At 49.4% G+C, this 52525-nt stretch carries 42 protein-coding genes and 1 tRNA gene; 11 read left to right on the top strand and 32 right to left on the bottom strand.

What is annotated here, in order from left to right:
* The first annotated feature begins 418 nt into the window (after positions 1-418).
* Positions 419-3178 (top strand): AAA family ATPase, encoded by a 2760-nt coding sequence (locus H6F93_RS32400; protein WP_190690235.1) that lies wholly within the window; start codon positions 419-421, stop codon positions 3176-3178.
* Between the two features lie 164 nt (positions 3179-3342).
* On the opposite strand, the gene H6F93_RS32395 is transcribed toward H6F93_RS32400, so the two are convergent.
* The 4 genes from H6F93_RS32395 to H6F93_RS32380 form a co-directional block, all read right to left on the bottom strand.
* Positions 3343-3897 carry a hypothetical protein gene (locus H6F93_RS32395; protein WP_190690231.1) on the bottom strand — a complete coding sequence of 185 codons (555 nt, stop codon included), beginning with the start codon at positions 3895-3897 and terminating at the stop codon, positions 3343-3345.
* Between the two features lie 511 nt (positions 3898-4408).
* Positions 4409-5395: an RNA polymerase sigma factor, RpoD/SigA family gene (locus tag H6F93_RS32390; protein ID WP_190646174.1), complete on the bottom strand. Its 987-nt coding sequence runs from the start codon at positions 5393-5395 to the stop codon at positions 4409-4411.
* A 662-nt stretch (positions 5396-6057) separates the two neighbouring features.
* Entirely contained in the window at positions 6058-7809 is a 1752-nt protein-coding gene (locus H6F93_RS32385; RefSeq protein WP_199314297.1) for a helicase HerA domain-containing protein, read from the bottom strand.
* A 287-nt stretch (positions 7810-8096) separates the two neighbouring features.
* Positions 8097-8891 (bottom strand): glutathione S-transferase family protein, encoded by a 795-nt coding sequence (locus H6F93_RS32380; RefSeq protein ID WP_190690227.1) that lies wholly within the window; start codon positions 8889-8891, stop codon positions 8097-8099.
* A 300-nt stretch (positions 8892-9191) separates the two neighbouring features.
* Here H6F93_RS32380 and H6F93_RS32375 point away from each other — a divergent pair, with 300 nt between their 5' ends.
* Together H6F93_RS32375 and H6F93_RS32370 are read left to right on the top strand one after the other, a co-directional pair.
* Positions 9192-9851, top strand: a complete 660-nt coding sequence (locus H6F93_RS32375; protein ID WP_190690224.1) for a fasciclin domain-containing protein — start codon at positions 9192-9194, stop codon at positions 9849-9851.
* A 125-nt stretch (positions 9852-9976) separates the two neighbouring features.
* Positions 9977-10861, top strand: a complete 885-nt coding sequence (locus tag H6F93_RS32370; protein ID WP_190690221.1) for a mechanosensitive ion channel domain-containing protein — start codon at positions 9977-9979, stop codon at positions 10859-10861.
* A gap of 40 nt (positions 10862-10901) precedes the next feature.
* Here H6F93_RS32370 and galE read toward each other — a convergent pair whose 3' ends face one another.
* The gene (gene galE / locus H6F93_RS32365; protein WP_190690219.1) at positions 10902-11906 is read right to left on the bottom strand and encodes a UDP-glucose 4-epimerase GalE; all 1005 of its coding nucleotides are present in this window, start codon (positions 11904-11906) and stop codon (positions 10902-10904) included.
* 134 nt (positions 11907-12040) lie between these two features.
* Between galE and H6F93_RS32360 the strand changes: the two genes are divergently transcribed.
* Positions 12041-12436, top strand: a complete 396-nt coding sequence (locus tag H6F93_RS32360; RefSeq protein WP_190646168.1) for a hypothetical protein — start codon at positions 12041-12043, stop codon at positions 12434-12436.
* An 81-nt stretch (positions 12437-12517) separates the two neighbouring features.
* Here H6F93_RS32360 and acs read toward each other — a convergent pair whose 3' ends face one another.
* The 3 genes from acs to H6F93_RS32345 all read right to left on the bottom strand — a co-directional run bounded on the left by acs (position 12518) and on the right by H6F93_RS32345 (position 16430).
* Positions 12518-14491 (bottom strand): acetate--CoA ligase, encoded by a 1974-nt coding sequence (gene acs, locus H6F93_RS32355; RefSeq protein ID WP_190690216.1) that lies wholly within the window; start codon positions 14489-14491, stop codon positions 12518-12520.
* A gap of 413 nt (positions 14492-14904) precedes the next feature.
* Complete coding sequence (locus H6F93_RS32350; RefSeq protein ID WP_524538055.1) at positions 14905-15990, bottom strand: Fe(3+) ABC transporter substrate-binding protein; 1086 nt, start codon at positions 15988-15990, stop codon at positions 14905-14907.
* A 266-nt stretch (positions 15991-16256) separates the two neighbouring features.
* Complete coding sequence (locus tag H6F93_RS32345; RefSeq protein ID WP_190690209.1) at positions 16257-16430, bottom strand: hypothetical protein; 174 nt, start codon at positions 16428-16430, stop codon at positions 16257-16259.
* Between H6F93_RS32345 and H6F93_RS32340 the strand changes: the two genes are divergently transcribed.
* Positions 16429-17226: a hypothetical protein gene (locus tag H6F93_RS32340; RefSeq protein ID WP_190690207.1), complete on the top strand. Its 798-nt coding sequence runs from the start codon at positions 16429-16431 to the stop codon at positions 17224-17226. The two genes, H6F93_RS32345 and H6F93_RS32340, sit on opposite strands and share 2 nt — an antisense overlap.
* 47 nt (positions 17227-17273) lie before the next feature.
* Here H6F93_RS32340 and H6F93_RS32335 read toward each other — a convergent pair whose 3' ends face one another.
* The 3 genes from H6F93_RS32335 to H6F93_RS32325 are packed head-to-tail and all read right to left on the bottom strand — an operon-like array spanning position 17274 to position 19316.
* Positions 17274-18464 carry a TRC40/GET3/ArsA family transport-energizing ATPase gene (locus H6F93_RS32335; RefSeq protein ID WP_190690204.1) on the bottom strand — a complete coding sequence of 397 codons (1191 nt, stop codon included), beginning with the start codon at positions 18462-18464 and terminating at the stop codon, positions 17274-17276.
* Between the two features lie 46 nt (positions 18465-18510).
* Positions 18511-18936, bottom strand: a complete 426-nt coding sequence (locus tag H6F93_RS32330; RefSeq protein WP_190690202.1) for a C6orf136 family protein — start codon at positions 18934-18936, stop codon at positions 18511-18513.
* Between the two features lie 59 nt (positions 18937-18995).
* A complete protein-coding gene (locus H6F93_RS32325) occupies positions 18996-19316 on the bottom strand; it encodes a YbaY family lipoprotein (protein WP_190690199.1) in 321 nt (106 codons plus the stop codon).
* A 631-nt stretch (positions 19317-19947) separates the two neighbouring features.
* Between H6F93_RS32325 and H6F93_RS32315 the strand changes: the two genes are divergently transcribed.
* Positions 19948-21666, top strand: coding sequence for an amidase (locus tag H6F93_RS32315; RefSeq protein ID WP_190690190.1), 1719 nt, complete (start codon positions 19948-19950; stop codon positions 21664-21666).
* Positions 21667-21872: 206 nt separating this feature from the next.
* Here the strand turns inward: H6F93_RS32315 and H6F93_RS32310 are convergent, their stop codons facing one another.
* From H6F93_RS32310 to H6F93_RS32300, 3 genes are read right to left on the bottom strand one after another with little or no spacing between them, the layout of a single operon-like run.
* Positions 21873-22895 carry a phosphodiester glycosidase family protein gene (locus H6F93_RS32310; protein WP_199314290.1) on the bottom strand — a complete coding sequence of 341 codons (1023 nt, stop codon included), beginning with the start codon at positions 22893-22895 and terminating at the stop codon, positions 21873-21875.
* An 18-nt stretch (positions 22896-22913) separates the two neighbouring features.
* Positions 22914-24194, bottom strand: a complete 1281-nt coding sequence (locus H6F93_RS32305; protein WP_190690187.1) for a cytosine deaminase — start codon at positions 24192-24194, stop codon at positions 22914-22916.
* Positions 24195-24246: 52 nt separating this feature from the next.
* Positions 24247-24447, bottom strand: a complete 201-nt coding sequence (locus H6F93_RS32300; protein WP_190646159.1) for a hypothetical protein — start codon at positions 24445-24447, stop codon at positions 24247-24249.
* 417 nt (positions 24448-24864) lie between these two features.
* On the opposite strand from H6F93_RS32300, the gene H6F93_RS32295 reads away from it, so the two are divergent.
* Complete coding sequence (locus tag H6F93_RS32295; protein WP_199314288.1) at positions 24865-26973, top strand: GAF domain-containing sensor histidine kinase; 2109 nt, start codon at positions 24865-24867, stop codon at positions 26971-26973.
* Here H6F93_RS32295 and H6F93_RS32290 read toward each other — a convergent pair.
* Together H6F93_RS32290 and H6F93_RS32285 are read right to left on the bottom strand one after the other, a co-directional pair.
* Positions 26970-28442, bottom strand: coding sequence for a GAF domain-containing sensor histidine kinase (locus H6F93_RS32290; protein WP_190690184.1), 1473 nt, complete (start codon positions 28440-28442; stop codon positions 26970-26972). The two genes, H6F93_RS32295 and H6F93_RS32290, sit on opposite strands and share 4 nt — an antisense overlap.
* Before the next feature lie 366 nt (positions 28443-28808).
* Positions 28809-29555, bottom strand: a complete 747-nt coding sequence (locus H6F93_RS32285) for a creatininase family protein (protein ID WP_190690182.1) — start codon at positions 29553-29555, stop codon at positions 28809-28811.
* Positions 29556-30364: 809 nt separating this feature from the next.
* Here H6F93_RS32285 and H6F93_RS32280 point away from each other — a divergent pair.
* On the top strand, positions 30365-30676 hold the full coding sequence (locus H6F93_RS32280; RefSeq protein WP_190646156.1) for a DUF6679 family protein: 312 nt from the start codon (positions 30365-30367) through the stop codon (positions 30674-30676).
* 147 nt (positions 30677-30823) lie between these two features.
* Here the strand turns inward: H6F93_RS32280 and H6F93_RS32275 are convergent, their stop codons facing one another.
* Both H6F93_RS32275 and H6F93_RS34895 read right to left on the bottom strand, forming a co-directional pair.
* Entirely contained in the window at positions 30824-32503 is a 1680-nt protein-coding gene (locus tag H6F93_RS32275; protein WP_347277392.1) for an MBL fold metallo-hydrolase, read from the bottom strand.
* 61 nt (positions 32504-32564) lie between these two features.
* Positions 32565-32687, bottom strand: a complete 123-nt coding sequence (locus H6F93_RS34895) for a DUF8629 family protein (protein WP_277881944.1) — start codon at positions 32685-32687, stop codon at positions 32565-32567.
* 203 nt (positions 32688-32890) lie between these two features.
* On the opposite strand from H6F93_RS34895, the gene H6F93_RS32270 reads away from it, so the two are divergent.
* Positions 32891-33538: a DNA-3-methyladenine glycosylase gene (locus H6F93_RS32270; protein WP_524538054.1), complete on the top strand. Its 648-nt coding sequence runs from the start codon at positions 32891-32893 to the stop codon at positions 33536-33538.
* A 99-nt stretch (positions 33539-33637) separates the two neighbouring features.
* On the opposite strand, the gene opcA is transcribed toward H6F93_RS32270, so the two are convergent.
* The 9 genes from opcA to surE form a co-directional block, all read right to left on the bottom strand.
* On the bottom strand, positions 33638-34957 hold the full coding sequence (gene opcA, locus H6F93_RS32265) for a glucose-6-phosphate dehydrogenase assembly protein OpcA (RefSeq protein ID WP_190690180.1): 1320 nt from the start codon (positions 34955-34957) through the stop codon (positions 33638-33640).
* Between the two features lie 126 nt (positions 34958-35083).
* Entirely contained in the window at positions 35084-36613 is a 1530-nt protein-coding gene (gene zwf, locus H6F93_RS32260) for a glucose-6-phosphate dehydrogenase (RefSeq protein WP_190646154.1), read from the bottom strand.
* 118 nt (positions 36614-36731) lie between these two features.
* Positions 36732-37883: a transaldolase gene (tal, locus tag H6F93_RS32255; RefSeq protein ID WP_190646153.1), complete on the bottom strand. Its 1152-nt coding sequence runs from the start codon at positions 37881-37883 to the stop codon at positions 36732-36734.
* An 83-nt stretch (positions 37884-37966) separates the two neighbouring features.
* Positions 37967-39046, bottom strand: a complete 1080-nt coding sequence (fbp, locus tag H6F93_RS32250; protein WP_190646152.1) for a class 1 fructose-bisphosphatase — start codon at positions 39044-39046, stop codon at positions 37967-37969.
* 225 nt (positions 39047-39271) lie between these two features.
* Complete coding sequence (locus tag H6F93_RS32245) at positions 39272-39859, bottom strand: pilus assembly FimT family protein (protein WP_190690178.1); 588 nt, start codon at positions 39857-39859, stop codon at positions 39272-39274.
* 136 nt (positions 39860-39995) lie between these two features.
* Positions 39996-40904, bottom strand: a complete 909-nt coding sequence (locus tag H6F93_RS32240; protein ID WP_190646150.1) for an AAA family ATPase — start codon at positions 40902-40904, stop codon at positions 39996-39998.
* Positions 40905-41014: 110 nt separating this feature from the next.
* Positions 41015-41992, bottom strand: coding sequence for a bifunctional riboflavin kinase/FAD synthetase (locus tag H6F93_RS32235; protein WP_190646149.1), 978 nt, complete (start codon positions 41990-41992; stop codon positions 41015-41017).
* 69 nt (positions 41993-42061) lie between these two features.
* Positions 42062-43057 (bottom strand): MBL fold metallo-hydrolase, encoded by a 996-nt coding sequence (locus H6F93_RS32230; protein ID WP_190690176.1) that lies wholly within the window; start codon positions 43055-43057, stop codon positions 42062-42064.
* Positions 43058-43342: 285 nt separating this feature from the next.
* Entirely contained in the window at positions 43343-44182 is an 840-nt protein-coding gene (surE, locus tag H6F93_RS32225; protein ID WP_190646147.1) for a 5'/3'-nucleotidase SurE, read from the bottom strand.
* Positions 44183-44287: 105 nt separating this feature from the next.
* Here surE and pheS point away from each other — a divergent pair, with 105 nt between their 5' ends.
* Positions 44288-45289 (top strand): phenylalanine--tRNA ligase subunit alpha, encoded by a 1002-nt coding sequence (gene pheS / locus H6F93_RS32220; protein ID WP_190690174.1) that lies wholly within the window; start codon positions 44288-44290, stop codon positions 45287-45289.
* A 10-nt stretch (positions 45290-45299) separates the two neighbouring features.
* Here the strand turns inward: pheS and H6F93_RS32215 are convergent, their stop codons facing one another.
* From H6F93_RS32215 to rdgB, 4 genes are all read right to left on the bottom strand, one after another.
* Complete coding sequence (locus H6F93_RS32215; protein WP_190690171.1) at positions 45300-48479, bottom strand: EAL domain-containing protein; 3180 nt, start codon at positions 48477-48479, stop codon at positions 45300-45302.
* 470 nt (positions 48480-48949) lie between these two features.
* The gene (locus H6F93_RS32210; RefSeq protein WP_190646144.1) at positions 48950-49579 is read right to left on the bottom strand and encodes a chorismate lyase; all 630 of its coding nucleotides are present in this window, start codon (positions 49577-49579) and stop codon (positions 48950-48952) included.
* A 138-nt stretch (positions 49580-49717) separates the two neighbouring features.
* A tRNA-Leu gene (locus H6F93_RS32205) sits at positions 49718-49798 on the bottom strand.
* A 110-nt stretch (positions 49799-49908) separates the two neighbouring features.
* Positions 49909-50508 (bottom strand): RdgB/HAM1 family non-canonical purine NTP pyrophosphatase, encoded by a 600-nt coding sequence (rdgB, locus tag H6F93_RS32200; RefSeq protein ID WP_190690168.1) that lies wholly within the window; start codon positions 50506-50508, stop codon positions 49909-49911.
* 209 nt (positions 50509-50717) lie between these two features.
* On the opposite strand from rdgB, the gene H6F93_RS33600 reads away from it, so the two are divergent.
* Positions 50718-51716: a lysozyme gene (locus tag H6F93_RS33600; protein ID WP_199314285.1), complete on the top strand. Its 999-nt coding sequence runs from the start codon at positions 50718-50720 to the stop codon at positions 51714-51716.
* Positions 51717-51746: 30 nt separating this feature from the next.
* On the opposite strand, the gene H6F93_RS32190 is transcribed toward H6F93_RS33600, so the two are convergent.
* Positions 51747-52352 carry a Uma2 family endonuclease gene (locus H6F93_RS32190; protein WP_190690165.1) on the bottom strand — a complete coding sequence of 202 codons (606 nt, stop codon included), beginning with the start codon at positions 52350-52352 and terminating at the stop codon, positions 51747-51749.
* Between the last annotated feature and the right edge of the window lie 173 nt (positions 52353-52525).

Here is a 52525-nt window from a genome sequence, read left to right as displayed (position 1 = left end):
CTTTTCGGGACGTTATCGCAATCGTAGAAAACGGTTTGGCTTGCGCTTGAATCTGATTGCTGGCTTACTCAACTATGAATTGGCACATGCCTTTTGATTCATGCAGGAGGTCTAGTAATCGCTGAAGTCTGCGGCTAATTTATCCAGCTCTTCTGGCGCAAACTCGTAGCGATCGGGAAGGCTATAGGGTTTGCCATTTTGGTCTTTGATGGCAATGTTTAATCTCATAAAAAATCTCCTGCTCTGCTTAAAATGCCTACAATTTCGTAGCCTACTAAGGAGCACAGAGTAATAGCATCGCAATTGTTTATAGGGGTGAAGCTAGTAGTTGGCGGGTCTTGTGGTGCAATCCATCGTCCTGGCTTTGCCAAATTTGTCAGAATAGTGAGTCAGTGGCATCCAGGTGAAATAGGGCTGCATGGAAATTCTCTCGGTTACATTAAAAAACTTTAAGTCGCACAGCGATCGCCACTTCCAGTTTCAGCCTGGCACCAATGCCATTTGTGGTGAAAACGGGGCGGGAAAAACGAGCATCTTGGAGGCGATCGCCTGGACGCTGTTTAACTACAGAGGTTCGTACAAAAATGAAGACCTGATTCGCAATGGGGCAAATAGTGCCCAGGCGACGGTTGCTTTTGTGTCGAGCCGCGACACCCGCACCTACGAAGTGCAGCGCTGCACGACCAAGGGCTACACTTTGTACGATCCACAACTGGGGCAACGTCTAGACTACAAGCACATCGAAGAGGAAGTAATGCCCTGGATGCGGCAGCATTTGGGAGTCGCTCCAGGAACCGATTTGGGGCGACTGTTTGCTAACACGATTGGCGTACCTCAAGGAACTTTCACGGCAGACTTTTTGCAAACAGCGGAAAAACGCAAGCCGATTTTTGACGCAATCCTCAAAGTAGAGGAATATCGGCAGACCAATCAGCAAATGCTGTCGCTGGAAAAGTACGGCAAAGCGGAAGTGGAGCGGTTGGAGGGGGCGATCGCCCAGTACGAAGACTCGCTTAAAGACTGGAAAACCTTGCAACAACGGCGACAGGAACTCAGTCAGGAAATTGCAACAGCAGAGGCAGCACTTGAGCAGTTGCAGACAGATTTGGCAAAGCTGCAAGTTGAGAAGGACGCTTTGGCTGCTCAGGCACGACAGGTTCAGCAGCTAGAAGCCCAGTTGCACAAGCTAGACGCGCAGCTTGAAAGTAAGCAGCAAGCAAACTGGCTATTGCAGCAGTCTGTCGAGCGATCGCAGCAAGCAGTCCAGACCTGTGAATTGAGTCGCGAGGGCTACCAGGTATTTCTGCAAGCTGAGACAGCCCTGAGAGAATTGGATCAGCAGGGGCGAAACCGTCAGAATTTAATCAAACAGCGGGATGCTCAGCAAAAGATGCTGCTCGATCAGCAAACGGAGTTAACTCGACTCACCGTACAGCTCGAAAATTTAAAGCAGGCTGAACTGGAAGCTGAACAGCTACAGCCGTTAATCCAACAGCAGCTTGACCTGGAGCAACAGCAAACCACAACCGTTGAACTACTCCAGCGGCTTCAAGCTTCTGAAACGGAAGCTAAAAACCTGACGAAGCAGTGGACAAAAATCCAATCCAGCCTGGAGCGGCTGACCCAAGAGATTGTTCAGATTCAGGCGCTAGAAACGGCGATCAGGCAAATTCCAGAACTGGAGCAGCGGCGCGATCGCCTTCAGGAGAGACTCAGCCGCATTGCTGCTGCAAAACAGTTTGAAGCAGACTTGCGGCAGTTAATAACAGTGGGGACAGAGAAGGGCGATCGCCACCAGCTTCAGGCAGAAGAAGCACTGTCTACATTGGTGCAAATGCAGCAGATAGTACCGCTGTTGGCGACAGCCTCCGTCGATGCAGCTCTGGATGCGATTCGGGCAGGGGTTGAGCTAAATGACGAACTGTTGGATGCGCTGCAGCGCATTTTGGCAGATCTGGAACAGCAAACTTCTTTGCCGCAGCTTGAGCAGCAGCTACGCGATGTGAGAAAGCAGCTCGATGAGGTTTACAGACGGCAAGCAGAGTTTGCCACATTGGAAGCTCGTTTGGCGCAGCAGAGTCAATGGCAGGAGGAAGCTGAGCAAATTCACAGCCGCATCAGCCAGCTTCAGACTCAACTGACAGCAGAACCAGCTTTAAAGCAACAGCGATCGCAGCTTGCAGCCAAGTTGGAGCAGTTGGGCGATCCGCGTGGACGCAGTCAGCTTCTCGCCCGACAGCTTCAGCAGCAGTCCCAGATTCAATCTGCCTTTGCTCAGCTTCAACAGGCACAGGCAGGCATTCAACAAAAAATTGCCGATTTAGAGGTGACTATCAACCAGTTTGCTGAGCTAGATGAGCAGCTAGATCAGCAAAAACAGTTGCGTCAAACCCATCAACCTGCTTACCTGACCTATCTCCAGCACCAAAAAAATGCTGAAACTCTGCCAGCTTTGCAAGCTGAACTGGAGGGGGCGATCGCTCAACTACAAACACTAGAAACCGAGCAGGCTGCTCTTAAAACTAGATACGACCAAACCATTCAAACCTACGATCCAGAACAGTGGCAGCAGGTTGAAGCCGTTTACAACACGACTCGCAGTCAGGCTGACCAAATCATGGGTGGACTGCCTCAGCAGCGCAAACTGTTAGACGAGCTAGATCACCAACTGGCTACACTTCAGGCGTTAGCCGAAAAGCGCGATCGCGCCCAAATTGATTTGAAACAGCGAGAGCGAATTCGCCGCTTTATCACCTTTGCCCGCAAAGTTTACAAAGAAGCTGGGCCGCGCATTACCGAACGCTACGTGCAAAGCGTTTCCCAGGAAGCCGACAAACTGTTTCGGGAATTGATGAACCGCCAAAACGTGGCTTTGGAGTGGACGCGAGACTACGAAATCTTGGTGCAGGAAGGCGCGTTTTCTCGCCGATTTATCAATCTCTCTGGGGGTGAGCAAATGTGTGCTGCGCTAGCAGTGCGTCTGGCATTATTGCGAGTCCTGGCAGACATTGATATCGCCTTTTTTGACGAACCCACAACCAACATGGATCGTCCTCGGAGAGCAAGTTTGGCAGAGGCGATCGCCAATATCAAAACTTTTCGACAGCTTTTTGTCATTAGCCACGATGACACCTTTGAGCAAGTCACCGAAAACGTCATCCTGGTCGAGCGGGAATAAGTCTCGTCTTAGATCAAGAAGAGCGCACCCTGCAGTGCAGGGTGCGCTCTTCTTGATCTAAGACGAGAGTCCGGTTTCCCTAACTCCCGTTTGCCGAAGGGGCAGAATCTTGTCTGCCTGGTAGATGCAAGCTCGTTACAACCGCCACCTCATGCTTAGGCTCTTTATTGCAGGTCGGCTTGGCAGGTTGCTAAAATTCGCTCGTCATTTTCGCTCATTTGCTCAATCTGATGATAGCCCTCTAAGCCAACGGGGGCGATCGCATTTCCCGTCGTCGCGACTGAGGAATTCTCATTCAATGCCACAACGTAGGGATGAGCTGTTTGTTCGTAGCTGTTAATTACAGTTAACTCTAGCTGATTCCCGCCAAACTGACCATTAAAACAGTCAAAGGAGGAATAGGGCATATAAAACGCACCCTCAACCTGGCTATCGTTTACCTCAAAAACCATGTAAGCAGCACCCACCTGATCGGGTTCTGGAGACTGACCAAATAGGTAAACTCCATCCGGTAAAGCGCGAAGACTTCCGACATCGGCTGCTGCAGTAGCGACTGAGACGCGGCCCTCGCGGGCAGTTTCTGGAGCCTCTGTTGCCACTACAGCACCAGAACTACTAACTGCCAATCCCAGAGCGAGAAACAACCCAGCTAACGGCTGATTGATAACGTGTGTGAGAGTACGCAACGGCGAGAATGCGCGAAGAGATGAATTAAACACCGTAGTTTCCTCCCAAAAAAACTAAAAATCGAAGATCAGGCTGTTGTCAAATTTACTGGAGAAGCTATGTACAGCTATTCAACTAAGGAAAGACTTTGAACAACCGTTGGATAACCGTTAGGATGATTTGCCTTCCTGAGAACAAAGCTCTTGGTGCATAGCTGCAACCGTTACATTGAGCTACAACGGCAAATTTCTTGATTCCAGAAATTAACGTGGCAAATTCTTGGAATTGTCCGGGCGATCGCCCCTCTTCTGTAGCTTGCCCTTAATTTACGCCGAAATGCTGCTTCTTCGCTTCATCCGATTGATTCACCCGATTGATTCATCCAACTGATTCATGTGATGGACTGATCGGACTAGGATTCAACTGAAACAGCACCCGCAAAAGGTGCCTTCAGATCGCGAGGACAAGCCTTTGGGGTGCTGCGGAAGCTATTCGTCATAATTAAAATCGCCTCTTGTCAGGGGCACCGGGGATCAGCAAGCCAGAAGCCTGCTGCAACCTCGGTTAGCTTGCCAGGTAGCCTCCCACGCTGGCTTTGCGGCGACGCAGATGGTCAAGTGCCTGACGCTCAAGCTGGCGTACCCGCTCTCGGCTAATGTTCATCCGTTGACCGACTTTGGCGAGAGATAGCTCATTGCCATCTTCCAAACCAAAGCGCAGGACGAGAACTTCGCGCTGTTGGGGTGTGAGTTCAGCTAGCAGACCTTCCAGGTCTTGACGCAGGGACTTCTGAGCAGCATAGGTTTCAGGCGACGCACCTTCGTCTTCTAGCAGATCCTGTAGCTCGGTGTCTTGGTTATCTCCAACCTTAAGGTCGAGAGAGACAGGTTGCCGCGCCATGATCAGGTATTCCCGAATTTGAGCGGGCTCCAGCTCCAATGCTTTGGCAATCTCGGCTGGGCTAGGGCTATGTCCCAGTTCCTGAGTTAGCTCGCGCTGAACTTTTTTGATCTTGTTCAGCTTTTCGGTGATGTGAATGGGCAGACGAATGGTACGAGCTTGTTGAGCGATCGCCCGCGTGATGGCTTGACGAATCCACCAGTAAGCATAGGTGGAAAACTTATAGCCCCGCATGGGATCAAACTTCTCGACGCCGCGCTCTAACCCTAGCGTTCCTTCTTGAATCAGATCCAGGAACTCCAGATTTCGCTTTTGGTACTTTTTGGCGATCGCTACCACCAAGCGCAGGTTCGCTTCAATCATTTTCTGCTTAGCCCGCTGTCCCTGACGGACGACCTGATGCAGCTCAGACTCGCTCAGGTTGACCCGATTCGACCACTCTGTATCAGTGGGATCACGGTCTAGCTCCTGAGCTAGCGCTTCCTTAGAATCTAGAAGCGCCATCATTTGCTGCACTTGCTTACCGTAAACAATCTCTTGCTCGTGAGTCAGCAGGGGCACACGACCGATCTCATGCAAATATGTGCGTACCATATCTGCGGTAAACATGGGCTTAGCAGCAGCCTTGGTTTTAGTGTTTGCAGTTGGCATGGGTGATACGGTAAACTCCGTCAGATGAAACGTGGAACACAATCTAAAGAAAATAGAAAGAGGGTTAGGCTTTCAAAGGAAAGACTGTTTGGGAAATGGGCTAGATGAACCCAGATGCTCTAGCAAAAATCAAGCCTTCGGAATGCCTATCCCAAATGAGGAGCAAAGGACAGGTAAATAGCCAGGTTAGCTGAGGCTTTAACTTTCCTCAGCCAATACCAGAATCAATTACAAACCCAACTAAGCGACGTACTTTGAGGACGCAGACTCAATCTCAACAACAAGCAAACAATTAGAATCGACCAGCTTTGGATCAACTAACAGCTTCTACCGGCACTCAAACTCCAAAATTAAACTCGGAGTCATTATGAGTTTGACTTAATTAAATAGTAGTACAAGTTTAGACTCCAGTAAATAGATGGCGATTCATCCTTTTGGATGAAATTGAAGACGGCTTTTGTAAGCGCCGTGCACCTTCTAGGTAGACGATGTTTACAGTTAGACTAGATTTGTAAGCAGTTCAGGGAAGGGCATACAGACGTTCTCTACTTCTATAAGCATGGACTAAATTCCTGTTGCAGAGGTAGTGAAAACCCAGAGTAATAACCGAACTGAGAACTAAGCTTAAGACTTTTTTAATATCTTGCTCAGATCAAGCTCAGCTAAAACCCTAAATCTGCCTTTGCAGACTCAGCAGCCTTAAAAACACTCGCACTCGGCATTTCTTCCCAGGGGGTATCTCCGATCTCGGCGTAGAAGGTTTCGTCATAGGGGCGGGTGCGAACCACGACGGGCATGGGTACGGCATGACCCAAAATCAGCGCTTGCTGCTTGGAATCTAGCTTTGCCAACACCGATCGCAGGCTTTGCCCACCAGAAACCCCCGTAAAGATGGCATCAATATCCTTCTCATCGTTGAGCAGAGCAGTGATGCGGGTACCGACCTGAGACATGACTTCATTGTCAATACCAGAGGGGCGCTGATCGACTACCAATAGGGTGACAAAATACTTTCGCATTTCGCGAGCAATCGTCCCAAAGATGGTTTGACGTACTGTACTAGGATCGAGGAATCGATGGGCTTCTTCGATGGTGATCACGAGTTGGTGGGGGCGATCGCTCACATTCTTGGTCTGCAAAAACTTTTCCGCTTTATGCACATAGCTAGCGTGAATGCGGCGAGCAATGACGTTGGTTGCCAGCATGTAAGACAGCAGATTGGACTGAGAGCCAAACTCTACCACCACATGCTTTCCCGCTTCTAGAGACTCCAAAATTTGTCCAACATAGTTATGAGGGCAACTATTGCGGATGTATTTCAGTTCATCCAGGCGGGTCAGCTTTCGCTGCAATGCCATGATCGACGACTTGCTGCCCATCTTGGTTTCGCAAAATTCCTGGATCTCCTCATTGGTCATTGACAACAAACGAGTAATCCAGGCTTTGCCAAACTCGTTGCGAAGAATAATCGCGTTTTCCAAACTGGCTTCTGAAAGGTTGAGCTCTCCTCGGACGAGCATCAAATCTTCTACGTCAATCTGGTCGTAGCCAATGTAAAGCTCCTGCGCGTCTCGAACGCCTCGTCGTTTCGTCGATTCAGGATCAAGCGTGTAGATCTGCACCTGTCCGGGGAAAAGCTGGCGCAGTCCTTTCACGGTGCTGAAGCGTTTGCCCTCACTGGCCGCTTCCCAGCCATATTCAGAGTGCATGTCAAAAATCAGGTTGACAGCGGCTCGTTTGCGAATGATCCCAGACAGTAGCAGTCGCGTCAAAAAGGATTTGCCGGTGCCAGATTTGCCAAAAATGCCGTTGCTGCGTTCAACGAAGCGATCGAGGTCAAGGCAAATCGGAACATCCATATCGATCGGTTGTCCGATCGCAAAGTTGCGTCGATGCGGGTCATCTTCCCAGCCGAACACAGCGCGAAAGTCCCTTTCGCTAGCATCAAATACTTGACTGAAGTGACTGGGGATCGTTTTAACGGGCAGCAGTTCGATGTTGGCACTGCTTTGAGCTTGATGAGAGGCGATCGCCCTTCCTCCGCCGTTCCCCTCTAAGCTAACCCCATAGCTACCAGACTGCTTGGATTGACCTCTGCTATTCTCATCCCGTATTACCTCTTCTGGGGTAAACATCAGCATCGGGGTTAGGTTAATCGTGCCGTAAGTTCCAGTTCCAGCCAGCACTTCTTGCAAAAACGTGTTGCCGGGATCAGGGGGATTCGCCATGATGCGTTGGCTAGCTGTTCCCAGAGCTACATCCGTCAACATGCAGAAAAAGCGCGATCGCACCCCCTGCACCACCAAAAATTTGCCAACCCGCATGTCTTCTACCAACACATCGGGATGCAGCCGCACTTCTAATCCTTGGCTGAGAGAACCCTGAATGACTGAACCCAAAGGTTTCTCTGTCATGATACCTATTCCACAATCGCTCAATCCTTTGAGCTATCGTAACTTGAATATCCCTTAATTAATACATTCGTTCTCAATACATTCGTTCTGCTAACAGTTCTGAACTGAATTAGAGAAAAGTCACAGTGCATTTATCACACCTAATAATTGATAGATAATTGATAGTCAATGACTTTTAACCGAATGTTGACTTCTGATATTGTCTCAACAAAATGGTTTAGAGATGGAAAGGCACTCCGCGACGCGGAGTGCCTTTCCATCTCTAACTCAAACTCTTGGAGTTGGTGTTACTCAATGTTGATTGAGGTTGGGGCAGACGAAGAAGGAGGAACCGTTGAAACCGAAGATTTACGGTAGTCAGCATAGAGGCGATCGCGCCACTTAAAGAACGGCTCAAAGGTGCCAACATCGGCAATGCCGGGGACTCCTTTGCCCTTCAGATTCTCAGGGATGTCGAGATAAGAACCCGAAGGAAACTTGACGTACATTGTTAATCCAGCAACAGCAAAGTCTGCCAGGGTAGGAGAATCACCCAGTAAATAAGGCTGATCCATCAGAATGAAACAGAGCGAGGCTAGATCCCGCTTCATGGCATCCTGAGCAGTTTTGAGAGCCTCTGGGCCTAAACCTACACCCAAACCTAAAACACTAAAAATCTCATTGGGCACTGAGCCGACTAACCCTCTAAGCAAATCAGGAGTCGTTGCAGGCAGAAAGGCTTTACGGAAAGACTGGTCTTGTCCCAATGCTCCTAACATGACCTTGCGGGCGTTCAAACCAATTGATTCATCTGCCCACTGCTCCATTAGCAGGCACAACCCTCGCTGCTTGGAATCCGCTGGAATGATCAGGCGATCGGGATATTTACGGTCGAGGTATTCGGCGATCGCTGTTGAGTCTGCAATGACCTCACTGCCATCCTTCAACACAGGCACCTGGCGCTGCCCCGACAACCTGAATAGCTCTAGCTGTCCAATTCCTGGCGTAACTTCAATCTTGCGGTAGGCTAGCCCCTTATAGTCCAGGATTAGCCGCACCTTTTCAACGTAATGCGATAGCTCAAATTGGTACAGTTCCAGCATGATTTACCTCCTGTAATGACTTTAATATCAGCGATGTTTACCTAGAGGACAATTGCACGATGGTTCTAATCAATAGACAGGCTGATGCCTATTTTCATCAGAAATGCTTCGCCACATAACTTAACGCTTCTTATATCTACCGAAGGGTGGAAAGTAATCGGCTCAATTTTGCTATTTCTGACCGAAATCATCCTCACCCATCCACAATTCTGATAATTGCGCCTGGAACCGGGACTTTAAAGAAACGTCATATTACTCAATAATGCTTTACAAAAACTTGGCAAAAGGAGAATAGTTTCCATGAGTACACGGGTCTCAGTCAAAAAAATCCTCGGCTTTGCAGGCATCAGTGCTGCTAGTGTCCTGGTTGCGCTGCCCGCACTGGCGCAGACGGCTAATCCACGTCCTAGCATCTTTAACGAAGCACCTTATAACCAGACTGGGGCAACCCCCACTGCACCTGCTGATCTTAGCCAACCTGCTCTGACAGAAATGGAAGCTCCGGCAGGAATGGAAACGCCCGCAGAACCGACTGAAGCGGCTGAAGCTGGCACTATCGTTGATGTAGCTACTGCCAACGGTTCTTTTGGAACGCTAATTGCTGCCCTGACTGCGGCTGAGTTGGATCAAGTGCTTCAAGGCGAAGGTCCTTTCACCGTGTTTGCGCCTACCGATGAAGCGTTTGCAGCTTTGCCTGAAGGAACTGTAGAACAGTTGCTACTGCCTGAGAATCGGGACTTGCTAGTACAAATTCTCTCTTACCACGTCGTTCCTGGTGAACTCACTTCTAGCGAGCTCAAGTCAGGAGAAGTGCAAACCGTAGCAAATGAGCTTGTGACTGTTGAAGTCAGTGCAGATGGCGTAACGGTGAACGAAGTAACGGTCGTTCAGCCGGATGTAACCGCTAGCAATGGTGTGATCCACGTGGTCGATCAGGTGATCCTACCTCCAAGCCTGTAGGACTTTTGCCCCTCCTAGTTCACGTTTCCTTGGACATTTCCCCGTGCCGACTTACTACGACACGGGGTTTTCTTTATACAGACCAGCGCTGTAATACTGGTTAGGTTGAGTTCTATCTTTTGCTTGTGAGTGAATTGGTGCAAACGATCAACTCAAGTCTGTTGCGGTTGGTTGCTCAGGCAGTTGAGTTTTTGCCTTCATTTATTCTGGCGATCGCCATTCTGATTATTACTCGATACGCGGTTAGACCGATTCGCACAATCACCCAAAGTGCCGCAGATAAAGTCGTTAAAAGCCCTTCGCTGCGATCGCTGATTCTTCAAATCGCCTACGTCACCATCTGGATCGCCGGAATTTTATTGGCTTGCGTTATTGCCTTCCCCGATTTGGGACTGGGTGACATTATCGGGCTACTCGGTTTAGGTTCTGTGGCGATCGGTTTTGCCTTTCAGGATATCTTTAAGAATTTTCTAGCAGGGGTTTTGCTGCTACTCAACGAGCCATTTAGGTTGAACGATCAAATTGTGGTGAACGACTACGAAGGAACTGTAGAGCAAATCAATATTCGTTCAACAGAAATTCGCACCTACCAAGGGGAGCGGGTTGTTATTCCCAATGCGACCGTATTTACCAGTTCCATCCGAGTTTTGACCGATCGCCCCTATCGACGCACTGATTTGGCGATCGGTTTGGATTACAACACGCCGCTTCCTAGAGCCGTGCAGGTTTTGCTGATGGCACTCACCGATGTAGAAGGTGTACTGTCTAATCCCTCAGCCGAGGTAGATGTGGTGAGCTTTGGCGATAGCTCAATTGATTTTGTCGTGCGTTATTGGACATTGCCCCAAAAGTTGCATGTGCGCCAAACTCAAACTCGCGTGATGATGGCTCTAAAGGAAGCCTGTGACCAGGCAAATTTCAGTATCCCTTATCCCATTCGCTCGGTTTACCTGTTTGATCAGCAGTTTAATGACTCTGTTCCGACGGCAAGTAGCACAACGCCGAATTAGGGATGAGGGATGGAGGAAAATTACCTTCATCCCTCATTCTTTAATTTGCCTGATGCCGCTGCTGATGCCACTGCCAAGCATGGGATAGGATTTTGCTCAGGTCAGCATACTGGGGTTGCCATCCTAATATCTTGCTGGCTTTCTCACCACTGCCAACCAGAGCAGGCGGATCTCCTGGACGGCGATCGCCCTCCACCACCTTAAAGTCTCGCCCCGTCACCTGCTTTGCCGTTTCGATCACCTGCTTGACTGAAAAACCGTTGCCGTTCCCCAGGTTAAACACGTCTGTGTCGCCTCCTTTCAGCAGATATTCCAGCCCCAACACATGAGCGCTAGCCAGATCAGCAACGTGAATGTAGTCTCGAATGCAAGTTCCATCGGGGGTTGGGTAATCCGTTCCCAAAATTGAAATAGACTCTCGCTGACCCAAAGCCGCCAGCAGTACCAGGGGAATCAAGTGAGTTTCAGGATTGTGGTCCTCACCTAGCCGCCCCGCCGGATCAGCTCCCGCTGCATTAAAGTAACGGAAGCAAACCGACTTGAGCCCATAGGCTACACCAAAATCAGCTAGCACCCGCTCAACCATCAACTTAGTTGCCCCATACGGATTGATCGGATCTTGGGGATGATCTTCTGGAATTGGGACTGTTTTAGGTACGCCGTAGGTGGCACAGGTCGAGGAAAACACAAACTTGTTGACCGAAGCAGCCACCATTGCCTCTAAAAGAGTCAGCGTACCGATGAAATTGTTGCGGTAATACTTTGCTGGGTCAGTTACTGACTCACCCACATAGGCATAAGCTGCAAAGTGCATCACAGCAGCAATGTTGCGACTGGCAAAAAGCTGATCTAAAAGGGCGCGATCGCAGGTATCGCCAACGACGAGTTCTACCTGCAACACTTTCTCTACCAAGTCTCGATGTCCGTATACCAAATTATCGAGAACAACCACCTCATAGTCTGCTTGCTGAAGTGCCAGCACTGCATGAGAGCCGATGTATCCTGCACCCCCCGTGACTAAAATAGTTGGTCGAACTGGCGACATGTTGGACTCCTCAGTTGTGTTTTGTTGCTCCAGACTAACATCGCTTTAAAAGTAGACATCAACCCCAAGCCCTAGTCAGCCTAGAGTGCGTTTATATTACAATTAGTAAAGTTTCTTAAGTGATCGCTCTACCCATGCTGACCGAACTTTTTCCCTTCCGGTTTGGACTGGATGCGACAACGCTAGCAGGCGTTGGACTATGGTCATTAGCGCTGTACTTGGGCTTTTCGCCCATCAGCGAATGGGTAATGGAGCAGCTAAACCGCTGGTTCAACTTTGCTGAACGGTTTCTCTACACTTCAGCAGAAGAGTTTGAGCGTACTCGCAAAGGCAGGGAATCTTTAAACGCCCTCTATGCTTCCCTGTTTAGCATCGTGCCGTTTTTGCTAGTGGGTGGATTGTTTAACTACGGCGTGGAAGTTGGGTTAGGACAAAGTTGGGCAATTAGCGTGGGCATTCTTGCAGCGATCGGTGGCGGTGTGTATGAGTTGGGCCGCCGTGATGGTCGTGCGTCCCGCGAAGAAGATTAAGATCGATTCAGATAGAAGTTGGTGAAGCGCAACAACGGTAGGGGCGGTTCGCGAACCGCCCCTACGGAAGCAAAAGCAGGTTTATGGGGTTTCCCGCAGTTTGTCTAGAACACCCATATCCTCTAGGGTTGAGGTGTCGCCGGAGACTGCTTCACCACTGGCGATCGTTCTTAACAAGCGACGCATAATTTTACCGGAGCGAGTTTTGGGCAGGGCATCGGCAAAGCGGATCTCACCGGGGCGGGCGATCGCCCCAATCTCCTGCACCACATGCTTTTTCAACTCACTCTTGAGGTCATCGCTGGCGGTATAGCTGCCCTCCAGCGTGACAAAGGCAAATACGTCTTGCCCTTTCACCTCATCGGGCTTGCCAACGACTGCCGCCTCAGCCACAGCAGGGTGGGAAACCAGCGCTGACTCAATTTCCATTGTGCCAAGGCGATGTCCTGCGACGTTGATCACGTCATCGACCCGACCCATCACCCAGTAATAGCCATCTTCATCGCGCCGTGCGCCATCTCCAGCAAAGTAAAAATATTTCCCGTCTTTAGGCGGAATGTGTTCCCAGTAGGTACGTCGAAAGCGATCGGGGTCGCCATAAACCGTTCGCATCATGCCCGGCCAGGGATGCTTCACCGCCAGGTAGCCACCCTCATTTTCCTTGACTGAATTGCCCTCTAGATTCACAATGTCCGCCAAAATTCCGGGGAAAGGACGGGTCGCAGAACCAGGTTTAGTAGGAATGGCTCCTGGTAGTGGCGTAATCATAATACCGCCAGTCTCGGTCTGCCACCAGGTATCGACAATCGGGCAGCGTTCGCCTCCGATTACACGGTGATACCACATCCAGGCTTCTGGATTAATGGGTTCGCCAACCGTGCCCAACAACCGCAGCGAAGACAGATCCTTCGCTTTAGGCAAGTCTTCACCCATTTTGATAAAAGCGCGAATAGCGGTCGGTGCAGTGTAAAACACATTTACGCCGTACTTCTCAATCACGTCCCACATACAGCCAGGGTTTGAAGGACGAGGCGCACCTTCGTACATCAGACTGGTTGCCCCGTTGGACAGTGGACCGTAGACGATATAGCTGTGTCCGGTGATCCAGCCTACGTCAGCGGTACACCAATACACGTCGTCATCGTGCAGGTCAAAAATCCACTTGGTGGTCATGTGGGTGTAGAGGTTATAGCCACCCGTGGTATGCACCACACCTTTGGGTTTGCCTGTACTGCCAGAAGTGTAGAGAATGAACAGCACGTCTTCGCTATCCATCGGCTCTGCGGGACAATTGGCTGACATCTGCGGCTGGAGTTCGTGCCACCAATGGTCACGGGCACCTAGCTGCATGGGAACTTCTTGTCCCGTCCGACGTACGACTAACACATTTTCGACGCTGGGTGCATTGCCATCTGCTAACGCTTTATCAACCTGAGTTTTCAGCGGCACGATCGCATCTTTGCGCCAACCCCCGTCTGCTGTCACAACCAGCTTCACCTGTCCATCAACCAGGCGATCGCGCAATGCTTCAGCGCTGAATCCACCAAAGACGACCGTATGGGGCGCACCAATGCGGGCGCAGGCAAGCATGGCGATCGCCGCTTCAGGAATCATCGGCATATAGATACCGACGCGATCGCCTTTCTGCACACCCAGATGCTTTAGCGCATTGGCAAACTGACAAACCTCTCGGTGAAGCTGGGCATAGGTGAGGGTACGTGAATCACCGGGTTCGCCTTCCCAAATTAGTGCTGCTTTGTTACGCCGCCAGGTTGTTAAGTGGCGATCGAGGCAGTTGTAGGAAATGTTGGTTTTGCCGTTGACAAACCACTTAGCAAAGGGCGGCTGCCAATCTAGCACCGTGTCCCACTTTTCAAACCAGTGCAGTTCCTTTTGCGCTAGTTCTGCCCAAAACTTTTCTGGGTCAGCCTCAGCCCGTTTATAAAGCTGCTCATATTCTTCCAGGCTTTTGATATGGGCCTGCTGAGAAAAAGCAGCAGGGGGATTAAATAATCGCTTTTCTTGAAGAATTGATTCAATCGTAGATTCTGACATAGTGCTTTGCTGTGTGTCTGCGGCGGCAACTTTCCGGTGGGTAATGGGGGCTACCTTCTCCAAACCATACTTTTTTTAGCCGCTAATTTGCACAGCAAGTATGTTTTCTTTAACTTTTACAAGACTTGGGAGGATGGAAGGCAGTGCTGATTAGGGTGTACCAATTCAAAAAATAATGGAAAGGCACCCCATTTGCAGGATGCCTTTCCATCTATAAAGTGAAAAACCTCTGCAAGGGCGTAGCATTCGGGCAAGGATTCTCTTTAGAACCCAGAATTGCTGCCGAATGCTGCGCCCCTACCCGTCCGGTGAATTGCTTCAGGTTGAGGTGTGTTGTCAGGCTGCATTTAAGCAGGACAGGGTAGAAGTAAAGGTTTAAGGCGATCCCTAGCCTCCAACCCCTAGCCCCATTCCTATGCCCAACCTGCTCTATCCATAATTTGAAGCGCTTCTGGATTATTGCGTCCAAATACAGACGCATTGATACTGTCTTCTCTAAACTCACCCAGAGCTGCAACTACAGGATCAAGCTCAACTCCTTGCAAGACAGGATACTCACTGTTTCCTTTGGCAAAGATTGCCTGAGCTTCGGGACTAACCAAATGCTCTAGGAATTGGATGGCTGCTTCTCTGTTGGGAGAGTTGGCTAGTACGCCGCCACCGCTGATATTGACGTGGGTACCGCGATCGCGCTGGTTGGGGAAGAAGATTGCAGTTTGCTCAGCAGCTTCCCGCTCTTCGGGGTTCTCAGAATTGAGCAAGCGCAAATAGTAGTAGTGATTGGAGATCGCTACATCTCCGACTCCTGCCGCAACCGCTTGAATTTGAGGGGTGTCGCCGCCTTCAGGGGGACGGGCAAAGTTGGCAACAATTCCCCGCGCCCATTCCTCTGTAAACTGTGGACCGTGTGCTTCCAGCAAAGCGCCAACCAGAGATTGGTTGTAAACGTTGGATGACGATCTGACCAGAAGCCGTCCGCGCCACTTTTCGTCTGCCAAATCTTCGTAGCTAGATAGCTCGGCTGGGTTAACGCGAGATTTGTTATAGACAATCACCCGCGCCCGCTTAGAAAGACCAAACCACAAGCCCTCTGGATGCCGCAGATTTTCTGGCACGGCTTGCTCCAGCACAGAGGAAGAGACTGGTTGTAAGATGCCTTCCTCTTCTGCCCGCCAGAGACGACCTGCATCCACCGTGATGAACACATCAGCCGGACTGTTTGCCCCTTCGCTCTTGATCCGTTCAATCAGTTGGTCAGCTTCAGCCTCGACCAAGTTGACTTGAACTCCAGTCCGGTTCGTAAAGCTTTGGTATAAGTCGTTATCAGTGTCATAGTGACGGGCTGAGTAAAGATTGACGACTCCGCCAGCCTGGGCAAGTCGGGTTGAGCGATCGCCACGGGGAGCAATTTGAGCCTGACCAGGGGCAGTTCTCCCCAGTTGCCCAGCCGCCACCGCAGCCATTGCTGCACCTGCGCCCATAAAGACGCGCCTTGTCATCTTCATAATCTGTGGTTTACTCCTGTGAGTTATTAAGTCAACAGATAGCTACACGCCATCCGTCTGTTCATGAGTTTGGTCAAGGCTGTATTGTACTATTAATGCAAGTAATTCCTAACTAGCAAGCTAGTTTTTTCAGCTATATGACTTTTTTGGTTTGCGAAGAATACAGAATTAGCTAAATTGCTTGTTCTGGAAAGCAGATCTGGTAAGCTTTTTAGAGCAGGAAAGATATTTTGATTGGGGCTGACGCTCCTACCAAACTTTCAAATCTTTTGCAATACTCTCTGTGGTAGGACCGTTTCTTCTGCAAGAGTTTTTAGAACAGTTGCGTAGGTTGGATTGGCGATTAGCGCTCCGCGCAACTCCGCAGGAACCGCTCCACCTCCACCTGTCCCTCGTTTCTTCAATTTCTTCCCAACTTTTTGCGTTAAGTCCATGACCCAGCCGCGCCTTTGGAAAAGATTGCCCACGCCTCTACGTTTGCTGCTGCGACCCTGGGTCATCGTTTCAGCCGGGTTACATGTCGTGGTGTTGCTGCTGCCGCTGCCCAATCGCTCCACGTCGGAATTGCCCATTTCTGAGGAACCCGTTCGGATTACTCAGCTTCCTGCTTCGCCTTCGCCTACAGTCCCTTCACCTGTAGCGGTTCCATCACCACCCATATCACCATCACCAACTGTTCAAGCTGCGCCTGTGGCTCCTCGCCCCACTGCACCTGTGGCTGCGCGTCCGACTGCGCCTCCGCCCGCTTCGCCAACTCCTTCACCCCAAGCATCACCCAGCCCCGCTCCTCAGTCCAATTCGTCTGCTCCAAGCCCAACCCCTTCACCTCAGGGCACCCTAGACTCTACGCAGCCTTCTCCAACCGCTTCCCCCGCATCTTCCCCTACTCCTTCGCCAGAAATCACGGGTTCGTTTTCAGCAGAAATTCCCCACGCGGCGATTGGTGGGGAACCTCGCTGTGGCGGTCAGGAAAACTGCTGGCAAACTCAGGACACGCAGTGGCGAGCAGTCGCCAGGACACTAGAGCAAGAATTAGAAAACAAAGGCTACGAGGTTGAGTCGCAGACGGATGACGAAGTTCCCGGCTTTAGAGTGTACGAAGTTTCCAGAAACGGTGAAACGGAATATCTCAATTTGCTCTCTACGCTGCAGGGAACCTTCTATGTTCTAGCTGACCAGCCGATGACCCGTGACGAGTTAGAGCAGCTAACGGAAGCGCCTAACTCGTAAACTGGGTTGGGAGGCGGTTCCTGCGGAGTTGCGCGGAGCGCTAATCGCTACCCCACCTTTGCCGCATCCGCAAAGCGAATCTTCAGGTAATCTTCTTCCATTTTTGCCCCGGCAGGCTGAAGTGCTGCCAGCGCTTGAGGCAGAACCAGATTGCGCCGATGATTGCCAATTCTAATGTTTAGCTCATCTCCCGTTTTGGTCAGCTCAACTTGATCCTTGGGAATTCCCGGTAGGTAAACTTCTAGGCTGTATTGATTCTGGTCTTGCACTACCCGCAACGTTGTTTCTTTGTAGTAAACCTGCGTTGGGTCTTCATCGGCGTACAGCGTTTCCTTCAGCCGATTAAGTGCTTCCATGCCGCACATTTCCTCTGAGTAGAGCGGCACTTCTTTCACAGGCAGAGGGTGGAAGTTTTCGTGGATCTCGTGGCGATACTGCTGCTGATTTTCCTTCCACCGCTGGAAAAATGGATCAGTCACCTCGTCAGGAATGATTCGATTTGCCACAACCATGTCAGTTGCCACGTTATAAAGGCTGAGGTAAGCATGGGCACGGAGCGATTCTTTAATCACCATCTTTTCAGGGTTGGTGACTAGCCGCACTGAGGTTTGAGTATTGTCAGTCAAGACTTTCTCTAACGCTTCAATCTGTTCATAAAACTCGAAGGGCGCATCCATTACTTCTTTGTTGGGCAATGAGAATCCGGCGATCGGGCGAAACAGTGGCTCTACCAGCGGACGCAACGCTACAGACATTGCCTGCAACGGCTTGTAAAACCTCCGCATATACCAACCCGCTACTTCCGGCAAGCTCAATAGCCGCAGTGCAGTTCCAGTCGGGGCAGAGTCAATAATGAGTACGTCAAATTCGCCCTCGTCATAGTGCCGCTTCATCCGCACCAGGCTAAAAATCTCGTCCATGCCAGGGAGAATGGCTAACTCTTCAGCCTCTATGCCTTCTAGCCCTCTCGCCTGCAGCACTTGAGTAATGTAACGTTTGACAGCACCCCAGTTTCCTTCTAGCTCCATCAACGCATCTAGCTCTGCACCCCACAGGTTAGGAGTCACCTCGCGGGGAGCGTGTTCTAGCTCTATGTCAAAGCTGTCTGCTAGGGAATGTGCCGGATCGGTACTGAGGACGAGGGTGCGATAACCCAATTCTGCGCTACGCAGACCCGTCGCAGCTGCGACTGAGGTCTTGCCCACCCCTCCCTTACCCGTCATCAAGATTACGCGCATGGATAATCGAACCCACCTAAGAAACGACTCAAATATTTACGTTCTTTTAATCTATCGGTTTTTCTTCGGTGCGGTTCGCGCTGGGGGATTTGTCTTTGGGAAAAAAGTGTTGCTTCACGACATCCAGTCGGGAGCAGTGCCAGTAATCGATGTGAGCACAGATTAAGCCGTCCTGGTTGAGCTCTAGTTCACTCCAGCCTGCGATCGCAATTCTCGGTTTCCAGGGCAAAGGCGTATTCCAACTCAGCGTCCACTCAGTTCTAATCTGATTCCCCGTTTGCTGAATCTGATGCAAATCCATTTTGGGATTGATGAACCAGGTGTCGATGAAACCAATCATTAGTTTGTAGCGATCGCACCCCCGAAACTGAGTCATCGGGTCTTTGAAGTAAACATCTTCCGCATAAAGACTATAGGTTTGGTCTTTAGGAAACCTGCTGTAGTCGTCTTTAAGCGTTTCAACAATATTCATCACTACTACTGTCCCTACTCCTGCTACAGCAAAACTTTGTTTTATGCATAGTTGTCCGTCTACTCCACCAAATCAACCAAAACCTCAATTACAGACGGATTCCCTTGAGTGATCACTGGATAAGCTGAGCAATTTCTTAAAACAACTCTCCCTTCCGTAGTGACTTGCGCCTGGATTGCGTAGAGATGGTCAGAGCGAATTCGGTTGAGACTATAGAGTACTTCAAATGCAATAGGAAGTTGATCAGGATCAGTGATAGTTTGTCGAGCAATGATGCTAGATTCTACATCTTCTCGGGGCGATACGTCTAAGAGCGTGATGTAGGCGATCGCTCCTTCAGGAAGTGCAACGCTTGGAGCAGAAATCAGGGTTCCACTCACTTTGTTAGGTTCTGATGGAAGTGAGTTTGAAGTTAATCCAATTAGCATTAAAAGACTTAGCGTAGTAGCGTAAATTACTCCTAAGCTCTGCATATCTAGCCCTTCATATACAACAATTTATACCTGGAAATCAAAAATCAGGAGCTTACTTTTTACTGAATCAAAACATAGCAATTTTATAGCACTCCTCTAAGTTCGAATGCTAAACCTTTGACTTTTCAAAGAAGTCGGAGATCTGATTCTTGAAGGTAAATCGTAATTGCTATGCGCCCCTATATAAACTTTTCATGAACTGTAGTAGAAGTTACGAAAGTATCTGCGAATGGAACTTAACTTCAAGCTACAGAGCATTTTTCTCCGTCCAAGCTAATCTCTTCTCCTTAACTTTAACTGAATCTATCTTTAGAGGTATTCTTAAAAACCTCATTTATGATCGGCGTAAAATACCGTCCTAAAAATGTTTTCTGGAAGACTTCTAAAGAAGATCAAGATATTGCCTTTGAGCAATCGTTTTGTCATGGAAAAGTTGCGTTTAACCGAGTTAAACAGATTCAACTTGCTCACGTTACCTCAATTAATTCTTATCAGCCCCCGTTAAATCTGTAGTAATCAAGTGAGGATGTGATACTTAATGACTAGATGCCTTCAGAAAGCCGTTTTGGTGGCAACTCCATCTCTATTACTAGGACTCATTCCAATAGTCGCAGAAGCAGCAACGTTCTCGGTTCCGCTGGATGAAGCAACAATTTTGGATGTGAGTGCCGCATTTAGTGAAGGAACGCTGACGAGCAGCGAACTGACGCAGATGTACCTTGACCGCATTGCTGAGTTTGACCAGGCTGGCCCCACTATCAACTCAGTTGCGTATCTGAATCCTGATGCCCTTGAAGATGCAGCAGCGTTAGATGAGTTGCGATCGCAAGGAACTGTATTAGGTCCGCTGCACGGCATTCCCGTTCTGATCAAAGATTCTTATGACGTAGAAGGACTACCGACTACTAACGGAGTCGAAGTTTTTAAGACACTTATTGCTCAAGATGATGCGTTTTCAGTGAGCCAACTGCGCGAAGCTGGAGCAGTCATTCTGGGTAAAGCAAACATGAGCACCTGGGCCTTTTCCTACGACGGCATCAGCGAAGCATATGGCCCAGTGATCAATCCCTATGCTCCTGATCGCACTCCCGGTGGTTCTAGTAGTGGATCGGGGGCAGCGATCGCCGCTGGCTTTGCCATGTTTGCAATGGGGGGTGAAACGGGCGGCTCAATTCGAGTACCCAGCGCTCACAATTCACTGGTAGGACTCAAGCCCAGCGCCGGACTCATCTCAGTAGATGGCACCTGGCCCTTGGTTGCAGAGCGAGACGCAGTTGGGCCAATGGCAAAATCGGTTGCAGATGTCGCCTTCGCAATGGAAGCACTGGTTGATTTTGACCCCAACAATATTTGGAACCCATACATTCCAGAAATTCCTGAATCGCCGGATTACAGTAGCGCTCTAGATGATACTTCCCTGGAAGGGGTGGTGTTGGGTTTGCCTCGTTCTTATATTGGTAAGGGCGATCCGGCTAAGGGTGAAAGTTTCCCGCTAGACCCCCAAATTTCTGAGGCATTTGAGCAAGCCAAACGGGACTTGAGAGCACAAGGCGCAACTTTAGTTGAGGTTGATATTCCAGCTCACGAAACCTGGTTTATTGACTACTTGGTGAATGGCAATCCACCTTACGACTATCCCACCGACAGTTCGCGTAACCTTCAAAGTCGAGCCTATTACTATGAGCAACTAATCAAGAGTTACGACGACGATGAGATTAAGTCCTTTGTTGATTTGCTCGACATTTTGCCAGAGGACTATGAATTCTACGATTACGTCAAACAGGTTGCCGATACGATCGCTGCGGGAGATGCTAAACCCTGGGAAGATTTGCCGCTTGTAGATCAGGCGTTGGAGGCGATCGCCAAACTACGAACTTTAGAATACGAAGACTTTATGGAAGCAAAGGGCATTGACGCATTCGTCTTCCCGACCCTCAACTACCTTGCACCGCCGCAAGGAGAAGAGGCAAACGAAGTTTATGCGACCTACGGTAGCCTTCCTGCGCGATTTGAAGCCAACATTTTAGGCTTACCAGGAATTACCGTGCCAATGGGCTATTCCAAAGAAGGAATTCCGATGTCGCTAGAGTTTATGGGCAACTATTTTGGCGAGGCAGAAATTATTGGCTATGCCTACGACTACGAGCAAGCCACGATGCTGCGCCGTCCGCCCGTCCTTGTGCCAGAGCCAGCTACGGTGTCTGCTTTGGTGGTAGTTGGGCTGAGTGCTTTTGGCTTGAAGCGTAAACGCAATTAGAATAATTTGGGAATAAGAAAGAACATCCTCTAACCCTTTGTTGTAGAAGATTTCTCGCAAACAAGATACCTGTAAGGGCAGGTTTAGCATTAAAGCTGTCGCTCAACTGCAGAGATTTTGGCAAAACCTGCCCCTACCTGAGGGTAAACTTTTTCTTAGCGATCTCCTTACGACTCAATCCTTTACTGCGATCGCCAACCCATCAACTACGAATTCTCACGAACTAGCAACACCGACTTAACCGATCGCACGACGCGATCGCCCGCTTCATCGACCTTGCCATAAACCGCTTCACCACCGAAATAAAAGGATGCTGATCCGCCACCATCCAGGTTCATCGCCTGCTCAGCACCTAGATTTTTAAGGCAATCGGCTAGCTCTGACAAAGACATTCCAGAATTAGCGGGTGCTTCAGGTTGTTGAGCTACCATTGCAAGAATAATGTTGCCTTCACGGGTGATTCCCACCGCAGATCTGGCATTGGGGCGTTCTATTCCTAATGGATCTCGCAAAATTTGACCATCAACCACATGCCAAAATCCTTCCTGCACGGAAGTGAGTTCTGGTAACAAGCGAGGTCCACCTCCCAATGCACTCAGTAATTCACAATCCGGTGGCACAGCTTGTTCGTGTAAGGACATATCGTAGCGGACCGTTTGCCCACAGCGATATTGACGCAATTCAGTTCGGTTAAAAATTTTGTCTAAGTAAGGAATGAGTTGAGGGTTGCTGACTAGCAGCTCGTCATCTCGCGGATCGGCAACCTGTTCGCCATTCAGCACAACATATGAAGTCGATTTCAGATTTTCGGGGTCAAAGAAGCCGCCATTGATGGCAGCGATCGCCCCATATTCCACTGCAAACTCTTCGATCGTATTGGCAGAAGGGGCGACCGCCGGAACAACCGTAAACCGCTCCCCTATAGGAATCAACAGCGTATGCACAATGCTCTGGGGCAGCGTATACACCTCGTATCGCAGTTCACTCACCGGAATCGTAGAAGGGACGGGTTCCGACTGAGCAGCAAATTCTGGTTGCACAGCAGGTTGAGATGCCCACAGGTTTAGCGAAACAACCACAAACATCAGAAACCCAAAACCTGCCAGCGCTATTGCAGTCAGCCACTTTTTTCTCACATCTAACTCTAAAAATTGTTCCTGAGCTAATTGTTCTTTATTGCTCTCCTCCCAACCGGAGGAACCCATGAAGGTATGCCAATCCTTCACCATAGAAGCTATGGAGCGGTTTTATCCTTCATCTTTACTCTCACCTTTCCACTGGGGGTTGGGTGGCTCTGTATGAGCTAACAGTTTTCCTCGGGAAATGACATAGCGGACGGTAGCACGACGACGGATAGCATCATAGCGATCGCCCGCATCCAGCACAATTAAGTTTGCGGGTTTGCCCACCTCAACGCCGTACTGATCTTCAATGTGCAATGTCTTTGCACCATGCCAGGTAATCATGTTGTAGCAAGCATCAATTTCTGGAGTGCCCGTCATCTGACAAACGTGAACTGCCATGCTTGCCACATCTAGCATGTTGCCCGTACCTAAGCTATACCAGGGATCTTGAACACAATCGTGACCCAAGCTAACGTTTTGTCCCTGCTGCCAGAGTTCCTTGACTCGCGTTACGCCACGTCGCTTGGGGTAGGTGTCTGCCCGTCCCTGAAGCGTGATGTTAATCAACGGATTAGCGATGAAGTTGATTGGTGTGCGCTGCAAAAAGCCCAATAGCTTGAAGGCATAGGCGTTGTTGTAAGAGCCAAAAGCAGTGGTGTGGCTGGCAGTTACCCGTGCCCCCATATCTGTCCGCAGAGCCCAAGCAGCGACGACTTCCAAAAAGCGAGACTGGTCATCGTCAATCTCGTCACAGTGAATGTCAATGAGGCGATCGTACTTTTGCGCTAGTTCAAAGATGCGGTGAATTGATCGCACCCCATCTTCACGGGTTAGTTCGTAATGGGGAATGCCACCGACCACATCAACGCCCAATCGCAGCGCTTCTTCCATCAGTTCTTCGTTCTTAGACCCGCCGTACACGCCATCTTGCGGAAAGGCAACCACTTGCAGCGTGATCCAGTCTTTCACTTCTTCACGGACTTCTAGCAAACCTTTGAGCGCAATCAGGTTTTGTTCACTTACGTCAGCATGGCTGCGGACAAATAGCACTCCCTGCATCGCCTGCTGCTTGAGGGTGGCGATCGCCCGTTGCTTTACGTCTTCTATCGTCAACGATTGCTTGCGATCGCGCCAAATCTCAATACCTTCAAACAACGTGCCACTTTGATTCCAACGAGGCTCCCCCGCTGTCAGAGCAGAATCTAGGTGAATATGCGACTCCACAAATGGCGGACTGACCATTTGCTCCTGAATATCTAGCTCTAGCTGAGCCGACTGGTCAAGGTGAGGGGCGATCGCCACAATCCTTCCAGCCTGAATGGCAATATCAACCGTTTCAGCAGGCTGATCAAGATGAATTAACCGACAGCGACGCAGCAGCAGATCAAGGACTTGTGAAGACATAATTTCCCAGCTTCCAATCAGCCTGGTCAACAGTCAGACCAACCTCTTCACTTTAATCCACAACCTTCAACAGTCCGCTGCGCAGTCCATCAAAAACTCGGTTCACCTGAATCTGATCATCATGGCTGAGCCGTACTTTAGACAAAGCTGTAGACATAAAGCGGCGCTGGTCAGCCCGGGTGATCTTACGAGAGGAGAGAATCTTCTCAACCAATTGGGCAATGTCCGATTGAGGCTTAATTTGGGCAGACATAGGAATTAGGGGAATCAATATGAGAAGCGTTAAGGTATGTAACTAATATGTGATGTTGTACAGGATGACGAGGTGAGTCGACAGACAGAGATTGGAGGTAGCAGCGCTTAACCCTGATGGCAGACTGCTGGAAACGAGTGACTAATCTCAGCAAGAAGAGTGATCCTGGTCACTCTCTAAATTTTTGAATAAAGTTAAGTAAGCTACTGAATTTGTCTACCAGAAGCTAGATGCTCAATAAGCAATGATGTATATCAGGTTTTAGTGCGTTGGCTAGAGATTGGTGCAGTCTACCTCCGTTGTTTCTGCTTAAAGTGCGGTTAATGTTGGCTTCAAGCAATATGTTTGGGTGATTTGCGTCAGATCTTCGCTAGCTTTTTTCTCGTGCGCCCCTTTTTTTACCGAATTCACAAGCTATTGACACGCAGATTTCAAGATCCGATTCAGCAGAATGCACTCCTGCGTCGGATTGTCGATCGCATTCGCAATTCCCTGGAGCTTAAAGTTGTCCTCCAAACTGCTGTAGACGAGGTGGCAACGTTATTAAGCCTGGAGCGGTGCATCTTTTTCTGGTATGTCAAAGATACCCAGCGAGTTCACGTCGTCTGTGAACAAATGGTTGATGGTTATGCCTCTCAGTTGGGAAACTATCCACTCTCCCGATTTAGCTCTGTTGCACCGCTAATTGAAGCTGGAGAACTAATTGTCAGTGCTAGAAGTACCTCCGCGCCTCTGGGCTTAGCTTCAATTGCGAATTGGTTCTCACCTGGGCACCATCATTTCGCTCAGTCAAAACTGCAAATCTTAGGAGCACACGCTAACCTGCTGGTACCCGTGCAGGGACGAGAAAATTCAACTGGGTTTATCGCCTGCCTTGCCGATCGCCCTCGTCGCTGGTCCAAGTCCGAGGTTGACTTTATGCAGTCGATCGCCCAGCAGCTTGAGATTGCCATCCGTCAGGCGCAGCTTTACGAAAAAACCCAAAAGCAGGCACGGCGAGAACAGCTCGTTAATCAAATCACAACACAAACACGCCAGAGCCTTGAGCTAGAAACAATTCTGACCGAGGCGATCGCCCAACTGCTCGACGTTCTAGAAATCGACCGCTGCCTGGTACATCGGGTTGAAGACCTGGAGGAAGACCATAAACAGTCCGTCACCTCTCCTTCCTCTCCTTTAGAGTCAGATGCGACTGTTTTTAGACGCAAGCACCTGTTTGAGGTTTGCCGTCCACCTTTGCCTGCCTCTCTAGACGATTTTGATACGAATGGCCCGATTACCCAATGGGTCATTCAACATCGTCAGCAGGTCGTCATCTCAGATATCACCCAAGATGCCCGAATTGGCGCTGATAACCAGGAATATCAGCTTGCTCAAATCAAGTCGTCGCTGGTAGTTCCAGTCCAGGCAAATGGCACCCTCCAGGCCATTCTTTACCTCAATCAGTGTTCCCACATTCGCTACTGGTCAAGGGATGACCAAAAGCTGGCCCAGGCTGTTGCAGATCAGTTAGCAATTTCAATTCAGCAAGGGCACCTCTATGCCCAAACCCAACAGCAGGCGATCGCCAGCGCCGCCCAAGCCGAACATCTCGCCTCACTGCTCCATGACTTACAGCAAACCCAAGCGCAGTTAATCCAAAGCGAGAAAATGTCTAGCCTGGGACAACTAGTGGCAGGTGTCGCCCACGAAATCAACAATCCGGTCAGCTTTATCTACGGCAACATTCCCTACATCGAGCGCTACATCAAAGATTTGCTGCGGCTATTGAGCCACTACCAAACCCGCTATCCCGAAGCAGACTCCTCACTTCAGGACTTAGCGCGAGAAATTGAACTAGACTTCCTATTGCAAGATATGCCCCGCATTCTTGGCTCAATTAGAGCAGGAGCCACTCGCATTCGCGAAGTAGTTCTGTCACTCCGAAGCTTTTCTCGTCTAGATGAAGCCCACTGTAAAATAGCAGACCTCCAGGCAGGTCTAGACAGCACCCTTTTTGTGCTGCAAAACCACATCAGGTCTGACATTCAGGTAGTTCGACAATATGGCGATGTCCCTGCGGTTGAGTGCTACCCCAGATTACTCAATCAGGTATTCATGAACCTGTTAATTAATGCGGTCGAAGCACTGCACCAGGATCAGGCAGAGCCTAAAACCATCGTGATTAGAATAGAGTCCTTTTTGGACGAGCTAACGGGCGAATGGGTACGAATAGCGATCGCAGATAACGGCTGCGGCATCCCCTACGAATTTCAGCCCAGAATCTTTGACCCTTTCTTCACCACCAAACAAATCGGTCACGGTGTTGGGCTTGGTTTGACGGTCAGCTATCAAACTGTAGTCAACCAACACCAAGGACACCTAAGATTTCACTCGCAGCCAGACAACGGCTCTGAATTTATCATCGAGATTCCAGTCAAGCACTCTGCCTCACTGGTACGCACCCGCAATCTTTATCTTCCCACTCAGTCTGATCAGTCAAACACTGGTGAAAGGTTAACTTCCGCAATTCAGAACACACACTAATCTTCAGTCATGTGGGGCAACGTGATGACATAGCGATAGCCTGCTTCTGCAGAACCCTGAAGCACAATTTGCCCACCGTGTAGCTCAGCGAGTTGACGAGTCAGCATTAATCCCAGGCTATGACGACTGCTAGTTCGATGGGACTGGTCGAATGCTGATTTCAAGTCGCTGGCTCGATCGCCAACTACCTTGGGATTTGCAGAATCAAGAATTTCTTCCATCCCATCATTAGGAAGGCGATCGCCTTTCACCAATTTTGGCTCCTCTCCCTCCAGAGAAATTAACTCATTAAAATGCAATTCCGTCTGAGGCAGTCCATCTCCCAGCCACGGATGAGAAGTCCAAATTTTGATCACCAGTTGGTTTAACTTGCGGGAAACGTGAATCCGCAAGATGCTTTCAGTACTAGCAGACTGAATAATGCCAAATATCAAGTGATAGAGCATTTGGCGCACTTTGTCTTTGTCTAGCAACCAGATGCGATGTCCAGGCTCTACCGTTAATCGAAGCTGTTGGTCGCGGCGCTGCGCAACCTGCTTTAAAGTGTTAATGACTTGCTGACACAGCATTTCGATATCTACGGATGTAAGACTCAAGCCCTGATTGGTGTCATCTAGAGCACCTAATTCTAAAATCTCGTTAACTAGCGACAAAAGGTACTGTCCACTGTGATGGACAATATCCATATATTCCTTTTGCTTGTCTGTCAAAGGTCCGTAAATTTCTCGATTAAGAACGCTGGCCATTCCCAAGATTGAAGTCAGAGGGGTACAAAGCTCCTGCGTCATTTGAGCAATCAGGTTGACTTTAACCGAATTTGCCAAAGGGTTAGTCGCCACTGAAGATTTAGGAATCGCACTTGCAATGGGCTGCTCAAGTTGTGCCCCAACAGGGGGCCGAGCCAGTTGCATTTGTTTCAGCAAATGATTTCGCTCAAACTCACTCACACTCCAACGAGCAATCAACTCCAAAAATTCAATTTCTTTAGTTGTAAAGTGACGGGGCGCTAACTCCATAACTGCGAGCGTCCCTAAGCAGTACCCCGTAGACATCAGCAACGGCACACCCAAGTAGGCTCGAATGCCGTACTGCTGAGCGAGTAGGCTATTAGCAAAAGCAGAATGGGTTAGGGTATCGTGAATGACTAATATTTGATGGCTGTCTACAACATGGGTACAGAAAGCCTCTTCGCGAGGAAGCTGGCGAGAAGATGCCAGACTATTCATCAAGCCAATTCTAGACAGTCCAATAGCTGACTTAAACCACTGGCGATCGCGATCTATCAATCCTAAAATGCAAATCGGTGCGTTCAAAGAATGCGCCGCTGTTTGGGTAGCTTCCTCAAAAATTGGCACACTTTCAGCTTCTAGCAAACCCATCTCCGTCAGAATAGCGAGACGCTGCTGCTCTCTTTCGGACCCTGGTGTGCTGTCCAGACGACAAGACAATCTATTTTCAGGGTTTGTCATGCCAACCCCTTCCCTCGCAGGCATTATGTGAACCATCTATTTAACAAGCGGCTGTTCAATATAGACATCATTCCCTAACTTTTGTAGCAGCGAACGTTGTCTAAAAAAGATTCTTCAATGCCTGAACCGTACAGTTTGCGAGGAAGCAAGCTAGCCAGAGAGAATTGGTAGATACACTGATACTCCCTATCTAATCGATTTTTTATTAACTTTTTGAAACAACACTCTTGCTATCATAATTGCTTGAAGCAAGCTTAAAGTGACTGCAACAAAATAGTTATAGATGCATTTTTTGGAGCGCAATTTTCTACAGGATTTCTCTTCAAAAAGTAGGTAAATTGTTTGTTTCTAGTTCTGTGCTGAATTTCACACTGCATTAAGAAACTGCAAATAACTATTGCTTAGCTCCTTGACTGCCAATTCGTAAAATTGTTTGCCGTGTTCTGGGGTTGCCAGATTAGGGTTAGAACCCATACGCCCATCGGGGTAATGCTGTCGAAAATTAGCAGCTCCATAAATGGGATGTCCAGAGGCAACTTCGGGTGACAGTTCAACTTGCTTGATTGCTTCAGGGTAAACGTATTGGGTCAATGCAACTTCGCTAGGAGTAGCGTGAGAGCCCTCCTGTGAACCATATAGCTCTCTGGCCAAGTGCTGCACTGAGCTACAAGTAAACCAGTTAGTAAGGCGGCACTGCACCTGATCGGCATTTGGCAAATTCAAGTCTGTCAAGACGGCATAGCTTTCAGAAAAAGCTGCCTTAAGCGTAGCAATATTGCCACCGTGTCCATTGATGAAGAAGAACTTGGTAAAGCCTGCTTTGGTCAAGCTAACCAAGTAGTCCCGAATCACTAAAATCAGGGTGCTAGGCCGTAGACTGATGCTACCGGGAAAGGAAATGTGATGAAGTGCCATGCCCACGTTGATGGTTGGTCCAACTATCGCTCCAGTAGAGTCTCCTACGCCACGAGCGATCGCCTCAGCACAAATTGCGTCCGTGCCAATCAGTCCACTTAGTCCATGCTGTTCCGTTGAGCCAATCGGCAGAATGATGCCTTGAGATTGGGTCAAGTAGGCTTCTACTTCAATCCAGGTGCTGAGATGCAATAACATGTTTTTTTCGGTCCGTTGTCTTCAATCAAACAAATGAGCTAATCCTAATTTCTCAGAGCTTCAAAGTTTGCAGCTTTATATAGGAATATGAACGGTCTAAACCTGCAACGCAAAAATTTCAAATAATGTCTCAAAAATTTCACTAAATCTTGACTCAGCTAGTTCTATGCTAGCGTTGTAGCTTCTAGCCCAGATTCTGGTCGATTGATCCCCAAACTTTGCTCAACAGTCGCTAGAATGATGGGTAAAGTTAGATGTTTTAAACTTAGCCATTAGGCGTGAGCTCTAGCAAATCGGCTTAACCGTGTTTTAAGCGCCTAACCCTGAAAGCTAGCACATCTGGCAATTTGTCCTCATATTATCCCTAGAATGCAAACTTGCCCCCTTCACAAGTCATCCAACTCAAGCTTTAATTGCCTTAAATTCGGTTGCGATCGCCTTGAGTTGAGTTCCCTAAAATCTTACTAGCTCTATGATGATCACTTTAACGGCTGTTTGTGATTCTGGAAGAAGCCCTGAGAGCGTTTCCTACCGCTTGATCCAAGCTCGGCTTCCCGACCCAACCAGCACGCTATCAGTGAGCGACACCTCGTTATTGAGTGCTACCTCATAACACTATTTCGTTGAAAACAGGTTGTTAGCAGCCTACCTGTTTAGAAATTTCTATTTCTGGTCAAAATTTCATTAAGCCCCATTTGACATGGCCAACTAGACCAGATTTGCTGCAAGACTTGAAAGCTACATTCAGTAGTTTAAGAGTCGCGGCTTGGTCAAGTATTTGAAAGTTACCTGCTCAGGAGGAGCGATATATGCTACACCGCAAGATCTACCAACTCTGTTGTGATGGTCGCGAGGTCTGGATTTTCTTGCGGGATCAGCAACGCTGGATTGAACGTGCCCGTATCCTTGATATTGAAGGAGATCTGGTCACGCTGCGCTACGAGACGGAAGAAGAGGATGAAAGCTGCTCTTGGGAAGAAATGGTTCGACTAGAAAGCATTGGAGCAGTCACCCAAAAACTAGCCACTGTTCCCAGAGGTGATGTTGAACCAATGGTTTCTGATGATTGTCCTGAAGCCGAACAGATCCGCAATCGTCATCCAGAATCCAACCCAGAATAACCAAGATTGAGTCATCTTTCGGGGTATAAAGCCCTGTGTTCTTCTAAGTCAAGTTTGCTGTTCTCGTACAAATAAGGAATGGGGTAAGGCTAAGCCTTACCCCATTCCTTTTGCTTTGGCGTGAGCAAAGCTTCTCAGGCTTCAAGCTTAGTTTTCTGCGTCGTCGAGCATTCCTTCTATTGCTGAGGGGCTAAATTCGAAGGCAGGACAGTAGCCTTCTGGTGTGACTTTAAAGCCAAACAAGGGAGAAGCTTGATTCCAGCAACGCTGTCCCCGATAGTGGAGGCAATTTTGACAGCACTCGATGCTGACAGAGACTTTTGTTTCGCTATCTCGGCTAAGTAGCTCTCGCTGAGATAGCCCACGTAAAACCAGTTCTTCGCCTTGCCAGCGGGCTTCTACTAAACCTGTATCAGCAAAATTTTGCCAGCGTGGATCAGAAGTTAAAGCATCGGGCAGCGTTACCATGATTGCCGTTTCAAGTTCAGTTAACTCTCCTTCGTAGTGGGTTTCTGGTGCAGCAGGTTGCAGGAAGGTTTCACCCACTGGCAACTCGACTCGCACTCCAGCAGCAGGAGAGTGCAGATGATAGCGATTTTGTAGCTCCTCCAAACTAGTCAGATCTGACAGATAGGTTGAAGAACCATGAACAAAAACAATATGTTGAGGGCGCAGGTTGTGAATTAGCTGAGTTGTGCCGGGACCGTCACAGTGATCGCCCAGTAGGTAGGTATCTACGAGCAGTTGTCCTGCCTGAATTTGAGATTGCAGAGATTTGGAGGTTTGCAGCTTCTGCACGATGGAAGATTCCACTGAATCCACACGACCTGGGTATTGGGGCAGCAGCAGCAGCCAGGGTCCGGTGTTGGGGTGGCAATATTGGCTGAAATTCGCTGACTTGTGAGTGAGGATGATACAGGGATGATTGAGTTGAGGTGCCGTTTTGCCATTGTTTGGTTCATGGCTCAGCCGTCGAACTCGAGGACGAATGCGCTCGTCCCAAAAGAGCGGTTGATGGCGAGCAAAGTTTTGAACGGCGCTAGGGAAATAGGACAGGAGATCGAGGTAAGCATCACAGCCTGCTGCGACAGTGTTATCGACCCAGATATCAAGATTGCGACCGGTAAAGTGGTGGTGGCTTCGCAACAGCATCAGCAATTCTTGCCCTAACCCCAAAGTTGGAGTGGGCAGCAAAACAGATTGCTGCTCGGCGATCGCCCGATTAATCCTCTCAGCAAGCTGGTTTTCTTGCTGACGGCGATGAGGGTGGCGGGCTGTGCCATAGGTGCCTTCAACAATTAGAGCGTCGGGTTTAAGCCCGCGCAATTCTTCTAGGGGCAGTCCCTCAACCAGGCGGGAGCTAGAGAGCAAGAAATCTCCCGTGTAAAACAGGGTGTAGGGGCGTTCAGAGGTGGTGTAGGTGAGCAGCAGCGCAGCAGCCCCGGGTAGGTGACCGGCGGGGTAAAGTTCCGCACTTAGCCCATCTAGAAACTCGACGGGCGATCGCCAGGGTAAGGCATGGCAAAACATCGGCACGTCTTCACCCAACCAGTTGAGCGAAAGCAGTTGGGCCGTGACCTCACTCGCATAAATCGGTAGTTTTGGGAAAGCCCGATGCAGCGCTAAAAGCCCTCTAGCATGATCGGGATGAGCATGGGTGCAAAGAACCAAATCTGCTGGAGGTGCCTGCTTAGAGCTATCTTTAAACAAAGACAGATCTTCTAACCCACAATCTAGCAGGACTCGATAGGGTCCCATTTGCACCAACAAGCAAACCCCTTCATCTGCATGACCAACTGCATAGGGCAAGCATTCTAGTTCTGTCACGGTAAAGCCTCCCTGCCATTGTCAGGGCACCAAACGTGAAGCTGTCCTCGCCGTCTAAAGACTAGTGAGCGGAGCCATTGCCGTGATAGTTGTCGGTATCGTAAAAACCGTTGCGTGTGCCAAAAAACAGACAGGACAAAATGAAGATAGGGGTCAGCGCCAATAAAATTAGTTTGACATCCATGTTTTTCTTTTGCGTCTCGCTTATACAAGGGGTTACACAAAAAGCTGAGTGACACTCAGTCAGCGTGAGCTAACGGAGCAGCAAAATCGAGCAATAGCCAAATTTATGAGAATTTGAGCAATTAAAGAATTTGAGTTAGATGTTTAAACGGTCTGATTAGACCTGTTCCAATCCTATCAAGTTAAAGCGCGATCGCAAAATTTGTGAATTCAATTCTGCCACAGCCGTCCTCTGAAAATTTGGCTCAAAATGCTCGTCAACCCATTACTCCTGAGTGGTTGTCCCGTCCCTCGACGGAAGTTGCTCCAGATTTGCTGGGCTGTACTCTAGTTCGTCAGGTTGAATCTGGTCAGATTTATCGGGGATTGATTGTTGAAACAGAGGCATACGCTCCTGGCGATCCGGCTTGCCATGCTTACCGACGACCGACCAAGCGCAATCAGGTCATGTTTGGGGCTGCTGGCATGACTTACGTTTACCTAATCTATGGAATGTATCACTGCCTGAATGTAGTGACCGATTTGGATGGGGTACCCAGTGCGGTATTGATTCGGGCGCTGGAATTGGAAACGGTGCCGCCCTGGAGCGAACAAAAAGAACGCAAACTCAACCGGATTGCAGCCGGTCCTGGTAAACTGTGCCGTGCCTTCAACATTGACTTAAGCCTAAGCGCTCAGGCGCTTTCACCTGGACAACCGCTTTGGCTAGAGCATCGCAGCCCGACCTTTGAGCACAAGTTGGAGCAGGGGGCGATCGCCTTTGTCCAAACAACTCGCATTGGGCTAACCCAAGGTACAGATATTCCCTGGCGATGGTACATCAAAGACTGTCCAGCGGTTTCCAAGCTTTAGCAAAGCTACTACAGTGCTAATCTCCTACGTGAATCACTCTTTAAAGCATGAATGGCAGCGCGGCTCCGCCGCACTGCCATTCACCCCAGAAATCCGTTGTCAAGCGGGCAATAGGCTTAGAATTTTTGCTACGACTGCCAAGCTTTCCTCATACAGCATGTCTCGTCCCCAGCGCTGTAGCTGCTGGCTGAGCAAAGACTCTGCCCGTTGGTCAGACATCGGAGTTACCTGCTCAGTGCGGCAGGCTTGAGCGCTTCCTCCAGCCTCCATTCGCATACAGCCCGTTGTTTCAGAGCAGAGAATGGTGCAGCAATCAGCATTTAGGTTAGTCGAAGTCAAACGCAGACCAACCATATCACCGGGAATCTCTCCCCAATCAGCCGTAGGAATAGCCGCCAATTCTGCTTCTATCTGCCGACCGTTAGGACCGTTGAACTTGACATGTTTCAAGTCGTAGTCGCCTCCCTCTTCAGTGAAGGCAACGGGTTCCCATTCCAACCGACTGGCAAGCCAACCTAAGAACATCAACGCCTGAGCCGCGTTTCCTTTTTCGTAGTCAATGGTGACTCGATCGACTTCTCCCAGGGCAGCTCGTCGCTCTGGGGGGTCAAATGCAGCAGCCGTGAGTTCTTGCCAGGAAGCAAGCCGATGCCAGTTCAAGTCAGCAATATAGGTTCTTGCTTCAATCAGCTCCTGCATCTTGAGAAATTCGGATTCTGGATCGCTGAAATAACAGGAATCAAGAATGAGGCACTGGCAGGACGTTGACAGCCGTTTGAAAAGTTCCTGCTCAGGATTGGGCGTTGCTTTCCACCAGACAAACTTGGGCAGTTCGGGGATCATCAGAGAAGCAACGAGATCAGTGACCCGTTCCAGTGCTACTTTGGTGCCGCGCAGGGTAATGTACTCACAGCAAATCAGATTGCTAGCGCTACTTTTTTGAATTGGACAGTAGGCAGACACTTGAGCAGTCACACCCTCATCTTCTCCTAGTACCGGGGAGAGAGTAATGATGCGACAAGGGTTTTGAGCAGCGATCGCATCACTAATGCTAAATCCTCTAGCGTTAATATTTGGAATCTCTATCCGCTCGGCAGGCTGCTTGGCAAATTCTTCGCGTAGCCGTGCCAAGGTTTCAGAGTCAACCCGTCCAGTCACCCGTAGCCCATAGATTTTCTGAGCTTCTGTAATTGCAGTTTTGGTGAGTGGTCCATGAATGCCATCAATGGGCCCATCATAAAAGCCAAGAGCTGCCAAGAGCTGCTGAAATTCTTCTGGTTCATAGACGACCATGCTAAACGTAGCGGCACGAGTGGCACCACCACCGCTCTGGCTACGCCAAATTTTGCCAAGCTCTGCCTCAATCTCGTCGAGGGAGATATCCTTCGGTTTTTGTAGGGCGACGATTGGGGTTGTCATTTGTCTCGTTTAGGTTAGTGATGAGTTGTAATAAATTGAAATACTGAACTGGAACTGTTGACAAAAGCAAAATCAGAGATAGAGCCAGTGAGATCAAAATCCTCTAACTTTCCCCCAGCCTCTCACCTAAAGCCTACGCCAGTTTCGCCCGTCCCGGTTCAGCAGCATTTCAGCTTCAACGGGTTCCCAGGTGCCAGCCTCATAAAGGGGAATCACTTCTGCAGGAGCAGGAGCATCCCAGACTTCTAGCAGCGGCGTGAGAATACGCCAGGATGCTTCTACTTCGTCACCCCGAGTAAATAGGGTTTGATCCCCTAACATACAGTCAATCAGCAACCGCCCGTAAGCGTCTGCATTTGCCTGACCAAATGCCGTGTCGTAGCGGAAGTCCATATCGACAGAGCGAGTTCTGAGTGAGTTGCCCGGAGTCTTCACCTCAAACCGCATTGAAATTCCTTCATCAGGTTGAATACGCAGAGCTAGCACGTTGCGATTCACCTGCTTTGAGGCAGACTGAAACATCAGGTAAGGCACCTCCTTGTACTGGATGGCGATTTCAGTTACCTTTTTAGGCATCCGTTTACCCGTTCGCAGGTAGAAAGGCACTCCCTTCCAGCGCCAATTATCAACGTAGAGCTTGAGAGCAGCATAGGTTGGAGTTGTGGATTTAGGATCAGCACCTTCCTCATCGCGATAGCCAGGGACAGATTTTCCTCCCATCCAGCCTGCGGTATATTGCCCTCGAATAGCTGAAAGTTCCAGATTTTCTAAATCTGCCAGGTGGGTCGCTTGCAGCACTTTCACTTTCTCATTGCGAACACTGTCAGCATCGAGAGAGTTAGGAGGCTCCATTGCTGTCAAGCAGAAAAGCTGCATCAGGTGGTTTTGCACCATGTCTCGCAATGCGCCTGCTGATTCGTAGTAGCCTGCTCGTCCTTCTAAGCCAACGGTTTCAGCAACAGTAATTTGGACATGGTCGACAAATTGACGGTTCCACAATGGCTCAAAAATCGCGTTAGCGAAGCGAAAGACCATCAGGTTTTGAACCGTTTCCTTACCTAAATAATGATCAATCCGGTAAATCTGTTCTTCTGAACAAACCTGACGTACCACTCGATTAAGGACCTGAGCCGAACCCAAATCTCGACCAAATGGCTTTTCGATCACCAAACGCTGCTTGTGGGGCTCGCTTAACATCCCTGCATTACCAAGCTGTTGGGCCGCTTCTGCAAAGAACCGGGGCGCGACCGACAGGTAAAAGACCCGATTTCCTCGGGTGCCTCGTTTTTCGTCTAACTCACTTAAAAAGGCTTTGAGCTTCTGATAGCCTGCCGGATTGTCAATGTCAGAGGCACAGTAATACAGCCCTTTGGCAAAGTCTTCCCAGGCTGCCTCTGCGCCGAGTCCACCGCCGAATTGTTCGACCCCTTCTCGAAGATGTTCTCGAAAGAAGTCGTGGCTCCACTCTCGTCGGGCAACTCCTACGATGGTTAACTCGGGGGGTAGCTTACGCTCCAGCTTCATCTGGTAGATAGCAGGAACAAGCTTACGCTGAGTCAAATCGCCAGATGCACCAAAGATCACGAGAATTTGGGGTTCCGGAATCCGGTCTTGCTGTAAGCCAACGCGAAGGGGGTTTTCGAGCAGAGTAACCATAGAAGGAGGGGAAGTAGGAGTTTGGAGATTTGAAGTAGAAGTTTAGAGGCTTGAAGTATGAGTTTTGAATAAAGAGCACTTAGCTCAAGATTCAAAACTCATACCTTAACTAACCTTTCTATGAGACGGGAGCGAGGTGATCGACTTTCTCCTGAAGAGATTTCATCAGGGACTCAAAGGGCTTGACGAATTTGTCGATTCCTTCGGTTAGCAGTTCGTCCATCACTTCGTCGAGGTTGATGTCGATGTCTGGGTCTTTGAGGCTTTCGATCAGGTTGTAAGCTTTGTCAACGTCAGTTTCAATGCGGCTAGCGACATCGCAATGATCTGCACAGGCCTCAATTGTAGCGGGAGGTAGAGTATTGACTGTTTCGGGCCCTACCAATTCGTCTACATACATGACATCGCTGTAGTCGGGATTCTTGGTGCTAGTGCTGGCCCACAGGAGCCGCTGTACTTTTGCGCCCTTGGCGGCTAGTGCCTGCCAGCGATCGCCCCCAAAAATCTTTTTGTATTCCTGGTAAGCAATTTTGGCATTGGCGATCGCCACTTTACCCATAACCTGTCTTAGCTTGGCTTCTTTCTCCAGGCGATCGGTGCCTTCCTTCAGCTTTTGCTCAATCCGCTCGTCGATGTTGATATCAATGCGGCTGAGGAAGAAACTGGCGACGGAGGCAATTTTGCTGATGTCTTCGCCTTTAGCAGCCCGTGCTTCTAGCCCTTCAATGTAAGCCCATGCCGTGTTGATATAGCTTTGAACTGAGAACAGCAGCGTGATGTTGACGTTGATCCCCTCGGCAATAGTGGCTTTTACTGCAGGCAGACCGGACTCAGTGCCGGGGATTTTGATCATCACGTTTTCTTTGCCGATCGCCTCGTAATAGCGCTTGGCTTCACTGGTGGTCATCTCAGAGTCGTGAGCAATTGAAGGCGGCACTTCAATGCTGACGTAGCCATCTAAGCCATTAGACGATTCGTAGACCGGACGCAGGATATCGCAAGCATTACGAATGTCATCAAAAATTAGTGACTCGTAGATCTCTTGCACCGACTTACCCGCCCGGATGCCTGCTTCAATGTCGCCGTCATAGACCGCGTTTCCGGCGATCGCCTTTTCAAAAATTGCTGGGTTAGAGGTAATTCCAGAAATTCCTTTTGTCTCAACGAGCTGCTTCAATTCGCCCGATTGAATCAAGTCACGGCTTAAGTTGTCCATCCAGATACTTTGACCGTACTGCTTGATCTCAAGTAGATGATTTGTTTCTGTCATTACAAATTCGCTCCTAATTAGATTCTTTGTATCAAACGTGATTCACTTACCCAGCGGCTCTGTTCAACGGTTTCCTTCAGTTATCACAATCGAGCAGCAGCCATTTGGTCTTGCTGATCTCTTGCGCGTTCCTGAATGAAAGATTCAACCAGCGCAACGTCTTCCTTGCTGCCAATAAACAGCGGGGTGCGATCGTGAAGCTGCTTGGGGATCACATCCAGAATGTCCTGAGTACCAGTGCTGGCGCGTCCGCCTGCCTGCTCCACTAGAAAAGCTAACGGTGCAGACTCATACAGCAGCCGCAGCTTTCCTTCTGGCTTTTTCACTGTCCCTGGATAGAGAAACACCCCACCCTGAAACAAAATTCGATGAAAATCTCCCACTAGCGCCCCGCCATAGCGAGCTGTATAGCCCTCATGCCGATGCACGTAGCGAATATAATCTCGAATCGACTCATCCCACTGCCAGAAATTGCCCTCGTTCACGCTATAAACAGGGCCGTGCTCAGGAATACGAATGTCTTCACTGGAAAGAATAAATTCGCCCAAACTGGGGTCTAGGGTAAAAGCGTGAACTCCTTTGCCAATGGAGTAGACCAACATGGTGCTGGGACCGAACAGCACATAGCCTGCGGCGATTTGTCCACGTCCATCTTGCAGCAAATCTTGAGCCGTTTCGTCAAGGTCCTCGCCTTCCTGCCTGCGAATCGCAAAAATTGCTCCCACGTTCAGATTGATATCTACGTTGGAAGAACCATCAATCGGGTCATAAAGCAGAGTGTAGCGACCAACGGGACAGTTTTCAGGGATGTAGTAAGGCTTTTCCATCTCTTCAGAGGCTAGACGGCAAACCAAACCGCTCTGCTCAAAGACCGAAATGAAGACCTGATTGGCATAAACGTCCATCTTTTTGACGGACTCTCCCTGCACATTTACCCGTCCAGTAAAACCCAACGCATCTTCAACTAGCCCTGCTCTGGTCAGGCGACGGGCAATTAACTTAGCGGCAAGCGCAACCCGAGTCATCAACGCACTTAAATCCTGAGCTTCGGATGAAAAACTCTGAAGCTGCTGCAAAACGTGACGAGATAGAGTGGTGCAATCGCGATCGAGAGAGCGGTCTTGGGTCGGGGCCTGAGCTAACGGTTGTTCCGCATCAGCCATAAAATTCCTTCCTCCGCGTCTGCATTTGTAGTTCAAGCTGCAATCAGGCAACCAGTTGAATGCCTTCAATATTGCAATGCCTGAGTGCCCTTATCTTCTATCTTAGGAAGGCATCTCTAGAACGGGGCTGAACTTTAGACGAACTATAGAAACTTGGGGGAAAACTTACGGTTTTGCGAGATTGGGCAAGAACTTAAAAGCCTGATCGGATGAAATCTGTGATTTTTAGTAGCAATATCTACCGTTTTGATCGGGGCGAGGGTGTCCACGTCCGTCTCTTACTGCTCCTAATAGGGTAGAGACGACGGCACATCGTTTGATTTTGCCGCCGCTCGTCACAGTAGACAAGGTTAAGCGCCCTAAAATATTTGCGTGACCTTTGTGATTAAATTGAGTTCTGTAAATTCCGCTAGATGGCACGAAGGTTGTGGCGTCCACATCAATTCGTACACCCGTGTTTAAATTCTGCCAGTTTGCTAAGGCTGGAAGCGTTGTAACAGGATGGACAGCCCACTGTACTGTGCCGTTAACGTCTCGAAAGCTAGCCTGCCAACTGACACGATGTCGAATCGCTTCACGCTGCGCTTGACGGATGATTTGGTGAACTTGACTGCGGGCTGCGTTGACCTGGGAAGTGTGATAGAGGGCGAGGCCGGAAGGTGCGGCGATCGCTGCCAAGATTCCCATTATTGCAACCACTACTAAAAGCTCTTGCAAGGTGTGCCCTCTAGTCAGCTTCCGAGTTTGTTTTCTAGAAGCAACAGCTTCAGTTCTTTGCAGGAAACAAAGCGCAGCGCGGCGACCAACTTTCATGACAACACCCTGGTGACTGTAAGACTGCAAGCTTTACTTGCGAATCACCCTCAGCATTCCCATTCATTCTTTTTTGTAACGATGTAATTCCTACGAATCCATGACAATGGATGGCTACAGCTTTGTTAACGCCGCACTAGGGAATCGATACAGAACGCAACAGCCGCTCAACTACCGCTTTTGCCTTGCGTCCCCCGGTTGGGATTAACCGATGCGACAGAACATGAGGCGCGAGAAACTTAACATCATCCGGTATTGCGTAATCTCGGCCCTCCAAAAAAGCCAATGCCTGAGTGGTTCGGTGTAGAGCGACTGCGCCACGCGGACTCACTCCCAGCATGACTTCCTCATCCTGACGAGTTGAGCGCACCAGATCAAGAATGTATTGCTGTAAGTGGGTTTCAACTTTCACTTGAATGCAAAGATGACGAAGGGCTTTCATATCTTCCAGAGAAACGCAAGGCTGCAATTCTTGAGGAGTGACATCATGGCTGAGCCGTTGCAGCATCTGCAATTCTTCAACCTCACTGGGATAGCCCAACGAGAGAGAGATTGCAAAGCGATCCATTTGGGCCTCGGGCAATGGGAAAGTGCCCTGATACTCAATTGGGTTTTGGGTTGCAATCACAAAAAAAGGAGCAGGCACAGCACGAGAAACGCCATCTACTGTTACCTGCTGTTCTTCCATTACCTCTAATAAGGCTGACTGAGTACGGGGCGTTGCCCGATTAATTTCGTCTGCCAGCAGTATATTTGCAAACACTGGCCCTGGCAAAAATTCAAATTCACCGCGACTTGGGTTCCAAATGTTGGTACCTGTCACGTCAGTTGGCAAAAGGTCAGGAGTACATTGAATGCGCTGAAACTTGCCGTCAATTGAGCGAGCCAGAGACTTTGCCAATAGGGTCTTACCGACCCCAGGCACGTCTTCGAGCAGAGCATGTCCTCCCGATAAGAGAGCAACCATCACCAGCCGAATTGCATCCGTTTTTCCAACGATAGTGCGCCCCAGATTTTGCGTTAGTCGCTCGATGCTCTCTCTCATAAACCTGTTAGATACCCTACAATCCAAATTCCATCTATGCCTAACCTAAACGACTACTCTCTGTCCAGGATTTTTGTAATAGGTATTACTTTCGAGGAGATTGTAATTGATCAAACTCCTGAAGAGGCAGCTGGAGCGGCAGCAAGGATAGAGCGAGCGCTTGTGGAATCGGACTGAATTTGTGCCTTTAATTCTTCCAGGGAAGCAAATTTTTGTTCTGGACGCAAAAATTCTGCAAGGCTTACGGTTAACGTTTGCCCATACAGGTCGCCTGACCAGTCCAGCAGGTGGACTTCCACGGTTTGCTGAACTCCGCCTACGGTAGGGCGATGACCGAGATTCATCACACCAGGTAGCGCCTGTGCCAAGTGATTGGATGCAGAAGGGTCAGTCGGTTTAGACAAGTAAACCCAAACGCAGTAGACTCCCTGACGCGGTAAAAACTTCTCAGCAGGAAGTTTTAGGTTAGCTGTAGGAAAACCAATCGTTCTGCCTAGCTGCTGCCCTTCAACGACTTGACCAACCAGGCTGTACGGTCTGCCTAGAAGCTGATTGGCTTTGGCGAGGTTCCCTTCTTGAAGCGCCTGACGAATTGCAGAACTGCTAATTCGCTCCCCCTCCGCAGTGTGAAGGGGAACGACTTGTACCTGAATGTTGAAGGGAGTGGCGATCGCCTGCAAATCTGTTGCTGTTCCTGATCGCTTGCGTCCAAAACAAAAATCCTCCCCCACACTAACCTGCCGAGCCTGCAAATGCTGTACTAGAACCGTTTCAACAAATTGCTCAGGAGTCAAATCAGCCAGCGCTCGATCAAAAGGCAGCAAAACTAGCTGCTCAACCCCTAACTTGCTTAGATAGGATGCCTTTTCGTCCAGAGGAGTGAGCAGAGGACGGCTTTGTCCCGAAAAAAACTCTTGAGGGTGGGGGCGAAAGGTGACGACCGTAGGACGCCCCGTCTCGGGTGCAGCTAAGGCAGCAGACAAGATAGGTTGGATAACCTGCTGGTGCCCTCGGTGCACACCATCAAAATTTCCCAGAGCAACGAGAGTTGGAGATTTAGCTGTAGTCAGAGAAGAAGTGATCCACACGCTTTACATTCTGACATACATCTACTTGTTGCCCAACTTTTGAAGCAATTTTTGAAGCCAAGATGAGGCTTAGATTTGGGCAGAAACTTGCTTTTCGGGTCTAGCGATCGCCCCTGCCTCAATCGAACTATTGCTCGAACCATTGGTATGATGAGCCTCAGAGCCATTTGAATTTGCATTAGCCCCGTCCCCATTTGCATCAGTCGCAACTGCTGGAGGCGTAAGCGACAGCTCTAGACCTTCCCAGGCGACAACGCTATTTGGAAATTGCTCAGCCGTTTGCTCTTTCACCCGATCCATAAAGTCATCGCTATGCAAAGGATCGTGGTGGAAGATTACCAGCTTTTTAACGTTCGCAGCCTTCGCCACTTTGACAGCTTCTTGCCAGGTTGAATGGCCCCAGCCAACCTTACTCGACTTCTCAGAGTAATATTCCTCGTCGGTGTAGGTTGCGTCGTAAATCAAAATGTCGGCTTCGTGCGCCAGCCACAGGACATTCGGATCGAGGCGATCGGGGAAATGTTCAGTATCGGTAACGTAAGCTGCCACACACCCCCGCCAGTTCACTCGATAGCCGACTGCCTCACCGGGGTGATTGAGCAGTGCGTTTTCGACGAGAATATCGTCAATCTGGACGGGCTCGCCCACCGCAATATCGTTAAATTCCAGCTCAGCCCCCATTATTTGCAGCGGCACCGGAAAGTTGGGGTGAAGCATCTGGTCGTTTAACCGCTGCTCAATAGTGGAACCGTTGGGCGCGACTGCTCCATAGATGTGAAAACGATTGCCCCTAATAAAAGCTGGGACGCAGAACGGGAACCCCTGAATGTGATCCCAATGCGAGTGGGTGAAGAACATGTACGCCTCAAGCGGCATTTCTCGGAGAAGGGTTTGCCCTAACACTCGCAGACCCGTTCCGCCGTCAAAAATGAGGCGATGACCACCAACCCGCATTTCTACACAAGACGTGTTGCCGCCATAGCGTACCGTCTCTGCCCCTGGGCAGGCAATGCTTCCTCTCACACCCCAGAAATGAACTGTAAATTGGTCTTGCATGTTAGACATGAGTATCTCTTTCTGGATTCCACCGAGTCTCAAAAGATGAGTTTCGATTCCAAGCGTCCACAACCTTAAATCCTAGTTAACCCAGATCTTGTAGACACTGCCCTGGGAACATAACCTCTGTTGCAGATTGGTAGAAAACTTTACGAAGCACCCACGCCCAAGGTTTCTAAACCAGCAGACAGGTACTTCAACCCGGTCGGACTGCTGCCTACTGCTTCTAGTTTAGACTGTTTTCTCACTATCAATCTTGAGAACTCATAATATCTACCAAATCAATCACCCGATTCAGGGATTTTTGAAAAAATTTAGCTGCCAATCCTTCAAATTTGCTAGTCCTAGCTTACACGTTAAGTTGTACTGGAGTGGTGTGACTGTGATGTAATTTTGACGAATTGCCTGTACATCAGTCATTGTTTGATTTGCCCACTCTAGATTAAGGTCAGGTACACCCGCCATTGTAGTTATCTGATCCGGTTCAGAAATTTCTTCGATTAGCTCTCCAGCCAGCCAGTAATAGGTTTTGCCTCTAGGATCGATCCGCTTTTCAAACGTATCGAAATAGCGGCGGATTCCTTGACGAGTCAGTGCAACCCCGATAATGTCTTGCTGACGAACTGCTGGAATATTGACATTGAGCAGCATAGCGGAAGGCAAGGGTTGTCTGGAGATGCGATCGACTAGGGTTTGAGCAAAATTCGCAGCAGGCTGAAAGTCTTGAGTAGAAGAACTAGCTAGACTAAAAGCGATGCTGGGAATCCCCTCTATCAGTCCTTCCATTGCAGCGGAGACTGTACCGGAATAAAGCACATCCGTTCCTAAGTTAGAGCCATGATTGATCCCTGACAAAACGATCTCAGGGGGGCTATCCATTAGTCCTCCCAGGGCTAGCTTGACGCAGTCAGAGGGGGTGCCCGAACAAGCCCAGGCTCTCACGGTTGGGTGAAAAATTGAATCGATTGCCTCTACCCGAATGGGGTCATGAATGGTCAAGCCGTGCCCAGTGGCTGAGCGTTCGCGATCGGGACAAACGACTGTAACTTGATGCCCAGCGGCTGCTAGGGTATTTGCGAGGGTACGAATGCCTTGGGCAAAGATGCCGTCGTCATTACTAATCAGCAGGTTCATGCAGTCACTTGTGATAATTAAAGAGATAGACTGAGGTATGCTGGCATCGTATCCCAGCCCTTGTCCGCATGACTATTTTGACGATTACCTTAGGCCACTACGAGCATGACCACACAGCTTAGCGAGCTTGAGTCTCAACTAGCAACTTTGCGCCAAGAAGCTCAGCAGGCGATCGCCACTGCCGAAACCCTGGAGCAACTTGAGCCACTGCGGATTAAATATCTGGGCAAAAAGGGACAGCTTCCTCAGGTATTGGGCAATATGGGCAGACTGGATGCGGCGGAGCGTCCCCGCATTGGGGCTCTGGCGAACGAAGTCAAGGAAGCGCTGCAAGCAGCCCTTGAGCAGAGACGGACAGCCCTGCAAGCAGCTCAAATTGAAGCCCAACTGGAAACTGAAACCCTGGATGTAACGATGCCAGGGATGTATATACCGCAGGGACATATCCATCCCTTGACTAGTACGATTGAGCGATCGCTAGATGTGCTGGTGGGTTTGGGCTATACCGTAGCCCAAGGCCCGGAAATGGAAACCGACTACTATAACTTTGAAGCGCTGAACACTCCTGCTGACCATCCTGCCCGTGACATGCAGGATACCTTTTACCTACCCGATGGCAATCTGCTACGAACCCATACCTCATCGGTGCAAATTCGCTATATGGAAGCCAATGATCCGCCCATTCGGGTGGCGGCTCCGGGGCGTGTTTATCGGCGAGATACGGTTGATGCCACTCATTCTGCCGTGTTTCATCAGCTCGAGATTTTGGCTGTTGACGAAGGGCTAACTTTCACTGACCTGAAGGGCACGATCAAAATCTTCCTGGAGTCGATGTTTGGTGATGTAGAGATTCGCTTTCGCCCTAGCTTTTTCCCATTCACAGAGCCATCTGCTGAGGTGGACGTGCGGTGGCGGGGTCGCTGGCTAGAGGTGTTGGGCTGCGGCATGGTCGACCCAAACGTGCTGAAGGCTGTGGGCTACGACCCCGAAGTTTATACAGGGTTTGCGGCAGGCTTTGGCGTTGAGCGGTTTGCAATGGTGCTGCACCAGTTAGATGACATTCGCCGTCTGTACACCAGCGACCTGAGATTTTTGCGACAGTTCTAGGGCGACAGTTCTAGGGCGCAGTTTGCAGGTGCGTTTGGAGGAATTGGGTGGCAGCTTGAGCATCTAGGGGTGGACTGAGCCAATAGCCTTGCATCTCCTGACAGTGGAGCGATCGCAAGCAGTTCATCTGGCTCTCAGTCTCCACCCCTTCTGCCACGACTGACAGCTTGAGTCCTTGCCCTAACGCAATGATCGCCGTGATGATGGCGACATCCTCAGAATTGTCTGTCAGATCTTGAATGAAAGAGCGAGCGATCTTAAGCGTATCGAGCGGAAATTTCTTCAGGTAGCTAAGCGACGAATAGCCTGTGCCGAAATCATCCATTGAGATGCGAACTCCCATTGCCCTCAGCTCATGCAGCATACCGATACTGAAGTCGATATTTCCCATAGCTGCAGTTTCAGTAATTTCTAGCTCAAGCAGTGCAGGACTGAGTTCGCTAGTCTGGAGAACCTGCATGATTTTCTCTGTCAGTTGAGGCTGTTGAAACTGGCGCACCGAAAGGTTAACAGCCATCCGAACTGGGGGTAAATTCATTGTCTGCCAAATTTTGCACTGAGCACAGGCAACTTGCAGCACCCATTCTCCAATCGGAATAATCAAGCCATTTTCTTCTGCCAAGCCAATAAATTTTTGAGGAGGAATAATGCCTAAATCCGGATGCTGCCACCGCAGCAGCGCTTCCATTTGGGTGATTTGGCCTGTGTAGACATTGATCTGAGGCTGGTAGTAGATGACAAACTCTTGCCGCTCAAGCGCACGATGCAGGCTGTTGTCTAGAATCAGCAGCTCAGACACCTCAGAGCTAATTGCCGCCGTATAAAACTGGTAATTGTTGCGTCCCTGATCTTTGGCGCGATAAAGCGCAGCATCCGCATTTTTGAGCAGCGATTGGGCATCTGTACCATCTTGGGGAGAAATCGCAATGCCAATACTGCTAGTCACATAAAGTTCGTGTCCTTCCAGGTTAAAAGCTGGCTGCATCACCTCAAGAATGCGCTGAGCAATCTGAGCAGCATCTTCAGCACAGGTCACTTGGGGCAACAGCAGAGTGAACTCATCACCTCCCCACCGGGCAACAATATCGCTTTCCCTGATACAACTAATCAAACGCTGGGAAGAGTTTTGGAGAAGCTGGTCACCGATCGCGTGTCCCAGGGTGTCATTGATGGTTTTGAACCGATCTAGATCGAGAAACATCACCGCAATCATGCTTTGATGCAGTTGTGCCTGAGCAATCGCTTGCTCCAGGCGATCGCCAAATAAAATGCGATTGGGCAAGCCCGTCAGCAAGTCATGAAACGCTTGATAGCGAATCATATCTTCTGTCCAACGGCGCTGTAAAACGGCTCCGATGCTGGCAGCGATCGCCATCAAAATCGACTCTTCATTCTTTGACCACTCCCGCTCTGAGTGGCAATCATCTAGCCCGATGTAGCCCCAAAACTTTTCCTCCACAAAGATCGGCACTATCAGCATAGACAGAATCTTCTCCCGGCTCAGCAGCTTTTGCTCTGCTGGGGGGAGAAAGCGGACAACTCCAGCGATCGACTGACCCGCTGCCAGGGTTCGATACCATCGACCTAGCCCAGAACTGATGTAGGGCAAATTTTGCCAGCGCGACTGATGCAAAATTGGAGGAATCTCTGGGCGAGTCCACTCAAATCGAGTACTTATCGCAGTTTCACCCGTTTGAGGATGAGCATGATTCTCAAAAATATAAACCCGGTCAACCTGAGCCGCAGTGCCCAAAGCGGTAAGAGATTGGGCGATCGCCTGTTCGCAGTCTGAGTTGGTCAGCAGATAATGCGTTGCATCTGCAACACCTTGAAGCAAACTATCGCGCCGATGCAGCGCAACCTCAGCCCGTTTGCGCTCAGTAATATCCTCTACGGTGCCTTCACAGCCCAGCAGTTGTCCCTCCGCATCTCGAATCGCCCGAGCGTTTTCTAAGATCCAGATTTTGTTGCCGTCTCGCCGATATATTTCAGATTCAAACCCGCGCACGACATCCTGTTCTTGCAACAACCGGATAAATTCAGTGCGGCGATCGGGATTGACATAGAGTTGATGCTGAATATCCGTGAGGCTGTCGATTAACTGCTCCACCGAGTCATAACCGTAGATCCGAGTCAGCATTGGGTTAACTGTCAGGTACCTACCATCAATCGAAGATTGAAAAATTCCTTCAACGGCATTTTCAAAAATACTGCGATATTTTTGCTCAGCCTGTTTCAATGCCTCCTCAACTCTGCAACGCTCAGTGATGTCTTCGATCGTTCCCAGTAGCCCGATCACCTCACCTGCCGCATTGCGAATTGGAATTTTGTTAATCTCCTGCCAAATTTGCTGCCCGTCCAGACCAATTTCAGATTCAACCAGACGCAATATTGGAATGCCTGTTTCTATCACCTGACGGTCTTGCTCAATGTAGCTTACTGCTGCTTCCGCCAGGTGGGGCAAATCATAATCCGTTAAACCCACAATATCTTTAGGGTCGCTGAAGCTCCGAGACTCAGCCCACTTACGGTTACAACCCTGATAAACAGAGTTTCGGTCTTTCCAGAAAATTTTTGGAAAAATATTGTCTAACAGCAGACGTAGAAATTCTTCTTTCTCTTGAAGATTCTTTTCGGTTTGCTTGAGCTGCATCAACATTCCTAGAGGAGCCGCGATCGCCCGGACCAGCTTCACTAACTGCCAGTCTTCCTGCCGAGAATCTTGCATAAAAAACACCAGCACAGCAAGAACTCGTCCATCTGCAACGACTGGAATTCCTAAACCTGACCTTAAGCCAGCGGCGATCGCCAACTCCACCCGTGGAAAAGCAGTTTCAGTCTGCCAGGAAACATCAGAATCCCACTCTGGCTGCTGGCTACTCCAAACCCGACCTGGTAACCCAACTGTGAGTGGAAAAGTCAGCGTTTCACTAAACTCCCGAAACTGGAGGATTGCCTGAGACGTGCTGCTGCTATGCCAAATTGGGCTACAGGTCAGCACCTCTGCTTTAACATCAGGAATCCAGGCTTCTGCAAAGGCCCAATCTGTGAGCCGACAAACCTGCTGCAAAACAACTTCGAGTGCTGTTTCAAAATCGGGAGAAGCCCCAATCGAAAGCGTTAATGTTTGCAGCAAATGGGCAGTCGTAGCACCCAGATCAATCGTTCGCCTCCTTTCTTTCGCGGTCATTATCTCAACAATGAATTAGTGGCAAGGTAAGCACGAAATAGCCAAATCGATCTAACGAGAACCGTTTGGTATGGGGAAACAATATGAATCTCAGTAGGTGAATATCAGGAAATGAAGGAAGTGAATAAGTAAGGAGGATAGAGTGCAACAGATGTAACTTAAAGCGCTCAACCTACCCAATTTAGAGTTATAAAAGACTTCCCAGCCTCCTAAAGGTAGGTCTAGATAGAAAAGGACTATAAGCTCAATGTGTTGCTCTGATAGATTGCCCAGATACACGTCTAGACAAAACTGGCACAGCACAGAGCCCTTCTCCGAATCCGGACTATTCAGAAAATAATATTTCTAAAAAGTACTCTTAAAAGTACTCCACGGACACAAACAACTCCTAACGCTGTAGGGCCCATTTGAATACAGCATTTTCTGCCTCTCTTCCAGAAAATCTCTGAACGAGGACTGTTTTGAACTGTTTAGAGGGAGTTAGAGCCACTGCCGCTTCGAATATTGCCCAAATATTTCGCTAGATAGGGCGAAAAAACTTCATAAATTAGCGTTAGTGGCTGCCCGTGATGCCAAAACAGGTAGTAACGACCCCAAAAAGGACCTTTCTGCTCAAAAGCGAGTTCTAGAGCCGTTGAGTAACCATAATGAATTCCCTGCACATCGCGATGTAGCTCTGTTCGCAGGCGAGTTAGGCTTGCCCAAATGGGTAGCGATCGATTTTGCAAATATTCATCTACGTGGCTTGCTTCCCACCAGGAAGTGGCATAGGCTAACCGCTGCCCAGATGCCGTTCGTAGCCAAACCTGACGGCGCAAGCGTGGACCCGGAACTCTTTGAATTAAGTCAGGGGCCTGATCTAAGTCGTTGCCAATCAGAGACATGTCAATCACGTCTACCTCGGTTGGCTCACCCGTCAATAACTGTAGGTGCCGAGTTGGTGAACCGTCACCCAAAAGCAACATTTGCCAGGCGGGTGCCAGTTGTTCATGGGGAAGTCCTCGCTGCACGACCACTTCATCTCCTTGCCATGAAGAGTCGAGCTTGTGCCACGCGGTAGAAACCGCTGTACCTCTGGTCGGTTGAAAGGCTTGAGTCAATTTTGTTTACAAAACTTTATCTTCCTATTCATCATAAATCCTCTCGCGGAGAACTTACAGATCGAAATCACAATCCGATGATCTAGCTTCCCAGTTTGCTGGCCCTGATCTTCGGAGACGTATTGAAAGTTTTGGTAATGCGGATGGCGAGACTCGAACTCGCAAGGCAAAGCCACACGCCCCTCAAACGTGCGCGTATACCAATTCCGCCACATCCGCAGGTCTGAATACCACAAGCTAACTTTCCGAATTGCTTTGACAAGCTAGCTACCGGTTCCAGCTTCTAAGCATAAACCATAAAGCTACCTCTTGTATATCGTGTCTCGCATCTATTGCTCATATTGCTCAAAAAAGTCTTTTCCGCCTTGCGATAGCTTTGGCAATAGCTGCTGAAAAGCTAGCCCCCTGTGGCTGATCGCGTGTTTGGTTTGAGGCGGCATCTCGGCAAAGGTCATTTGCTGCCCTGGCACGTAAAAGATTGGGTCGTAGCCAAACCCGCCCGTGCCACGAGGGGCATGAAGAATTTCTCCGGGACAAATGCCTTCGGTTTGCACGGCAATTGAGCCATCAGGACGGGCGATCGCCACTACACAAATAAACTGAGCCTGTCGACTTTGCGTATCCCCTAATTCAGATAACAATCGCTCAATCCGATCGGAGTCAGAGTTGCCATAGCGAGCAGAATATAACCCCGGTGCGCCATTCAAAGCATCGACCGCTAAACCAGAATCGTCGGCGATCGCCCATTCTCCCACCGCCTTTGCAACTTGTGATGCTTTCAGACAGGCATTTTCAGCAAATGTCTCCCCCGTTTCTTCGATGTCTAATTCTGCTGGCTTTAGGACTAGCTCCAAATCGAGCCTAGTCAGGTATGCCTGCATTTCCTTGAGCTTGCCAGGATTACCCGTCGCTACAACTAGTCGTGCCATAAACCTACAAAATTTTTGAATGAAGGTTGGGTGTGGGTCACTGGTCATCAGTCCTAGGTGCTCGGTTATATTCCAGCCCTACACACAACCAGCGACGAATGACAGCTTATAAAATGTATCTCACCCCACCCTAAAAGCCTATATTCTCACCATGCTTTTCCATCTCGGTGAAGTGTGATTAAAATGACAGCATATTCTTGGCTCTACCTATGGCAAACGTTACAACTCCTCTGGTACTTAGAATCACCCGTCCAACTGTGTTAAAACGCCGCATTGCTCCGTTGGATCAGCTTACGGTTGGTGAGACGGTTGACAAGGGACCCTGCCGAATTCCACTGGAATCTTACGCGGAGTCTGTACCAGGGGAAAACCTGCAAAATCACTTCAAAATCTTTCTCGCAGGTCCATACAAAGGTTCTAGCGTTTGGTACGTGCCGAAGGAGCATTCCTTGATCGAAGGAACTGAGAATAGTCCTGCTCCGGTGCCTGAAAAGCAACCCCTGGTGCTTAGAATTACTAAACCGACCTTGTTAAAGCGGCGTCCAGTGCCCGCAGAAGCGCTAGCTGCCAACGAAAAAGTTGCCAAACCACCCTGTCGAATTTTCTTACACTCTTACGCCTACGAGGTGCCGGGGGAGAACCTTCAGGGACATATCAAGGTTTGCTTTGAAGGTCCAATTTTGAACAATGCTAGCGTCTGGTATGTCTACAAAGGGCATTGTTTGATTGAAGGGGTTGAGCCACCCCAACCTCCCCCACCAACTTCTGGCACTTCTGGCAAAATCAACCGGGCTGGGTTGGACATGATTAAGCATTTTGAGGGGTTCAGACCCCAAGCTTATATTTGTCCGGCGGGAGTACCGACGATTGGCTATGGGTCTACGCTGGGAGTGAGAATGGGCGATCGCATCACCCAACAAGGCGGCGAAGACCTATTGCAGCGCGATCTAGTCCGGTTTGAGAAGGCAGTCAGTGACATGGTCAAAGTGCCTCTTACATCAAACCAATTCAGTGCTTTGGTTTGCTTTGCTTTCAACGTAGGCATTGGCGCATTTCAGCGATCGACTCTGCTCAAGCTGCTTAACCAACGCAACTATCAGGGCGCAGCGGATCAACTGCTGCTTTGGAATAAAGGCGGTGGTAGGATACTGCAAGGATTGGTGCGGCGCAGAGAGGCGGAGCGTGCCCTATTTTTGAAGAGAAATTGAAGGCATAGAAAGAGTACGTCAGCCGCCAAACTAACAGGGGAGAATATCGTCTAGCCGTAGCTGAAGATTGGGTAAAAGGGGAGAGTGAATAAGTTGACCGAGGCGATATTGCGTCTGCTGGTACTCTTCACCGATGAGCTGACAAACCGTGAAGGTGGGTTGCTTGGGCTTGCCAATGAACGCAACACCACCTATACCGTGATAGTCTACAATCCAATATTCAGGAATTCCTAGAAGCGCGTACTCTTCAACTTTTCGGGCATAATCCGTTTCCCAGTTTGTGCTGACGATTTCGACGACGAGCTTGATCGAGCGCCCTAGCGTAATCACAGGTTCTTGTTCCCAGAGAGGCTCACTAGTCAGAACAGCTTCGTCAAGCACCACAATGTCGGGGCGACGAGCAGTGGCGATATCGGAAAAAGGGCAAATCAGGCAAGTACGAGGAATGAACCAGGGAAATTGTGCAGCTGTGATAGCGATGCCAATTTGGGTTGCTAGTTTACCGCCAACGGTTTCGTGAGGACCAGTTGGTTCCATGTCGATTAATTCTCCGTCAGCGAGTTCGTAGCGAGGGTTGTCGCCATATTGAGCGAGAAAGTCCTCAAACGTAATCGTTTTGGAGGAGGTGTAAGCCATGTGAAACCCCTGCAATCAGTAAAATTCTGTAGAGTGCGTTTTAGCGCCAGCGTAACCCACTAGACCTCCTGCATGAATAGCAAAGGGATGTGACAGTTGAGGATCGCAGCGAAGCGAGATAGTTTCTATCTAGAAGCTATCGTCAGAAGCAGATATGCGATATACAGAATTGG

Source organism: Leptolyngbya sp. FACHB-671, from assembly GCF_014695745.1.
In the GTDB taxonomy this organism is placed as follows: Bacteria; Cyanobacteriota; Cyanobacteriia; order Elainellales; family Elainellaceae; genus JAAUTN01.
Note: the sequence above shows the minus strand (reverse complement) of the source record. Positions and strands in the feature narration are given on the sequence as shown.

Coding starts and splice junctions, on each gene's coding strand:
- H6F93_RS32360 (WP_190646168.1), top strand. CDS start 12,041: ATGCTGACCGAACTTTTTCCCTTCCGGTTTGGACTGGATGCGACAACG.
- rdgB (WP_190690168.1), bottom strand. CDS start 50,508: ATGGCACGACTAGTTGTAGCGACGGGTAATCCTGGCAAGCTCAAGGAA.
- H6F93_RS32285 (WP_190690182.1), bottom strand. CDS start 29,555: ATGTTATTGCATCTCAGCACCTGGATTGAAGTAGAAGCCTACTTGACC.
- H6F93_RS32385 (WP_199314297.1), bottom strand. CDS start 7,809: ATGACAGAGAAACCTTTGGGTTCAGTCATTCAGGGTTCTCTCAGCCAA.
- H6F93_RS32350 (WP_524538055.1), bottom strand. CDS start 15,990: ATGACAAGGCGCGTCTTTATGGGCGCAGGTGCAGCAATGGCTGCGGTG.
- H6F93_RS32280 (WP_190646156.1), top strand. CDS start 30,365: ATGCTACACCGCAAGATCTACCAACTCTGTTGTGATGGTCGCGAGGTC.
- surE (WP_190646147.1), bottom strand. CDS start 44,182: ATGAACCTGCTGATTAGTAATGACGACGGCATCTTTGCCCAAGGCATT.
- H6F93_RS32190 (WP_190690165.1), bottom strand. CDS start 52,352: ATGGCTTACACCTCCTCCAAAACGATTACGTTTGAGGACTTTCTCGCT.
- pheS (WP_190690174.1), top strand. CDS start 44,288: ATGACCACACAGCTTAGCGAGCTTGAGTCTCAACTAGCAACTTTGCGC.
- H6F93_RS32330 (WP_190690202.1), bottom strand. CDS start 18,936: ATGAATATTGTTGAAACGCTTAAAGACGACTACAGCAGGTTTCCTAAA.
- H6F93_RS33600 (WP_199314285.1), top strand. CDS start 50,718: ATGGCAAACGTTACAACTCCTCTGGTACTTAGAATCACCCGTCCAACT.
- H6F93_RS32315 (WP_190690190.1), top strand. CDS start 19,948: ATGACTAGATGCCTTCAGAAAGCCGTTTTGGTGGCAACTCCATCTCTA.
- acs (WP_190690216.1), bottom strand. CDS start 14,491: ATGTCAGAATCTACGATTGAATCAATTCTTCAAGAAAAGCGATTATTT.
- H6F93_RS34895 (WP_277881944.1), bottom strand. CDS start 32,687: ATGGATGTCAAACTAATTTTATTGGCGCTGACCCCTATCTTCATTTTG.
- H6F93_RS32305 (WP_190690187.1), bottom strand. CDS start 24,194: ATGTCTTCACAAGTCCTTGATCTGCTGCTGCGTCGCTGTCGGTTAATT.
- H6F93_RS32215 (WP_190690171.1), bottom strand. CDS start 48,479: ATGACCGCGAAAGAAAGGAGGCGAACGATTGATCTGGGTGCTACGACT.
- H6F93_RS32340 (WP_190690207.1), top strand. CDS start 16,429: ATGACCCAGCCGCGCCTTTGGAAAAGATTGCCCACGCCTCTACGTTTG.
- H6F93_RS32380 (WP_190690227.1), bottom strand. CDS start 8,891: ATGCTGGAACTGTACCAATTTGAGCTATCGCATTACGTTGAAAAGGTG.
- opcA (WP_190690180.1), bottom strand. CDS start 34,957: ATGACAACCCCAATCGTCGCCCTACAAAAACCGAAGGATATCTCCCTC.
- H6F93_RS32310 (WP_199314290.1), bottom strand. CDS start 22,895: ATGGTGAAGGATTGGCATACCTTCATGGGTTCCTCCGGTTGGGAGGAG.
- H6F93_RS32300 (WP_190646159.1), bottom strand. CDS start 24,447: ATGTCTGCCCAAATTAAGCCTCAATCGGACATTGCCCAATTGGTTGAG.
- H6F93_RS32335 (WP_190690204.1), bottom strand. CDS start 18,464: ATGCGCGTAATCTTGATGACGGGTAAGGGAGGGGTGGGCAAGACCTCA.
- fbp (WP_190646152.1), bottom strand. CDS start 39,046: ATGGCTGATGCGGAACAACCGTTAGCTCAGGCCCCGACCCAAGACCGC.
- H6F93_RS32240 (WP_190646150.1), bottom strand. CDS start 40,904: ATGAGAGAGAGCATCGAGCGACTAACGCAAAATCTGGGGCGCACTATC.
- zwf (WP_190646154.1), bottom strand. CDS start 36,613: ATGGTTACTCTGCTCGAAAACCCCCTTCGCGTTGGCTTACAGCAAGAC.
- tal (WP_190646153.1), bottom strand. CDS start 37,883: ATGACAGAAACAAATCATCTACTTGAGATCAAGCAGTACGGTCAAAGT.
- H6F93_RS32400 (WP_190690235.1), top strand. CDS start 419: ATGGAAATTCTCTCGGTTACATTAAAAAACTTTAAGTCGCACAGCGAT.
- H6F93_RS32345 (WP_190690209.1), bottom strand. CDS start 16,430: ATGGACTTAACGCAAAAAGTTGGGAAGAAATTGAAGAAACGAGGGACA.
- H6F93_RS32230 (WP_190690176.1), bottom strand. CDS start 43,057: ATGTCTAACATGCAAGACCAATTTACAGTTCATTTCTGGGGTGTGAGA.
- H6F93_RS32375 (WP_190690224.1), top strand. CDS start 9,192: ATGAGTACACGGGTCTCAGTCAAAAAAATCCTCGGCTTTGCAGGCATC.
- H6F93_RS32390 (WP_190646174.1), bottom strand. CDS start 5,395: ATGCCAACTGCAAACACTAAAACCAAGGCTGCTGCTAAGCCCATGTTT.
- galE (WP_190690219.1), bottom strand. CDS start 11,906: ATGTCGCCAGTTCGACCAACTATTTTAGTCACGGGGGGTGCAGGATAC.
- H6F93_RS32245 (WP_190690178.1), bottom strand. CDS start 39,859: ATGAAAGTTGGTCGCCGCGCTGCGCTTTGTTTCCTGCAAAGAACTGAA.
- H6F93_RS32290 (WP_190690184.1), bottom strand. CDS start 28,442: ATGACAAACCCTGAAAATAGATTGTCTTGTCGTCTGGACAGCACACCA.